General features: G+C 67.9%; 54 protein-coding genes, 1 tRNA gene and 1 pseudogene (1 of these 56 cut by a window edge). 25 read left to right on the top strand and 31 right to left on the bottom strand.

Annotated elements, in window-relative coordinates; genetic code table 11:
• The 12 genes from recN to WFJ36_RS16555 all read left to right on the top strand — a co-directional run.
• On the top strand, positions 1 to 1154 hold the 3' portion of the coding sequence (recN, locus tag WFJ36_RS16610; RefSeq protein WP_336643754.1) for a DNA repair protein RecN. It extends 529 nt beyond the left edge of the window; only the last 1154 of its 1683 coding nucleotides appear in the window; its start codon lies off the left edge, out of view; it ends in the stop codon at positions 1152 to 1154.
• Between the two features lie 26 nt (positions 1155 to 1180).
• On the top strand, positions 1181 to 2875 hold the full coding sequence (locus WFJ36_RS16605; RefSeq protein ID WP_292791802.1) for a CTP synthase: 1695 nt from the start codon (positions 1181 to 1183) through the stop codon (positions 2873 to 2875).
• The gene (locus WFJ36_RS16600) at positions 2868 to 3464 is read left to right on the top strand and encodes an NUDIX domain-containing protein (protein WP_292791799.1); all 597 of its coding nucleotides are present in this window, start codon (positions 2868 to 2870) and stop codon (positions 3462 to 3464) included. The genes WFJ36_RS16605 and WFJ36_RS16600 overlap by 8 nt, the downstream gene beginning before the upstream one ends.
• A 2-nt stretch (positions 3465 to 3466) precedes the next feature.
• A complete protein-coding gene (gene xerD / locus WFJ36_RS16595; RefSeq protein WP_071329890.1) occupies positions 3467 to 4369 on the top strand; it encodes a site-specific tyrosine recombinase XerD in 903 nt (300 codons plus the stop codon).
• Positions 4370 to 4529: 160 nt separating this feature from the next.
• Positions 4530 to 5363 carry a ParA family protein gene (locus tag WFJ36_RS16590; protein WP_164498181.1) on the top strand — a complete coding sequence of 278 codons (834 nt, stop codon included), beginning with the start codon at positions 4530 to 4532 and terminating at the stop codon, positions 5361 to 5363.
• Positions 5347 to 6222: a segregation and condensation protein A gene (locus tag WFJ36_RS16585; RefSeq protein ID WP_292791795.1), complete on the top strand. Its 876-nt coding sequence runs from the start codon at positions 5347 to 5349 to the stop codon at positions 6220 to 6222. The genes WFJ36_RS16590 and WFJ36_RS16585 overlap by 17 nt, the downstream gene beginning before the upstream one ends.
• A complete protein-coding gene (scpB, locus tag WFJ36_RS16580) occupies positions 6212 to 6835 on the top strand; it encodes an SMC-Scp complex subunit ScpB (protein WP_292791792.1) in 624 nt (207 codons plus the stop codon). The genes WFJ36_RS16585 and scpB overlap by 11 nt, the downstream gene beginning before the upstream one ends.
• Positions 6832 to 7629: a pseudouridine synthase gene (locus tag WFJ36_RS16575; protein WP_292791789.1), complete on the top strand. Its 798-nt coding sequence runs from the start codon at positions 6832 to 6834 to the stop codon at positions 7627 to 7629. Before scpB ends, WFJ36_RS16575 begins: the two co-directional genes overlap by 4 nt.
• Positions 7626 to 8762 (top strand): prephenate dehydrogenase, encoded by a 1137-nt coding sequence (locus WFJ36_RS16570; protein WP_292791786.1) that lies wholly within the window; start codon positions 7626 to 7628, stop codon positions 8760 to 8762. Before WFJ36_RS16575 ends, WFJ36_RS16570 begins: the two co-directional genes overlap by 4 nt.
• A complete protein-coding gene (gene cmk, locus WFJ36_RS16565; RefSeq protein WP_336643753.1) occupies positions 8755 to 9453 on the top strand; it encodes a (d)CMP kinase in 699 nt (232 codons plus the stop codon). Before WFJ36_RS16570 ends, cmk begins: the two co-directional genes overlap by 8 nt.
• Positions 9446 to 10966: a ribosome biogenesis GTPase Der gene (gene der, locus WFJ36_RS16560; RefSeq protein ID WP_025105139.1), complete on the top strand. Its 1521-nt coding sequence runs from the start codon at positions 9446 to 9448 to the stop codon at positions 10964 to 10966. Before cmk ends, der begins: the two co-directional genes overlap by 8 nt.
• 62 nt (positions 10967 to 11028) lie before the next feature.
• Positions 11029 to 11976, top strand: coding sequence for an NUDIX domain-containing protein (locus tag WFJ36_RS16555; protein WP_292791777.1), 948 nt, complete (start codon positions 11029 to 11031; stop codon positions 11974 to 11976).
• A 71-nt stretch (positions 11977 to 12047) separates the two neighbouring features.
• On the opposite strand, the gene WFJ36_RS16550 is transcribed toward WFJ36_RS16555, so the two are convergent.
• From WFJ36_RS16550 to WFJ36_RS16530, 5 genes are all read right to left on the bottom strand, one after another.
• Positions 12048 to 13583 carry an HNH endonuclease signature motif containing protein gene (locus tag WFJ36_RS16550; RefSeq protein ID WP_336643752.1) on the bottom strand — a complete coding sequence of 512 codons (1536 nt, stop codon included), beginning with the start codon at positions 13581 to 13583 and terminating at the stop codon, positions 12048 to 12050.
• Positions 13584 to 13622: 39 nt separating this feature from the next.
• Entirely contained in the window at positions 13623 to 13997 is a 375-nt protein-coding gene (locus WFJ36_RS16545; RefSeq protein ID WP_025105136.1) for an RNA-binding S4 domain-containing protein, read from the bottom strand.
• Positions 13997 to 14665 carry a lysoplasmalogenase family protein gene (locus WFJ36_RS16540; protein WP_336643751.1) on the bottom strand — a complete coding sequence of 223 codons (669 nt, stop codon included), beginning with the start codon at positions 14663 to 14665 and terminating at the stop codon, positions 13997 to 13999. Before WFJ36_RS16540 ends, WFJ36_RS16545 begins: the two co-directional genes overlap by 1 nt.
• Positions 14666 to 14727: 62 nt before the next feature.
• The gene (locus WFJ36_RS16535; protein WP_336643750.1) at positions 14728 to 15183 is read right to left on the bottom strand and encodes a hypothetical protein; all 456 of its coding nucleotides are present in this window, start codon (positions 15181 to 15183) and stop codon (positions 14728 to 14730) included.
• Positions 15180 to 15788 carry a GNAT family N-acetyltransferase gene (locus WFJ36_RS16530; RefSeq protein ID WP_336643749.1) on the bottom strand — a complete coding sequence of 203 codons (609 nt, stop codon included), beginning with the start codon at positions 15786 to 15788 and terminating at the stop codon, positions 15180 to 15182. Before WFJ36_RS16530 ends, WFJ36_RS16535 begins: the two co-directional genes overlap by 4 nt.
• 188 nt (positions 15789 to 15976) lie before the next feature.
• Between WFJ36_RS16530 and WFJ36_RS16525 the strand changes: the two genes are divergently transcribed.
• Positions 15977 to 16050: transfer RNA gene (locus WFJ36_RS16525), tRNA-Pro, on the top strand.
• A 208-nt stretch (positions 16051 to 16258) separates the two neighbouring features.
• Here the strand turns inward: WFJ36_RS16525 and WFJ36_RS16520 are convergent.
• The 7 genes from WFJ36_RS16520 to WFJ36_RS16490 all read right to left on the bottom strand — a co-directional run bounded on the left by WFJ36_RS16520 (position 16259) and on the right by WFJ36_RS16490 (position 22959).
• The gene (locus WFJ36_RS16520) at positions 16259 to 17488 is read right to left on the bottom strand and encodes a tyrosine-type recombinase/integrase (protein WP_336643748.1); all 1230 of its coding nucleotides are present in this window, start codon (positions 17486 to 17488) and stop codon (positions 16259 to 16261) included.
• On the bottom strand, positions 17472 to 17684 hold the full coding sequence (locus WFJ36_RS16515; RefSeq protein WP_047311589.1) for a helix-turn-helix transcriptional regulator: 213 nt from the start codon (positions 17682 to 17684) through the stop codon (positions 17472 to 17474). The genes WFJ36_RS16520 and WFJ36_RS16515 overlap by 17 nt, the downstream gene beginning before the upstream one ends.
• Positions 17681 to 18262 (bottom strand): hypothetical protein, encoded by a 582-nt coding sequence (locus WFJ36_RS16510; protein WP_336643747.1) that lies wholly within the window; start codon positions 18260 to 18262, stop codon positions 17681 to 17683. Before WFJ36_RS16510 ends, WFJ36_RS16515 begins: the two co-directional genes overlap by 4 nt.
• Positions 18263 to 18344: 82 nt before the next feature.
• Entirely contained in the window at positions 18345 to 20066 is a 1722-nt protein-coding gene (locus WFJ36_RS16505; protein WP_336643760.1) for a type IV secretory system conjugative DNA transfer family protein, read from the bottom strand.
• 53 nt (positions 20067 to 20119) lie between these two features.
• Positions 20120 to 20635 carry a hypothetical protein gene (locus WFJ36_RS16500; RefSeq protein WP_336643746.1) on the bottom strand — a complete coding sequence of 172 codons (516 nt, stop codon included), beginning with the start codon at positions 20633 to 20635 and terminating at the stop codon, positions 20120 to 20122.
• A gap of 39 nt (positions 20636 to 20674) precedes the next feature.
• Entirely contained in the window at positions 20675 to 22171 is a 1497-nt protein-coding gene (locus tag WFJ36_RS16495) for an ATP-binding protein (RefSeq protein ID WP_336643745.1), read from the bottom strand.
• On the bottom strand, positions 22168 to 22959 hold the full coding sequence (locus WFJ36_RS16490) for a hypothetical protein (RefSeq protein ID WP_336643744.1): 792 nt from the start codon (positions 22957 to 22959) through the stop codon (positions 22168 to 22170). The genes WFJ36_RS16495 and WFJ36_RS16490 overlap by 4 nt, the downstream gene beginning before the upstream one ends.
• Before the next feature lie 78 nt (positions 22960 to 23037).
• Between WFJ36_RS16490 and WFJ36_RS16485 the strand changes: the two genes are divergently transcribed.
• A complete protein-coding gene (locus tag WFJ36_RS16485; protein ID WP_336643743.1) occupies positions 23038 to 23895 on the top strand; it encodes a DUF4062 domain-containing protein in 858 nt (285 codons plus the stop codon).
• 5 nt (positions 23896 to 23900) lie between these two features.
• Here WFJ36_RS16485 and WFJ36_RS16480 read toward each other — a convergent pair whose 3' ends face one another.
• The 17 genes and pseudogenes from WFJ36_RS16480 to WFJ36_RS17170 all read right to left on the bottom strand — a co-directional run.
• Positions 23901 to 25364: a PrgI family protein gene (locus WFJ36_RS16480; RefSeq protein ID WP_336643742.1), complete on the bottom strand. Its 1464-nt coding sequence runs from the start codon at positions 25362 to 25364 to the stop codon at positions 23901 to 23903.
• Positions 25365 to 25370: 6 nt separating this feature from the next.
• Positions 25371 to 26747: a conjugal transfer protein TrbL gene (locus WFJ36_RS16475; protein ID WP_336643741.1), complete on the bottom strand. Its 1377-nt coding sequence runs from the start codon at positions 26745 to 26747 to the stop codon at positions 25371 to 25373.
• Positions 26748 to 26778: 31 nt separating this feature from the next.
• Positions 26779 to 27048, bottom strand: a complete 270-nt coding sequence (locus WFJ36_RS16470) for a DUF6112 family protein (RefSeq protein ID WP_144796905.1) — start codon at positions 27046 to 27048, stop codon at positions 26779 to 26781.
• A gap of 126 nt (positions 27049 to 27174) precedes the next feature.
• Entirely contained in the window at positions 27175 to 27441 is a 267-nt protein-coding gene (locus tag WFJ36_RS16465; RefSeq protein WP_336643740.1) for a DUF6112 family protein, read from the bottom strand.
• Positions 27441 to 29075, bottom strand: a complete 1635-nt coding sequence (locus tag WFJ36_RS16460) for a M23 family metallopeptidase (protein WP_336643739.1) — start codon at positions 29073 to 29075, stop codon at positions 27441 to 27443. Before WFJ36_RS16460 ends, WFJ36_RS16465 begins: the two co-directional genes overlap by 1 nt.
• Before the next feature lie 12 nt (positions 29076 to 29087).
• Positions 29088 to 29777 (bottom strand): hypothetical protein, encoded by a 690-nt coding sequence (locus tag WFJ36_RS16455; RefSeq protein WP_336643738.1) that lies wholly within the window; start codon positions 29775 to 29777, stop codon positions 29088 to 29090.
• 43 nt (positions 29778 to 29820) lie between these two features.
• The gene (locus WFJ36_RS16450; protein ID WP_336643737.1) at positions 29821 to 30831 is read right to left on the bottom strand and encodes a ParB N-terminal domain-containing protein; all 1011 of its coding nucleotides are present in this window, start codon (positions 30829 to 30831) and stop codon (positions 29821 to 29823) included.
• Entirely contained in the window at positions 30828 to 31730 is a 903-nt protein-coding gene (locus tag WFJ36_RS16445; RefSeq protein ID WP_336643736.1) for a hypothetical protein, read from the bottom strand. Before WFJ36_RS16445 ends, WFJ36_RS16450 begins: the two co-directional genes overlap by 4 nt.
• Positions 31731 to 31823: 93 nt before the next feature.
• The gene (locus WFJ36_RS16440) at positions 31824 to 32240 is read right to left on the bottom strand and encodes a hypothetical protein (RefSeq protein WP_336643735.1); all 417 of its coding nucleotides are present in this window, start codon (positions 32238 to 32240) and stop codon (positions 31824 to 31826) included.
• Positions 32237 to 32941 carry a DUF2637 domain-containing protein gene (locus WFJ36_RS16435; protein WP_336643734.1) on the bottom strand — a complete coding sequence of 235 codons (705 nt, stop codon included), beginning with the start codon at positions 32939 to 32941 and terminating at the stop codon, positions 32237 to 32239. Before WFJ36_RS16435 ends, WFJ36_RS16440 begins: the two co-directional genes overlap by 4 nt.
• Positions 32938 to 33873 (bottom strand): bifunctional DNA primase/polymerase, encoded by a 936-nt coding sequence (locus WFJ36_RS16430; protein WP_336643733.1) that lies wholly within the window; start codon positions 33871 to 33873, stop codon positions 32938 to 32940. The genes WFJ36_RS16435 and WFJ36_RS16430 overlap by 4 nt, the downstream gene beginning before the upstream one ends.
• Positions 33873 to 34955 (bottom strand): ImmA/IrrE family metallo-endopeptidase, encoded by a 1083-nt coding sequence (locus WFJ36_RS16425; protein ID WP_336643759.1) that lies wholly within the window; start codon positions 34953 to 34955, stop codon positions 33873 to 33875. Before WFJ36_RS16425 ends, WFJ36_RS16430 begins: the two co-directional genes overlap by 1 nt.
• A gap of 221 nt (positions 34956 to 35176) precedes the next feature.
• The gene (locus WFJ36_RS16420) at positions 35177 to 36028 is read right to left on the bottom strand and encodes a helix-turn-helix transcriptional regulator (protein WP_336643758.1); all 852 of its coding nucleotides are present in this window, start codon (positions 36026 to 36028) and stop codon (positions 35177 to 35179) included.
• Between the two features lie 107 nt (positions 36029 to 36135).
• Positions 36136 to 37404 (bottom strand): MFS transporter, encoded by a 1269-nt coding sequence (locus WFJ36_RS16415; RefSeq protein WP_336643732.1) that lies wholly within the window; start codon positions 37402 to 37404, stop codon positions 36136 to 36138.
• The gene (locus tag WFJ36_RS16410; protein ID WP_336643731.1) at positions 37401 to 39056 is read right to left on the bottom strand and encodes an ABC-F family ATP-binding cassette domain-containing protein; all 1656 of its coding nucleotides are present in this window, start codon (positions 39054 to 39056) and stop codon (positions 37401 to 37403) included. Before WFJ36_RS16410 ends, WFJ36_RS16415 begins: the two co-directional genes overlap by 4 nt.
• A 534-nt stretch (positions 39057 to 39590) precedes the next feature.
• Positions 39591 to 40004, bottom strand: a complete 414-nt coding sequence (locus WFJ36_RS17175; protein WP_442927881.1) for a DNA cytosine methyltransferase — start codon at positions 40002 to 40004, stop codon at positions 39591 to 39593.
• Positions 39974 to 40357 (bottom strand): annotated as a pseudogene (locus WFJ36_RS17170) (DNA cytosine methyltransferase); the annotation flags it as partial. The gene WFJ36_RS17175 and the pseudogene WFJ36_RS17170, both read right to left, overlap by 31 nt.
• 266 nt (positions 40358 to 40623) lie before the next feature.
• Here WFJ36_RS17170 and mobF point away from each other — a divergent pair.
• Positions 40624 to 44172, top strand: coding sequence for a MobF family relaxase (gene mobF / locus WFJ36_RS16400; RefSeq protein ID WP_442927880.1), 3549 nt, complete (start codon positions 40624 to 40626; stop codon positions 44170 to 44172).
• 40 nt (positions 44173 to 44212) lie between these two features.
• On the opposite strand, the gene WFJ36_RS16395 is transcribed toward mobF, so the two are convergent.
• The gene (locus WFJ36_RS16395) at positions 44213 to 45217 is read right to left on the bottom strand and encodes a DNA-processing protein DprA (protein WP_336643728.1); all 1005 of its coding nucleotides are present in this window, start codon (positions 45215 to 45217) and stop codon (positions 44213 to 44215) included.
• A gap of 214 nt (positions 45218 to 45431) precedes the next feature.
• On the opposite strand from WFJ36_RS16395, the gene WFJ36_RS16390 reads away from it, so the two are divergent.
• The 4 genes from WFJ36_RS16390 (at position 45432) to WFJ36_RS16375 (ending at position 47984) form a co-directional block, all read left to right on the top strand.
• Positions 45432 to 45785: a sulfate permease gene (locus tag WFJ36_RS16390; RefSeq protein WP_336643727.1), complete on the top strand. Its 354-nt coding sequence runs from the start codon at positions 45432 to 45434 to the stop codon at positions 45783 to 45785.
• An 87-nt stretch (positions 45786 to 45872) separates the two neighbouring features.
• Positions 45873 to 46124: a helix-turn-helix transcriptional regulator gene (locus WFJ36_RS16385; protein WP_336643726.1), complete on the top strand. Its 252-nt coding sequence runs from the start codon at positions 45873 to 45875 to the stop codon at positions 46122 to 46124.
• Between the two features lie 306 nt (positions 46125 to 46430).
• Entirely contained in the window at positions 46431 to 47297 is an 867-nt protein-coding gene (locus WFJ36_RS16380) for a tyrosine-type recombinase/integrase (RefSeq protein WP_336643725.1), read from the top strand.
• 54 nt (positions 47298 to 47351) lie between these two features.
• On the top strand, positions 47352 to 47984 hold the full coding sequence (locus WFJ36_RS16375) for an XF1762 family protein (RefSeq protein WP_336643724.1): 633 nt from the start codon (positions 47352 to 47354) through the stop codon (positions 47982 to 47984).
• Here WFJ36_RS16375 and WFJ36_RS16370 read toward each other — a convergent pair.
• Positions 47981 to 48217 (bottom strand): MarR family winged helix-turn-helix transcriptional regulator, encoded by a 237-nt coding sequence (locus tag WFJ36_RS16370; protein WP_336643723.1) that lies wholly within the window; start codon positions 48215 to 48217, stop codon positions 47981 to 47983. The genes WFJ36_RS16375 and WFJ36_RS16370 overlap by 4 nt on opposite strands.
• A 266-nt stretch (positions 48218 to 48483) precedes the next feature.
• On the opposite strand from WFJ36_RS16370, the gene WFJ36_RS16365 reads away from it, so the two are divergent.
• From WFJ36_RS16365 to WFJ36_RS16340, 6 genes are all read left to right on the top strand, one after another.
• The gene (locus tag WFJ36_RS16365; protein ID WP_336643722.1) at positions 48484 to 48996 is read left to right on the top strand and encodes an RNA polymerase sigma factor; all 513 of its coding nucleotides are present in this window, start codon (positions 48484 to 48486) and stop codon (positions 48994 to 48996) included.
• Between the two features lie 74 nt (positions 48997 to 49070).
• Complete coding sequence (locus tag WFJ36_RS16360; protein ID WP_336643721.1) at positions 49071 to 50942, top strand: ATP-binding protein; 1872 nt, start codon at positions 49071 to 49073, stop codon at positions 50940 to 50942.
• Positions 50943 to 52811 carry a Druantia anti-phage system protein DruA gene (locus WFJ36_RS16355; protein WP_336643720.1) on the top strand — a complete coding sequence of 623 codons (1869 nt, stop codon included), beginning with the start codon at positions 50943 to 50945 and terminating at the stop codon, positions 52809 to 52811.
• Complete coding sequence (locus tag WFJ36_RS16350) at positions 52780 to 53004, top strand: HNH endonuclease (protein ID WP_336643719.1); 225 nt, start codon at positions 52780 to 52782, stop codon at positions 53002 to 53004. The genes WFJ36_RS16355 and WFJ36_RS16350 overlap by 32 nt, the downstream gene beginning before the upstream one ends.
• Before the next feature lie 317 nt (positions 53005 to 53321).
• The gene (locus tag WFJ36_RS16345; RefSeq protein WP_336643718.1) at positions 53322 to 54209 is read left to right on the top strand and encodes an SAVED domain-containing protein; all 888 of its coding nucleotides are present in this window, start codon (positions 53322 to 53324) and stop codon (positions 54207 to 54209) included.
• A gap of 13 nt (positions 54210 to 54222) precedes the next feature.
• Positions 54223 to 55569, top strand: a complete 1347-nt coding sequence (locus WFJ36_RS16340; RefSeq protein WP_336643717.1) for an SMODS domain-containing nucleotidyltransferase — start codon at positions 54223 to 54225, stop codon at positions 55567 to 55569.
• Positions 55570 to 55678 lie beyond the last annotated feature (109 nt).

Here is a 55678-nt window from a genome sequence, read left to right as displayed (position 1 = left end):
TCGACGCCGACATCATCGACATCACCGCGAACCGCGACCGGCGCGCCGAGGAGGCCGCCCGGCTGCGGGAGGATCTCGCCCTGATCGAAGCCACCGCCCCGGAAGAGGGCGAGGACGAGGAGCTGACGGCCCGTGCCGAGCGCCTCGCGAACGCGGAGGAGCTGCGACTCGCTGCAGCTCTGGCGCACGGCACTCTCTCGAACGAGGAGGGCGAGCCGGATGCCTCGGCGCTGGTCGCCGAAGCCCGCCGAGCGATCGAGCGCGTGTCGGACCCGAAGCTGGCGGAGGTCGCGGAGACCCTGGCCGACATCGGCTACCGGATCGCCGACGCCGCCGGTGTGCTCTCCGGCTTCCTCGCCGACCTCGACGAGTCCGGACCCCACGAGCTCGCCGCCGTCGAGGAGCGCCGGGCCGCGCTCGGCGTCCTCATCCGTCAGCACGGTTCGCTGGCGGAGGCGCTGGCGCTGTGGCAGACCGGTTCCGCGCGGCTGGCAGAGCTCGACGACGACGGGGAGCGCCTGGAGCGCCTTTCCGCCGAGCGCGACGAGGCCAGGGCGGAGCTCGACGCCCGCGCCGATGCTCTCACCGCGGCGCGGAGCGAGGCCGCCGTCCGGCTCGGAGAAGCCGTGACCGCCGAGCTCCACGCCCTGGCGATGCCGGACGCCCGTCTGGAGGTCTCCGTGGCCCCTGGCCCCGAGAGCACCCACGGCCGCGACGACGTCGCCATCCTCCTCGCCCCGCACCCCGGCGCCGAACCCCGTTCCGTGGCCAAGGGGGCCTCCGGCGGCGAGCTGTCGCGGGTGATGCTCGCGATCGAGGTCGTCATCGCGGCGACCGACCCGGTGCCCACCTTCGTGTTCGACGAGGTCGACGCGGGCATCGGCGGCGCGGCGGCGATCGAGGTCGGGCGGCGACTCGCCCGACTCGCCGAGAAGTCGCAGGTGATCGCCGTCACCCATCTCGCGCAGGTCGCCGCCTTCGCGAACAACCACCTCACCGTCGTGAAATCGCACGACGGCGCCGTCACCGCCTCCAGCGTGCGGCGGCTCGACGGGGAGGAGCGCGAGGCCGAGATGGCTCGTCTGCTCTCCGGACTCGCGGATTCCGATGCCGCACTCACCCACGCCCGCGAGCTTCTCAGCCTCGGCGTCTGAACGAACTGTTAGGATAGAAGCCCGTGATGAACTCTTCTTCTGCGGGGCCCAAGAACGACACGACCAAGCACATCTTCGTGACTGGTGGTGTCGTTTCGTCTTTGGGCAAGGGGCTCACCGCGGCCAGCCTGGGCAACCTCCTGACGGCCCGCGGACTCCGCGTGGTCATGCAGAAGCTCGACCCGTATCTGAACGTCGATCCGGGCACCATGAACCCGTTCCAGCACGGCGAGGTGTTCGTCACCGACGACGGTGCGGAGACCGACCTCGACATCGGCCACTACGAGCGCTTCCTCGACATCAACCTGTCCGAGGCGGCCAATGTCACGACCGGCCAGATCTACTCCCAGGTGATCGCCCGTGAGCGTCGCGGCGAGTACCTCGGCGACACCGTGCAGGTCATCCCGCACATCACCGACGAGATCAAGCGCCGCATGCGGCTGCAGGCGACCGAGGACCCGCGTCCCGACGTGATCATCACCGAGGTCGGCGGCACGGTCGGCGACATCGAGTCGCAGCCGTTCCTCGAGTCCGCGCGCCAGCTTCGTCACGAGCTCGGCCGCGACAGCGTGTTCTTCGTGCACGTCTCGCTCGTGCCGTTCATGGGTGCGTCCGGCGAGCAGAAGACCAAGCCGACTCAGCACTCGGTCGCAGCCCTCCGTCAGGTCGGTATCCAGCCCGATGCCCTCGTGCTCCGCAGCGACCGCCCGGTGAGCGCGAGCAACCGCAACAAGATCGCCCTCATGTGCGACGTCGACGTCGAAGGCGTCATCAACACCGTCGACCTGCCGAGCATCTACGACATCCCGTCGACTCTCAACGAGCAGGGCCTCGACTCCTACATCGTGCGCCGCCTCGGCCTCGACCAGAAGGCGGACGACGTCGACTGGACGCGCTGGAACAAGGTGCTGCACGCCGTGCACAACCCGAAGCACGAGGTCACGATCGGTCTCGTCGGCAAGTACATCGACCTGCCGGACGCCTACCTCTCCGTGACCGAGGCCCTCAAGGCGGGCGGGTTCGCGCAGGAGACGAAGGTCAACATCCGCTGGATCCCGTCCGACCTCTGCGAGACCCCCGAGGGCGCGCAGGAGCAGCTGGCCGAGCTGGACGGCATCTGCGTCCCCGGAGGCTTCGGCATCCGCGGCATCGAGGGCAAGCTGGGCGCGCTGAAGTTCGCCCGCGAGCAGGGCATCCCGACCCTCGGCCTCTGCCTGGGTCTGCAGTGCATGGTCATCGAGTACGCCCGCGACGTGGCCGGGATTGCCGGAGCCTCGTCCAGCGAGTTCGACCCGGACACCGCGGAGCCCGTCATCGCGACCATGGCCGAGCAGATCGAGATCCTCGACGGCGGCGACCTCGGCGGCACCATGCGCCTCGGCCTGTACAAGGCGGCTCTCGCGGAGGGTTCGCTGGCGCGTGAGGTCTACGGCACCGCCGAGGTGTCCGAGCGTCACCGTCACCGCTACGAGGTCAACAACGCCTACCGCGATCGCCTGTCCGAGGCCGGTCTGGTGTTCTCGGGCCTCAACCCGGAGCTGGACCTCGTCGAGTACGTCGAGCTGCCGCGCGACGTGCACCCGTACTACATCGCCACGCAGGCGCACCCGGAGCTCCGCTCGCGTCCGACCGACCCGCACCCGCTGTTCCGCGGTCTCGTCGGTGCCGCCATCGCGCGTCACCGCGCGAGCGAGCTGTTCGACGTGCCCGTCGATGAGTGAGTCGGAGGCGCCGGGCGTCGCGGAGCCGCTGCGGGACGAGCCCTTCGAGCCGGAGGTCCTGAGCAGCGACCTCGTCTATGAGGGGTATGTCTGGGACGTCCGCTCCGACCGGGTCCGCTACGGCGACGGCGAGATCGTGCGCCAGTATGTCGCCCATCCCGGGGCCGTCGCGATCCTCGCGCTGGACGACGAAGGACGGGTGCTGCTCATCCAGCAGTACCGGCATCCGATCCGTCACCGCGACTGGGAGCTGCCGGCCGGCCTCCTCGACATCGCGGGGGAGGAGCCGCTGGCGGCCGCCCGTCGCGAGCTCGCGGAGGAAGCCGACCTCGTCGCCGCCCACTGGGAGCCCCTGGTGTCGTCGTGGACGACGCCCGGCGGCAACGACGAGCTCATCCGGGTGTTCCTCGCGACCGGACTCTCAGCCGCCGAGACCGCGCACGACCGCGAGGACGAGGAAGCCGACATCCGCGTCGCGTGGGTGCCGCTGGAGGAGGCCGTCGCCGGAGTCCTGGAGGGGCGCCTGCACAACGGCATCCTCTCCATCGGCGTCCTGGCCGCCGCGCAGAGGCTGCGCGACCGGAGCTGAGCATGCTGCTCGATCGCGCCCTCGACGCGTACCTGCGTCATGTGACGATCGAGCGCGGGCTCAGCAGTCACACGGTCGGCGCCTACCGGCGGGATCTCGCGGGCTACCGGGATTGGCTCACAGCGGAGGGGATCGACGACACCGCGGACATCACGCCCGCTGTCGTCGACCGCTTCATCGCCGCCCGCGCGTCTGCGGAGCCGCCGCCGGCCGCGACGAGCCTGGCGCGCCTGCAGTCCTCGGTGCGCGGCTGGCACCGGTTCCTCGCCCGCGAGGGCATCGAGGCGGACGATCCGACCGGACGGCTCCGCCCGCCGAAGACCCCGCGCCGGCTGCCGAAAGCCCTCACGATCGACCAGGTGGAGCGCCTGCTCGCCGCGCCGTCGGCCGAGGAGCCGCTCGGCATCCGCGACAGGGCGCTCCTGGAGCTGCTCTACGCGACCGGTGCCCGGGTGTCGGAGGCGGTCGGGCTCGACGTCGACGACATGGCGCACGGCGAGGTGCTGCGCCTGCGCGGCAAGGGTTCGAAGGAGCGCATCGTCCCGGTGGGCTCGTACGCCCGCACGGCCGTCGACGCCTACCTCACCCGGGTCCGGCCGGAACTCGCGGCGAAGGGCCGTGCATCGGCCCGGCTCTTCCTCGGCGCGCGCGGTGCCCCGCTCTCGCGACAGAGCGCGTGGCTGGTGATCCGTTCCGCTGCCGAGCGCGCACAGCTCACCGCCGAGGTCTCCCCGCACACGCTGCGGCATTCGTTCGCGACGCACCTCCTGCAGGGCGGTGCCGACGTGCGGGTGGTGCAGGAGCTGCTGGGGCATTCCTCGGTCGCGACGACGCAGATCTACACGCACGTGTCGGTGGATGCTCTCCGCGACATCTACGCGACCTCGCATCCCCGCGCACGCTGATCGCGCACTCCAGGGCTGTTCGGTGACCGCCCGCCGCGCGCCGGGACGGCGGGGGAACGCGTGGCGGCTACAATCGAGCAAGCACGAAGGAGCAGGAGAACCGGTGGCTGAGAAAGTGGCGAAGTCCAGGGCGAAGGCGCAGAAGGCCGACGACACCCCCATGGGACCCACCGGCCGTCCGTACCAGGGCTTCCCGATCCCGGCGCCTCTGAAGTCGCACGGCCCGGCCCGCATCATCGCCCTCTGCAACCAGAAGGGCGGCGTCGGCAAGACGACGACCTCGATCAACCTCGCCGCCGCGCTCGCGGAGTATGGCCGCAAGGTGCTCGCCGTGGACTTCGACCCACAGGGCGCGCTGTCCGCCGGTCTCGGCATCCAGACGCACGACGTCCCGACGGTCTACGACCTCCTGCTCGACACGAAGCGCGACGCGCACGACGCGATCGTGCACTCGAACGTGCCCGGTCTCGACGTCCTCCCCGCGAACATCGACCTCTCCGCCGCGGAGGTGCACCTCGTCAACGAGGTCGCCCGCGAGACAATCCTGGCCCGCGTGCTCCGGCAGGTGGCGGGGGAGTACGACGTCATCCTCATCGACTGCCAGCCGTCGCTCGGTCTGCTGACCGTGAACGCGCTGACGGCGGCGCACGGCGTCATCATCCCGCTCGAGTGCGAGTTCTTCGCGCTCCGCGGTGTCGCGCTCCTCATCGAGACCATCGACAAGGTCCGCGATCGACTGAACCCCTCCATCGAGATGGACGGGCTGCTGGCGACCATGTACGACCCGCGCACGCTGCACTCGCGCGAGGTGCTGGAGCGCGTCGTGGAGGCGTTCGGAGATGACGTGCTGGAGACCGTGATCGGCCGCACCGTGAAGTTCCCGGACGCGTCGGTCTCGGGGGTCCCGATCACCGAGTTCGCTCCGGAGCACGCGGCCGCACAGGCATACCTGCGGCTGGCCAGGGAGCTGGTCGCCCGTGGCGCCGTCGCCTGACGAGCTCGGAACCGCTGAGGTCCCGGCACTCGCCGACGCCGTCGATACCGCGGAGTCTTCTTCGACCGACGACGCCGCCGCCGGGTTCCGCGTCTCGCTGTCGAACTTCGACGGCCCCTTCGACCTCCTGCTGAACCTCATCTCGAAACACGAGATGGACATCACCGAGGTGTCGCTGAGCGCCGTCACCAACGAGTTCATCGCGTACCTCGCCGACTTGGAGGACGAGGAGGAGCTGGATCAGGCCTCGGAGTTCCTCGTCGTCGCCGCGACCCTGCTCGACATGAAGGTCGCGGGCCTGCTGCCGCAGGGCGAGCTCGTCGACGCCGAGGCCGTCGCCCTGCTCGAAGCGCGCGACCTGCTCTTCGCCCGCCTCCTGCAGTACCGCGCGTTCAAGGAGGTCTCCGCCTGGTTCTCGCGGTGCCTGCAGCGGGAGGACCGCCGCCATGTGCGTGCGGTGCCGCTGGAGGAGAAGCACCGGAAGCAGACGCCCGAGCTCGTCTGGTCGCTCACGCCCGACGACTTCGCGGCGCTGGCGCTCCTGGCCTTCGCGCCGAAGGAGATCCCGCACGTCGGCCTCGACCATCTGCATGCACCCCTGGTCAGCATCCGCGAGCAGGCCGCCATCGTCGTCACGCTGCTGCGTGGCACCGAATCGCTGAGCTTCCGCGAGCTGGTCGCCGGCGTCACCGAGCCGGGCATCGTCGTGGCCCGCTTCATCTCGGTGCTGGAGCTGTACCGGCACGCGGCGCTCTCCTTCGAACAACTGGAACCGCTCGGGGAGCTCACGCTCCGCTGGGCCGCCGACTCCTGGTCGGACGAGACACTCGCGACCCTGGGGGCCGACTATGACCGATGACGTGACCGCGGCAGAGACCGGGCTCCAGGAGGAGCCCGACGCCGTGACGGGTGCCGAGCTCCCGCTCAGCGAGCGCGTGGAGGCGATCCTCTTCATCGTCGACGAGCCGATCGGCCTGGTGGCCCTCGCCGCGGCGGTCGGCGCGCCGGTGCCCGCCGTGCGACAGACGGTGGAGTCACTGGTCGAGGACTATGACGGCCAGGGAGCGGGGCCGCGGCGTGGCTTCGAGCTGCGGGAGGTCGGCGGCGGATGGCGGCTCTACGTCCGCGAGGACCTCGATCCGGTCGTGGCGGAGTTCGTCGGCGGTCAGGCTCCGGCCCGACTCTCCCAGGCGGCGCTGGAGACGCTCGCCGTCATCGCGTACAAGCAGCCGGTCACCCGGAGCCAGGTGGCCTCGATCCGCGCGGTCAACGTCGACTCCGTGGTCCGCACCCTCCTCGCGCGAGGGCTGATCACCGAACTGTTCGCCGATTCCGAGACCGGCGCGATCAACTACGGCACCACCGATGCACTCCTCCAGCATCTTGGTATCAACTCTCTGGATGAGCTTCCGCCGATCTCGCCGCTCCTCGACGACGGCGCCGACGGCTTCGACGAAGGGACGGTCCGATGACCACCGACGCCCACGATTCCAGCGCCCCCGAGGGCGTGCGACTGCAGAAGGTGCTCGCCGCGGCCGGCGTCGCCTCCCGTCGGGTCGTCGAGCAGTACATCGTCGAGGGACGCATCCGCGTGAACGGCCAGGTGGTCACCGAGCTCGGCCGCCGCATCGATCCGGAGCGGGACCTCGTGGACGTGGACGGCACCGCGGTGCAGCTCGACGTGTCCAAGCGCTACGTGATGCTGAACAAGCCGACGGGTGTGGTCAGCAGCATGCGCGACGAGAGCGGACGCCCCGATCTCCGACGCTTCACGAAGGACTACGAGGAGCGGCTGTACAACGTCGGGCGTCTGGACGCCGAGACCAGCGGACTGCTGCTGCTCACCAACGACGGCGAGCTCGCGCACGTCCTCGCGCATCCCTCCTTCGGCGTCACCAAGGTCTACATCGCGAAGGTCGAGGGCGCGGTGACGGCGCAGACCATCTCGAAGCTCACGAAGGGCATCGAGCTGGAGGACGGCCCCATCGCCGCCGACAAGGCCCGGCTGCTGGACACGTCGCGCGGCTCGAGCCTCGTCGAGCTCACCCTGCACTCGGGACGCAACCGGATCGTGCGCCGGATGATGGCCGCGGTCGGCCATCCGGTGACGGAACTCGTGCGGCGGCAGTTCGGTCCGCTGCACCTGGGAACCCTCCCGGCGGGCCGGACGCGGGAACTGAGTAAAATCGAACTCGGCGCGCTGTTGACTCTCGCGCGCCGGGAATCCGGTGTCGCCGAGGCGCCAGGCGAGCAGGAGAGCGAATGACCCAGACGACGAGTGCGCCCGCGGCGCGGAAGACCGGTGCCGTGGCGCCGCGTCTGTCCGGCACCGTGCGCATCGTCGGCGCCGGGTTGCTCGGCGCCAGCGTCGGCCACGCCCTGCGTGCGAAGGGCATCGACGTCGTCCTCACCGACGCGTCCCCCGCGCAGCTGCGCCTCGCCGTCGACTACGGCGCCGGACGCCTTCCGCAGGATGACGACGCGCCTGTGCTCGTCGTCGTGGCCGTGCCGCCGGACGTGACCGCCGACGTGATCCAGGCCGAGCTCGAGCGGTACCCCGACGCTGTCGTGACGGATGTCGCGAGCGTCAAGCTGGAGCCGTTCCGCACGCTCCGGGAGCGGGGCGTGAACCTCGCCCGCTACATCGGCTCCCACCCGCTCGCCGGTCGCGAGCGCGGCGGGGCGATCTCGGCCAGGGCCGATCTCTTCATCGGGCGGCCGTGGGTCGTGTGCCGCGACGAGGACACCGCCGCGCGGGACCTCGCGCTGGTCGAGGCGCTGGCGCTCGACGTCGGCGCGATGCCGCTGGAGATGACTCCGGAGGAGCACGACCGCTCCGTCGCCCTCACCTCGCATGTGCCGCAGGTCGTCGCGAGTCTCCTCGCCGGGCGTCTCGCCGGGGCCGAGGAGGGAGCTCTCCGTCTGGCCGGGCAGGGGGTGCGGGACACCACGCGCATCGCCGCGTCCGCTCCCGAACTGTGGGTGCAGATCCTCGGCGCCAACGCCGGTCCCGTCGTCGAGATCCTCGACGCGCTCGCGACCGATCTGAGCGAGGTCGCCGATGCGCTGCGGGCTCCCGGTGCTCCCGGAGCCCGACGCGTGCTCGCGGAGACCATCCGCCAGGGCAACGACGGCGTCGAGCGCCTCCCCGGCAAGCACGGGCAGAACCGGCGCTTCGAGACACTGGTCGTCATGGTCGACGACACCGCCGGTCAGCTGGGGCGCCTGTTCGGCGAGCTCGGCGAGCTGGGCGTCAACGTCGAGGACCTGCGACTGGAGCACTCTCCGGGCGCGCAGTTCGGCCTCGCCGAGATCAGTGTCGACCCCGCGGCGCTGCACGGCGCGATCACCGGGCTCCAGGAACGCGGCTGGCGCATCGCAGGGAACACCAATGACTGACACCTCCACCATCTCCGCCACGAAGTTCATCGCCATCGACGGACCCGCCGGGTCCGGCAAGTCGAGCGTCTCCAAGGCGATCGCACGTCGCGAGGGCTTCGGCTACCTCGACACCGGGTCGGCCTACCGGGCGCTCGCCTGGCATGTGCTCGATCGCGGTGCAGACACCGACGACGCCGAGGCCGTGCGCGCTGCGGCCGCCGATTTCCCGGTCCGTCTCGGGCTCGACCCCGACGACCGCACGGTGCGAGTCGGCGACGTCGACGTGACCGCGGCGATCCGCGAACCGCGTGTGTCCGGTGCCGTGAGCGGCGTGGCCCGCGTGCCGGAGGTGCGCACCCAGGTCAACGAGCTCTTCCGGACACTCGTGGCCGAGGCGCCGTACCCGGCCGTCGTCGTCGAAGGACGCGACATCACGACCGTCGTGGCACCGGATGCGCCCGTGCGCATCCTGCTGACCGCGGCGCCGGAGGTGCGGGCCGCACGCCGCGCGGGCGAGCTCGCCGGCGAGAACGCCGCCGCCGTCGCGGACGCGCTGCACAAGCGCGACGCCTCCGACAGTGCCGTCGTCGACTTCCTCAACGCCGCGGAAGGCGTGGAGGTCGTCGACTCGACCGCACTCGATTTCCCCCAGACCATCGACGCCGTCCTCTCGGTGATCGAACGACTCCGAGGAGCAGACCGTGGCTGACGACGAATACGAAGGCGGTCCCGACCAGCTCGCCGAGAAGCTTGAGCAGATCGATGACCAGCTCGCCGAACAGCGCGCGGAGACCCTGCGCGCCGGGCTCGCCGACTACGAGCTCGACGACGAGGACGCCGCGCTCCTCGCCGGCGTGGCACTGGGCGAGGACGGCATCGAGTTCCTGCCGGCGCTCCCGGTGGTGGCGATCGTCGGGCGCCCGAACGTGGGCAAGTCCGCGCTCGTGAACCGGATCCTCGGCCGTCGCGAGGCCGTCGTGGAGGACACCCCCGGCGTCACCCGCGACCGCGTCACGTACAAGGCCGAGTGGAACGACCGCCGCTTCACGGTCGTCGACACCGGCGGCTGGGAGCCCGACGCCCGCGGCATCGACCGTTCGGTCGCGGCACAGGCCGAGGTCGCGATCGACCTGTCCGACGTCGTGCTGTTCGTCGTGGACGCCATGGTGGGCGCCACGTCGACCGACGAACACGTCGTGAAGCTGCTGCGCAAGAGCGGCAAGCCGGTCTTCCTCGTCGCCAACAAGATCGACGACGCGCGTCAGGAGCCGGAAGCGGCCGCCCTGTGGAACCTGGGTCTCGGGGAGCCGCACCCGGTCTCCGCGATCCACGGTCGTGGTGTCGCCGACCTCCTCGACGCCGTGCTGACGAAGCTGCCGGAGATCTCCGCGGTGGCGAAGCAGGAGATCGGCGGTCCGCGTCGCGTCGCGATCCTGGGGCGCCCGAACGTCGGCAAGTCCTCGCTGCTGAACAAGGCCGCGGGGGAGGAGCGCGTCGTCGTCAACGATCTCGCCGGCACCACTCGCGACCCCGTGGACGAGGTCGTGGAGCTGGGCGGCAAGATGTGGCGCCTCGTCGACACGGCCGGTATCCGTCGCCGCGTGCACATGGCCCAGGGTGCCGACTTCTATGCGTCGCTGCGCACGTCGGCCGCGCTGGAGAAGGCGGAGGTCGCGATCGTCGTCCTCGACGTGTCGGAGTCGATCAGCGAGCAGGACGTGCGGATCATCGACCTCGTGCTCGAGTCGGGTCGCGCGCTCGTCCTGGCGTTCAACAAGTGGGATCGCCTCAACGACGACGACCTGGAGAACGCCGACCGCCGCCGTTACCTGGAGCGCGAGATCGAGCAGGACCTCGCCCACGTGGCCTGGGCTCCGCGGGTCAACATCTCGGCGAAGACGGGTCGTCACCTCGACAAGCTCGTCCCGGCGCTCGAGATGGCGCTGGAGAACTGGGACCGCCGCATCCCGACCGGGAAGTTCAACGCGTTCCTCGCCGAGCTCGTCGCCGAGCACCCGCACCCGGTGCGCGGAGGGAAGCAGCCGCGCATCCTCTTCGGGACGCAGGCCTCGACCCGTCCGCCGACGTTCGTGCTGTTCACGACAGGTTTCCTCGACCCGGGCTACCGCCGGTTCATCCAGCGCCGCCTGCGCGAGCTGTACCCGTTCGAGGGCACGCCGATCGTCATCAACATGCGCGTGCGGGAGCGTCGCCAGCGCTGACTCGTTGCCGCGCATGTCGCGGCGGTGGCGCCGGAACCCCGATGCTGTGAAAAGCTGAGGGGGTGACTGTCGTACCTCCCGCCGCCGGTGAACCGCGTCGCCCCGAGGGGCCGCGCGATCCTGGCGATGCCTGGGTGGTCGCGGACACCGGTGAGCGGTACTGGGGCCGCTTCGGTGCGGCCGGTCTCCTCGCGGTCGACCCGGAGCGCGGCATCCTCCTGCAGCATCGCGTCGCGTGGAGCCACTTCGGCGGCACCTGGGGCCTGCCCGGCGGCGCGCTGCACGAGGGCGAAGCGGCCATCGTCGGTGCCGTGCGGGAGGCGCAGGAGGAGGCGGGAGTGCCGGATGGCGCGGTGCGGCCGCGCTTCACGAGCGTGCTCGATCTCGGCATCTGGTCGTACACCACCGTCGTCGCCGACGTACGGACGCCGTTCGATCCCGTGATCAGCGACCCCGAGAGCGTCGCGCTGTCGTGGGTGCCCGTCGAGGACGTGGACGGGCTGCCCCTGCACCCCGGCTTCGGTGCGGCGTGGCCGATGCTGCGGGCTCAGCTCTCGGCGCATCCGGTGGTCGTGGTCGACGCTGCCAACGTCGTGGGCTCGGTCCCGGACGGCTGGTGGAAGGATCGCGCCGGAGCCGCGGCACGCCTGCGTGATCGTCTGGCCGGGCTGTCGGTGCCCGCGGACGACCTCGGGCTGGCGGGGCACGCCTGGTTCCCGGAGGTCTCGCTCGTCGTGGAAGGTCGCGCCCGGGACATCGCGGAGGCTGCTGTGGGGGGATCAACCGCGGACGCCGCGGCCGCAGAAGCCGGAGTCGCGGGCTCGGCCCTGGACGTCGTGCGCGCGGAGGGCGCCGGTGACGACGCGATCGTGGCCGAGGTCGAACGCCGGGTCGCGAGCGCGTCGCCGGTTCTCGCGGTGACCAGTGACCGCGAGCTGCAGTCCCGCGTCGAAGCCGCCGGGGCGCAGGTGCGCTCGAGCGGCTGGCTCCTCCGTCTTCTCGACGCCTAGGGCGAGACACGGGTGTTTCGCTCCGCGGATCCAGGTGCTCGTATGACCCGTCGTCGTGATGGCGGCGCGCTTCAGGCGAAGGCGACCCGACGTGGGGCGTGATCGGTGTGGACCGCGCCGAGGGGACTTCGCCATTCGAGGACCCCACCGGGTCGCTGGCGCACTGTCCAGCGCTGAGGATCCGGGATATCGGGGTGTTTCAGTACATGGTGTCCGCGGCAGAGGTGCGCGAGGTTGTCGACGCGGGTCGGGCCGCCCTTCGCGTGATCCCAGGTGTGGTCGAGGTCGCAGCGGTGCACCGGCTGGCGGCATCCGGGGAACCGGCAGTGCTGATCGCGAGCCCGGAGCAGCCGGCGCATGCTCTCGGTCGGGCTGTAGGCGTCCGTCTCGACGACCTGCCCGTGCGGATCGAGGAACAACCGCGTCCAGCCCCCGTCGCGGCCGGCCAGAGCGCGGGCGATATCCGGGTGGAGAGCACCATGCCCGTCCAGTTCGGCGGGACGGTCGTCAAGTCCGACGAGGGTCGTCGCCGCCACGGTCACCTGCAGGCGACCCCGCACCCCGGTTATACCGTCGCCCTCGACGGCACTCGGATCGGCGGTGAGGAGGAGATCGGTCAGAAGGTCGGCCTGCACCTGGCTCCAGGTGCGGGTGTCTACGGGGAGCGATTCCGCCTCGGGGTCGAGGGCGTAGGTGTCGCCATCGACGCTGGAGATCGTCGGGTCCGTTCGAGTCTCGCCGCACGGGCGATCCGTCGCGACGCCGTGAGCAGTCAGCAGTCCGTCGTGCTGAACAGGCAGGCGACGTGTCGCGCCGTCCGTCGGCGACCCCGCGTCGGACGCAGCTCCCGCATCACGCGCAGTCTCCGCGTCACGCGTACTCTCCGCGTCACGCGTACTTCCCGCGTCACGCGTAGGTCCTGCAGCGCCCGCAGCCCTCGCATCGCGCCCCCGGATCACGGTTCGCGTGAGCTGGCTCAGCCGGTCGGCGATCGCCACCGCCGCCCATTCCGGAAGGATCGCCGTCAGGACCGCGAGGCCGTCGTCGACCGATCGCACCGTGACGCAGCGCTCGTCCGCGGCGCGGCGGTGTCGCTCCGTGATCGTCTCGCCGACGAGCGCGGAGGCGACGCGGCGGGCATGCACCCGCGTGCGCGCCGCGGTCTCGGCTTCAGCGACGACGAGCACCGCCGTCTCGAACAGCGCCATCGTCTCGGGCGCGACGACGCGGTTGCGGATGGCCTCGGCCACGACGGCGCTCGCCCGCGCGATCTCCCGCACATGCGCGGGGCTCAGAGACCCTGTGTGGAAGGCCTCTCGCACGCGGGGGAGTGCCGTGCTCAGGGCGAGAGCATCAGCGAACGCGAACTCCATGGTGCCGGTGGAAAGACGCGCCGCCGCGGCGTACTCGGCGACCATCGAGCGGTGGATGGCATCGCGGTGGTGCGGGGTCGCGGCCACGTCTTCGTCATGGAAAGCGATCTGCGCCACCAGCAGCTCCGCAGCCTCTGCCTCCAGCGCTGCGATGCGTCGACGGGTCGCCGTCCAGGCGTCTCGCACGCGCCTCCGCTCCTCCAAGTCGAGGGGTGCGGTCGGCTGGTTCGTCATACCTCGAGTTTAGAACGTATGTTCGAATCGAGGAAGGGTTCAATCGTGTTGTATATCGCCTCGTCCGCGGAGGCGGTCGATGTCCCGACGCTCCCGCTTCGTCGGTCGTCCGGCGCCGCGGTCTCGGACCCCGAGGGCTGCCTGCGGCTCGCGTTCCGGCGTCCGGTCCTCGTAGGCGAGGGCGGCCAGCGGTGCGCCGACGCGCTTGACGAGGATCTGGCGCACGATCAGGATCCGATCGAAGCCCGCGATGCGGATGCGGAGCTCATCGCCCACGCGTACCGCCTGTGCAGCCTTCGCCTTGTCGCCGTTGACGCGCACATGCCCCGCACGGCATGCGGTGGTCGCCGCCGACCGGGTCTTGTAGACGCGCACCGCCCAGAGCCAGCTGTCCACCCGCGCGCTGTCGACCATCAGGCGCCCCTCCGCTGCAGGAAGACGAGGGCGCCGGCGACGATCAGGCCCTGGCCGAGTGTGTAGGTGAGCATTACGGCGGGGCTGCTCCAGGACGGAAGAGCATCCGGAAGGAAGAGCCGGAAAGCGAGGATCGTGTCGCTCGCCAGGAAGAACGCGCCGCCCGTCGCGACCAGCGGATGGCACCGTGCGGCGAACGCGGCGGTGCCCGCGAGGAGCAGGCCATACAGGGCGACGCCGATGAGGAGCGGGCCCGTGTGCGGGCCGAGGACGAGGATCATCGCGAGCCACCAGACGGCATAGATCGTGGTCCACCACGGCAGCCGGCGACGCGCCAGGTGGCGGGCGAAGAGGGCGATGTAGGCGATGTGCGCGAGGCCGAAGAAGGCGAGCATGAGCGGAAGCTCGGGTGCCGCGGGGAACAGCGCGCCCGCGCCGTCGCCCAGCCAGGAGAAGAGCAGGGCGACGAGGAGCAGGGCCACCGTCACGGGTGGGTGGATTCGCCGCGCCGCCACCAGGACCGGTACCGCGAGCAGCGGCATGAGCAGCAGCTTCGTCGGAGCCGCGAGATCGTGGTCCAGTGCGAGAAGCATGACGTGCAGGGCGGAGACCGCGGCATAGGGGACGAACGCCCACACGATCGCTGGAGGGAGGGTGCGGCGCTGCATCCCTCCATCGTATGACCGGAGGGGCATGTCGTCCCGACGGCGGTCGATCGGACCGGCCCGCCTCAGGACTCGACGGTGACCGTGGCCACGGCGCCCTCGGCATCGAGGTGTACGGCCGGCCAGTAGCCCTCCGGGAAGTGCTCGCCGCAGGAGTCCGTGAAGTGGAGGACGACGGTGCCGTCGCCGGAGGCCTCGATGGTCTCGAGGTCCAGGTCGTCGGCCGCCTCGTCGAGCTCGGTGGGGCCCGGATCGCCAGTGCTGAACGTCGTGACCACGGCGTCCGAGGCGACGCGGCGGAGGCCAGGGATGCCGGCGACGACCGTACGCAGCCGGGGGAGCAGCGGAGCGACCTCCTCCGGCGACGCGCCCTCGACCATCAGTTCGTAGGCGCTGCCGTCGACCTGGACGCTACCGACGAACCAGTCGTGGGTGAGGACGGAGCCGTCGTCGAGCTCGGAGGTCGCCCGCTGGAGCAGGCCGAGGTCGGGATCGTCGAGGGAGGAGTTCGCGTCGCTCATGCCTTCACGCTATCGGTCCCGTTCGGCGCGATTTCCAGGGCGACGAGCACGCGCCCCGGCTTCATCACCGCCTTCTCCGTGAAACCCGCGCGGAGGAACGTCCCGAGCGTGCCGTGGTACAGATCGTTCGCGCGCTGCTTCCCGCCACCGGTGTCGACCGGATAGCCCTCGATGAGGCGGGCGCCGGACTTCCGGGCGAAGGCGATCGCGGCGTCGAGCAGCTCGGCGTTGAGCCCGGTGCCCCGATGCTCCCTGCGGACGACGAAGCAGGTGACCGCCCACACGGACTCGTCGTCGAACGGCTCCGTGCTCGACGCGGCGATCATGCGGGTACGGGGGATCCGGGCCTGTCGGGTGCGCGGTCCGATCCGGATCCAGCCCGCGGCCTCGCCGTCGACGTACGCGACCAGCCCCGGAGGCGGACCCTCGTCGATCTCGGCGCGGAACATCTCGGTGCGCTGAGGGGTGGTGGTCTGATTCCAGTCCTTGTTCGGCAGCACCGGCCAGATGCACTGGCAGCTCGCCCCATCGCCGCCGCCGGTGAGTGCGTGCTGCACGTCATCCCAGCGGGCGGTCGTCGCCAGCGTGGTCGCGATCGTCGACATGCAGGCGACGGTACAAGCAGCTTCCGACACCCCGCAATGCCTCGGTTCGCGAGAGGGCCTCCGGTGCGGCTAAGATAGGGGAGTTGCCTGCGCGAGAGTGCAGAACAACGGGCTGTGGCGCAGCTTGGTAGCGCACTTGACTGGGGGTCAAGTGGGTTAGCGGCTGTTTCAGCCTGAAAAGTGAACAACGGGATGTGGCGCAGCTTGGTAGCGCACCTGACTGGGGGTCAGGGGGTCGCAGGTTCAAATCCTGTCATCCCGACGGAAAAGCCCAGGTGAGAGCAGGTTTCTCGCCTGGGCTTCATCATGTCCGGCGGTGATTTTCCATGGTCCCCCTCTGGTCCCCCTGGTGCGGCGCGGGGCGGTCGCCTGTGGACGGCCGGATCGGCTCTACCCGCTTCCCCGTGGATAAGGGGACCAAAAGGGGACCAGAACGACTGCGAGGCTGCTCGCGCGGACGCGGGCGCACATCACAGGCGCCTGGCCGAGGGGCCGCTGCGCCGAGCCTGCTTGCGCTGTCCGGCGGCGGACAGGAAGGCGTTGGCCTGCTCGGCCGCCGAGGCGAGATGCCGGTCGTCGGGGTGGAGGTAGCCGCGTGTGGTCTCCATCGAGGCGTGCCCGAGGATGTCTTGCAGGACGTGCAGCGGGATGCCGGCGTCGGCCATCCAGGTCGCTCCGGTGTGGCGCAGGCCGTGCCGGGTGAGGTCGGGCAGGCCGAGCCCTGCGACGATGCTGTCCCAGTCGGTGGCGTCGCGGACGGTCGCGGTGGTGAGGTAGCCGCCCTTCGGTCCAACGAGCAACGAGTCCTCCGGCTGCTTGCCCTCGCTGAGGCGTTCCAGTACAGGCCGGAGCGGGTCGAGGATCGGCACCCGGCGCTCTTTGCGGCTCTTGGTCGGCTTGGTCACCAGGCCGCCCTTGCCGGGGAAGACCTGCCGGCGGATCACGACGAGGTTCTTGCTGAAGTCCACGTCTCCGACCTGCAATCCGGATACCTCCGAGGATCGTGCGGCCAGCAGCGCGGCGAGCATCACGAAGTCGCTGTAGGACTGGTGCACCTTGCCGCACGCTTTGGCGAGCCGGTTGAGGGTCTTCATGTCTGGGATCGCGTGCGCCCGCGGGGAGGAGTGCTCGGCGGACTGGCCGCGGAAGGCGTTGCGGTTCAGGCTCCGCTTGGCGCGGTTCTTGGCGGGGTTGATCTGGATCAGCCCGTCCCGCACGGCTTCATCGAGCACGCGGACCAGCGGCGCGATGGTGTTCTTGATGGTCGACGCGCCGTGGCGCTGCTCCCACTCATCAATGGTGCGGTCGATGATCCCGGCGGTGATCTGGGTGACGGGCAGGTGCCCGAGCGCAGGCAACACCCGCAGCTTTAGCCCGTACCCGTACGTCTCACCGGTGGAGGTCGGGTCCAGGCCCCGCGCCCACCGGTCGCCGATGGAGGTGACGAACTCCAAGAGGGTCATCGACACGTCCATGCCCTTGGTCGATGAGTTGCGGAGCTGATCGAAGAACTCGTGCGCCGCCGCCTCGTCCCGCACGATCTCCGACCGGATGACACGGCGCTTGGTGGTCGGGTCCGTCCACCGGGCGCGGGCGCGGATGCCGTAGGAACGACGCTCCATGTCCGTGGACAGCTTCACCCCGATCGGCGGCACCGGCTTAGGCGCAGCGGTCGGCTGGGGCTCAGCTCTCCGCGGCATGGTCGTGTTCCAGTTCGGCCAGCCAGCGATCCACCGCATCGAGCCGGTACCGAGCGATCCCGCCGAGGCGCAGGAACGGCGGTCCGGTCCCGGCCGAGCGCCACCGTGACAGCGTCGACTCGGAGACCTTCAAGTACGCCGCGACCTCGCGGCTGTGCATCAGGGGTGACACCACGAGTGGCCCGTTGTCGCTCATGACACTTCTCCGGTGTCGGGGTCGAGGTCGCGGTAGAACGCTTCCTCGGCCTCGCGGCGGGCGGCGACATCGGCCATGACGAACTCCACGAACTCGGCGTCGCGGTCGATGATCGGGATGTCCTCGATCGGTTCGGCGGGTTCTTCGCCGGGCCAGACGGTCTGCCTGGTCGGCCGGTCGTGGTCGAGCTTGGTGCCCGACGCGGCAACCCATTCGCGCAGCCGCTGGCGGGCGTCGGCGAAGTCGCGGTGCCATCCCAGCGGCGCGCTGCCGTTCTGCTCGGGGTCGTAGGCGCCGAGCCAGTGCAGATGCAACGCGGACAGTTCCCACAGCAGTTCGGGGTGCGTGTACCAGGCCGGCGGGATGACAGAGGCGGGAAGGCCGTAGGTGTGCCTGAGCCAGTCCACCCAGCGGTTGAGTTCCAGCCACTCGACCTCGGCGTCGCCGGCGTTCAGCAGGTTCCAGTTGATCGGGTGCGGGGGCTCGGCGATCAGCGGGTCGTCATAGCCCTCATCCGTATCCTCCACGTCCGGGTCGGGAACGTTGCTCGCGGTCACGTCGTCGGTGGCGTCGGACATGCTGTGCTCCTGTCTGCTCACGCGAGCGGTCATCGCGGCTCGCTGTGGCAGCGAGGTGAGCCATGAGGCGACTGGCGCGTGCTCAGGTGTCAGTGCGGCGCAGCAGTGCTTCGATTTCGGCGCGGTCGGCGGTGAGCTGGGCGGCGTCGGTGCGCTTGGGCCACGGGTGCAGGTCGGTGACGATCGGTGGTGCGGAGCGCAGCAGCACGATCCCGGTCCCGAACGGGAGCCGACGGATGCGGTCGGGCGGGAAGATCGGCACTCGCCTGATAGAGCGCTGGTTGGAGCGGGTGCCGTGATCGCCGAGGGTCACGGAGTCGGTGTATTCGTCGCGTTCCCCGACGAGCGCGGACAGGTCTTGCAGGTCGCGGCTGTTGGATGCGCCTCCGAGGATCACCTTGACGATCGAGGCGTCCCAGATCGCGCCGGCCTGGTGTTCGTTCCACTTGTCCCTGGCTTGGGCGAGCGACTGGAGCACCGGCATCGTCGTGATGCCCGACCCGCCCCCTTCGGCCATCAGCGTTGGAAGCGACGGCAACGGGCTGAGGTTGGCTATCTCATCCAGCGCCAGCAGCAAGGGCGGATCGAGTCGGGCGCCGGGCGAGCGGGCGGCGAGTCGGCGGGCGGTCTCGATGAGGTCTTCTACGAGCGCGGCCACCAGCGCCGCGGATGCGCCGGCCCCTGACCCGGTAGCCAGCAGGAACAAGGTGCCTTTGTTGTGGATGAACTGCTCGGGGTCGAAGCCCTCGCCGGGGCCGGGTGAGACGACATCGAGCACCCGCGGGTCGGCCAGCGATCCGAGAGCCAGGGAGACGCCCTGCCAGATGGAGTCACGGGTGCGCGGGTCGGAGTCGATCATCGCCTCCAACGACTCGGCCCACCCGGTCGCCGCCAGAGGGGAATTGGTCAGGATCGCCACGGCATCGGCGGCCGCGGTGGGGTCGAGGGTCCAACGGAACAGCTCGGCGGGCGGTCGGTTGTCGATCGCCGCTGCGTGCAGCAGCGATTGCAGGGCGGCCCGTGTCTTGCCCTCCCAGAACCCGCCACCATCGACTCCGCCGGCGGACAGTCCGGTGCCGGCGGCGAGCCCGGTGGCTCGGATCATCGCCGTTTGCGGCGACTCGCATCCACGGATCGGTGACCACCGCATCCCCGCAGGCAGACCCTCCGCCAAGTGTTGGGGGTCGAAGATCGCAACCGGCCCGATCCGACGCCGGGCGCGCATCGTCGCGGTCAGGTTGTCCGGTCGGGTGCTCGTGGCCACGACCGCGCCGGGAGCATCGAGGATCGCCGGGATCACCAGGTGCAGGCCCTTGCCGCTCCGGGGCGGGCCGATGACCATGATCGAGTCCTCCACACTCGCCCACACGCCCGCGCCCTTGGAGACACCCAGCCGGTATCCCACGTCCTGCGGACGCGGACTGTCCAGACCGGGCCGGAGGGCCCCCGCCCGGCGCAGCAGCGCCTTCTCAGACGCGGCAGTGTTGACCTCGAAGCGAGTTGCGATACCGGCCATCCGACGCGGGTCCTGCTCGATCCGGTGTGTGTGCCGGCGCAGCCGCGACCAGGCCCAGACCCCGCCGCTGACGAGGCTGGTAAGCAGCAGGCTCGCGACTATCCAGTAAATGACCGGACTCAGACCGGGGGCGCCGAGCGCACTCGCGGGATCACCGGGATCGAACAGCACCCCGATCCCAGAGGCAGGACCGCCGGACGGCTGGCTCGTGCCCGTAATCCATGCCGCAACCGACCCGGCACCACGAAGCATAAGAGCGACGCCGAACAGCACGACCAGCCCGATCATGGCCGCGTTGGTCAGCTCGTCTCCAAAGGAGCCCGTCTGCCGACCCTGCCCGCTCACGGCGCCACCCGCTGGACGACGACCGTGCCGGAGATACGCCCGAACAGCAGCACCTCCACGACGCCGCCCGAGGCGTCCGCGCTGAGCTGTGCGGGATTGACGAGGGCGCGAGCGACGCCGGTCCCGGCAGCGTCAGTGTGCCCGGTGATGACACCGACGGCCACATCCTCACCCTGCACGAAGCCGTCGCCCTCGACAGTGAAGAACACCGGAAGCGGTGCTGGCTTCTCTGCCTCGGGCTTCGACTGGGTTGCCCGGCGACGGCGGGGAGCGATGATGTCGGTGAAGCTCGTCCCGTCCGCCTCGCGGACCGCGACCCGCACCGCTGTCGTCCGGTCGTTGGTGGCGCGGTCGATGATCTGCCCGAACGAGGATCGCCGCCACGGCGGCGCGAACGGCTCCGGGTCCAGCGGCTTGCCATCAACGGTGACGGCGACCGTGCCGTCCTCGCGCACATCGAGCACGACGAGCGGGATGGACACCGGGACGGATTCGGGCTCGGGTTTCCTCATGGTCGCGAGGTGAGCCAGATGACTCCTGACGCCGCATGTTCAGGATTCGTGCGGGGCACCGCCGGTCATGCGCGCGGTGGTGTCGAAGGCGGCCAGCTCTGCGGGGTGGAGTTGGTGCTGGACGACGAAGGAGCGGTCCTTGATGCGCCAGAGTCCCTGCCCGGTGCCGAGTCCGGGCAAGAGACGCTGTTCGGTGCCGGTGAGTCCGAGCGCGGCTGCAGTGGGGCCGAGTTGGTCGGTCTCTTGCCGGTACACGATCCGGGTCTCGGCGTTCGCCAGGAGGCTATTCGCCAGTGCCCTGTTCGCTGAGCCCAGGTCGCCGACGTTCTCCAAATCGGTGAGCTTGTGGAACACCAGCAGATTCGCCAGCCCGTAGTGCCTGGCGAGCCGCCAGTGCGCGTCCATCCGGCGCAACAGCGCCGGGTGGGACATGAGCCTCCACGCTTCGTCGTAGATCACCCAGCGGCGGCCGCCGTTGGGGTCGAGCAGCGCGGCTTCCATCCACGCCGATGAGCAGGTCATCAGCACCGAAATCAGGGTGCTGTTCTCCGTGACCCGTGACAGGTCGAGGCTGACCATCGGCAGCGACGGATCGAACTTCACCGTAGATGGGCCATCGAACAGTCCGCCGAGGTCACCACGGACGAGGCGGCGCAGGGCATGGCCCACTTCACGGCCGTCTTCGGTGAGCCTGCCGTCCGGGTCGTCGGCAGAGTCAGGGCGCAGCAGCCGGTCGACCACCATCGGCAGGATCGGCACCTCAGCATCGCGCACCGCTCCCGCGAGCGCGGTGTCGATCGCGGTGTGCTCCAGGGGCGTCAGTGGCCGGGCCAGCACGGTCTCGGTGAGCGCGCCGAGCAGATCACGGCGCCGCGCGGCGAGCGTCGTAGCCCATTCCTGATCTGACAGGCCGCCGGGCCGGTAGCCCTCGTCCAACGGGTTGAGGCGGTTGCCCATCCCATGCCCGAGAATGATCGCCCTGCCACCCACGGCCTCAGCCACGCCGCTGTGCTCTCCTTTCGGATCGCCGGGGACGTAGACGCGGTAGCCGAAGGGCAGGCTTCGCGTGTAGAGGCTCTTGGCGAGCGAGGACTTCCCAGAGCCGACAATGCCCGCCAGGATCAGGTTCGGAGCGGTGATGATGCCCCGCTGGTAGAGCACCCACGGGTCGTAGACGAACGATGAGCCCGAGTAGAGGTCTTGGCCGATGAACATGCCGGCCGACCCCAGCCCGGCCTCGGCGAGAAACGGGTACTGGCCAGCGAGCACCGCGCTGGTGTCCTGATGTCGGGGCAACCGGAACCGGCCGGGCGAGCGAAGCATCGCTGAACCTGGCTCACCCGCCGATGGCAGGTAGACTGTGGCGCGACGCTCGGCGCGCTCGGCCTCAGCCTTCGCACGCGACGCTTCCTTCTCCACTTGGCGTTGCTCGGCTATCAGGCGTGCGGCGGCCTCCTTCCGGGCCTTGCGTAGCCGGCGCCGCTCCGAGGCAGGAGCGACGAGGACGGCGGTGTACAGCTTCTCGTCCCGGCTCACAGCGAGAGCCCTCGGGACTGCTTGACCGCGGTGACGCCGGGATGCTCGAACCAGCCGCCCTCACGCACCCCGCTGCGCCGCGCGGTCGTCTCCCGCGCGGGAGCCAAGCGCCGCGCCGGAACGTCCGGTTCGGTGGGCGGGTTGAGGGCGTCTTCAGCCGGGATTAGGTGCCGACGGTAGAGGGCGACGTGCACGGCCTGCGGGTTGTAGGTCATCGCGTAGTCGCCGGTCTCAGCCTGCCGGTCACCGGCGTATGCGGGTGCGGAGTCGTGGACATCGCCGCCCTCCATCGCCGCATCGGTGGTCTCGGTGCCGTAGTCCCACTGAGACAGATGCTCGATGCCCGCTTCGGCGCCTTTGGCGTCGATGAGGTCGAGCACCTTGTCGGCTTCCTGGCCTTGGAGGAACACGATGCCGATCCATCGCTCCACGAGACGATCATGCGGGTTCCACACAATGCGGCCCGAGTGCGTCATCGCGGCATTGAGGCGGTCGTGGGCTTGGTCGATGAGCGTGCCGGCCTGGTGCAACTCGTCGGCCGCGGCCAGCGCCTCGACCGAGCCACCGCGGTACTCGCGGGACTCATCGGTGACCTGATGTTGTCGGCTCAGATGCGCGGCAGCGAGCTGGTCAAGCACTTGCCGTAGTGATCGCAGCCCGCCGAGCAGGTCACCGATCACTGCGTAGGTCTCGGACGGGTCCTCGAAGGTGCGGCTTGCGTGCGCGAGCGCGCGCAACGCCTCATAGGCTTCGCCGGCATCGGCAGCAGAGTTGTTGAACGTCGGCATGACGGCCTCCATGACTTTGGTACCTGGCAGGTGCGCGCCGCCGGTCCGATGTCAGTTCCCCTCCGTAGGCTGGTATCTATGCCGTACATCGCCACCGTGTTGCGCGTGATGATCGCCTCGCCCTCAGACGTGCCTGAGGCTCGCGACGCTGTCGAGAAGGCGGTGCATGGTTGGAACGACGCGAACGCGAGGAACAAGAGCGTGATCCTGCAGCCGTGGAGGTGGGAAACCTCGGCAGTTCCTGTCATGGGCGCTCATCCGCAGAAGCTCATCAACGCGCAAGGGGTCGATGATTCTGACATCGTGTTCGCGCTGTTCGGTGGACGACTCGGCTCACCAACGCCTGACGCCATTTCGGGAACGGCCGAGGAAGTGGACCGGGCCTTGGAGCTGGGCAAGCCAGTCCATCTCTACTTCTCGACCGCCCCGTTGCCGAACGACATCGATACCGCGCAACTCGATGCTCTCCGTGCGTTCAAGAAGGACATGCAGGATCGTGGGCTGCTCGGCGAGTTCAACAACCCCGAGCAGCTCAATCACGAGGTTTGGAAAGCCATCGAACATGACATCGTGACCTTGAACCTGGCTTCGATACCTGCCTCACTGCCGACGCCGAGTGGAGTGGACTTCTTGGTGCAGCCTCATCAAGAGCGTGAGATTTCGGGAATGAATTCGAAAGGTGCTCCGCGCTACACGACGAAGCGGTGGCTCGACGTATCGAACGCAGGCTCAACCGATGCTGAGAACGTGACTTTCGAGGCCGTTCACGACGGCTACATGATCTTGATGGGTCCCAAGGAGCCGACGACGATCCACAAAGGCCAGAGCAGACGCTTTCCGGTGCAGTATGCCGCTGGAGGTTCTGACGGCGCCCGACTCCGTATCCGATGGACTGAGGACGGCGAAGACAAGGAGTGCGACTTCCACGTCGGGTAGCTCCGTCACACCGTCCGGCACAGCGGCAGCGCCGCCGCCGTGAACGCCGCGGCCTGCTGGCCGACGAGCCGACGGGTTTCGCAGGACGCCTGGATCGCGGACTGCTCAATCGCCGCGGTCGCCGCTTCCAGTTCGTCGAGCGTGGGCGCGGAGACGCTGACGAGGCCCGACACGCGGAGCACCCCGTGGCCGGCGGTCAGGTCGGCTTCTTGTTGGAGCACGTCTTGGTACTCGGCGGTCTGCGCGGCGTCCTCGATCTGCCCCATCCGGGCACGTTGCGCGGCATCCGAGATGTGTTCGACCTTCTTCTTGCGGATGTCGCGGGCGGCTTGGTCGGAGCGCATCGGGGTGTAGATCAGCGACACCGATCGTTGGATGCCGGTGGACAGCAGCACCGGGGCCAGGAACCCCGGATACACCATCGACCTCGGCCACTCCGAAACCCACAGCACGGCGTGCCAGGCAGAATCGGTGCGCAGATTGTCCCAGGTCTCTGTCACCGCGACCGGGCCGGCGGCGGCGAGCTCCTGTCCGAGCCGTCCGTGTCGTTCCAGCGTCGCGGCGACGGCCGGGTCGTAGGCCGAGCGCAGGATCACCGCGATCTGGCCGGGGCCGAGCCAGCCGGTCGGGGTCAGGTCCGCTGAGCGCAGCGCGGCGGTGAGGGTCGCCATCTCCTGGCGGAGCACGGCGGCGGCGCCGCGGATGCCGCCGCCTGCGGTTCTGATCTGCCGGGCGGCCGTCTTCATGTCCAGGGACAGGCTGATCGTGGTCGCGTGCCGTTCTCCGGCGGGGCCGGCGCGTTCGATCAGTTCGGCGTAGGTCTGGGAGGCCCAGGTGTCGTCGGTAGTGCCGTGCTCGGCCCACCACTCGGCCAGACCGCTACCGGAGTCCGGCAAGGTACGTTCGAGCACTTGCAGGGTCGCGATCCGCCCCGAGCGGCACACCGTCGCGAGCACCCGCCCCCAGGCAGTGACCCGGCGTTCCTGCTCGCCGGGGTCCAGCAGCACGAACGCGGGATGGGTGGCTTCGCAGATCACCGTGAGCGTGCCCTGGCGGGGGTCGTGGATCATGCACGCCCCGGTCTCGGGGTCCAGATGCTCCCGCAGCCGGGCCATGTCGCCGGGCAACGCCAGGTTCCCGGCCGGGCGGGGTGTGACGACCCTTCGCCGGTAGAGCAGTTGCCCGCCGGTCGTGCGCCACAGCCACCAGCACGCGACCGGGAGCCATTCGACCATCGGCCGCCCGGCGACAGGCACCCAGGTCAGGACCGCCGCGAGCACCCACACCGGCGCGGTGTAGGCCAGCAGCATCCCGGCCCCGCCGTAGAACGCCGCCAGCGCGGTCAGCCCGCCGATGCCGAGGGTGATGAGCTGCGCGACCGAGAGGCCGAGCAGCACGCCCCGGCGGGTGAGCCGGCTGAATTTCATCGGCGTCAGCTCGCTACCAGGCACCTTCTGTTCGGTAGGCATGGTCGTTCACTCCTTCGCGGTCTGCCGCGGGTCGGACTTGGGGGGTGCGGGGGTCCGCGGCTGCGGAGTTGATGGCTGTGGCGGCGTCTTCGATGGCGTGGTGCTGCCGCCGTGGACCTCGGCGCCGCTCGCGGCGGTCTCGGCTTGACCGGCGACGGCCTGGCCTGTCTTCGGTCCGGCTTCGGCGGCGCCCTTGACGACCTGCGCGCCGATGACGACGGCTGCGGCAGGTCCCGCCGCCGCGCCCGCGCCTGCACTCGTACCGGCCCCAGCGCCCGCGCTTCCCCCGGCACTCGCTCCTGCCCCTGCGCCGCCAGCACCGCCACCGGCGGCGGGTGCGGGCGTCTTGGGCGGTGGTGTTCCGCCGGACCCGCCCTCGGAGCCACCGCCGGAACTGCCGCCGCCCTTGGGGTCATCGAGCACCTTCTTGGGCTCGCTGCCGCCCTTGAGCCCGGATGGGATCGGGAGCGGACGGTTGAGCGCGTTCTTTGCCTCCTGCTCGGTTCCCATCTGCTGGTAGAGGTCGAAGCCGATGAACGACACGAAGCGGTAGACCATGTAGGGCGCGAACGCGGCGATGCCCATCAGGACGATGCCGGTGATCGGCTCGGTCACGGCGGCGATGTCCGCCTCGATCGGGGTGGCAATCTGGGTGATCGCCAGCAGGAAGATGACGACCAGCACCAGCTTGGAGACGATGAGGGCGATGACGAATGCTGCCCATTTGCCGATCCAGCCGCGGGTGGCGTCCCAGGACGCGCCTGCGAACGCGATCGGCGCCAGCACGACGCCGACCAGCAGCAGAGCCTTGCGGATCAACAGCGAGAACCAGACGATGAAGACGGCGGCGATCATCAGCCCGGCCAGGAAGATCGTGACAATCGCCCCAACACCAGGGGCGGCGATGTTGATGCCCGCGAGTCCGGCGGCGAGCAGGATGATCTTGTCGCCCATCGTCTCGGTGGTCTCCCCGGAGGCCTGGATGATGCCGATGCAGAGTTGGTCCACGATTTCCAGTGCGAGCGCGGTCAACGTAACGACGACGAACGCGCCGAGCACCGACTTCGCGGCACCGAGTGCGGCACGAGACAGCGCGGTCGGGTCGCGCTTGATGAGCCCGGTGATGAGTTGCAGGCAGAAGAAGATCAGGACGAGGAAGACCCCGATTCCGAAGATCAGGTTGTAGACCGCGGTGAATCCATCGGCGGTCACGTCGACCAGGGTGGTCGTGTCGAACACGGCCCACATCGCCTCGATCAGCCAGCCGGCCGCGCCGCCCATCGCCTGGGCGAGCCAGTCGAACGGGGCAGCCACGACCGTTGCAGCGGCCTCGCCGGCGACATCGCAGACGGTCGAGATGATCGGCACATCGCAGACGCTCATCGCGAATCTCCTGCCGTGAAGCCTGGCGGCCTCAGACGGCCTGGCCGACGTTCCAGAAGAAGTTCACGAGCGTCACCGCCGCACCGCACACCACGGCGGCGCCGCAGGAGATGAGCACGCCCAGCTTGCCGCGTCCGGCCAGATGCGGGTTCGAGCTGTTCGAGCCGTAGGCCCACACGATCGCGGAGACGATCAGGGCGAGCACGGCGAGGATGAGGCCGATGGTCATCACGGCGCCGACGATGGTGCGGAGCTGTTCGATGCCGGGCAGTCCGGAGCTGTTGGGGTCGATGTCGATCACGGTGGTTACTCCCTCGCTGAGCAGTTGGCTTGTGACGGCGAGGTGAACCAGGAGGCGACTGGCGCGAGCAGGCAAGAGAACGGCCCGCCCCAGGCAGAGAGCGGGCCACACGGGATCGTCAGACGGTCAAAACTGGTTGCCGAGGGCGATGAGCCAGTTCACCCATGCGACCCCGGCACCGGCGAGGGCGGCTGCGCCGACGCCTACCAGCACGCCGACTCTGCCCTTGGCCGCGAGGGAGTGGTTGCCGTGCGAGGCGCCCAGCGCCCAGCAGATCGCCGAGACGATGACCATGAGCACGGCGACCAGCAGCACGATCGTCAGCAAGGCTCCGATGACCTGTTTCAGATCGCCGATGCCGCCGAGTCCATCGAAGTCGGGGAAGACGCCCATCAGGCGCCCACCTTGACGGTCACGTGCAGGTGGTCGTAGTGCCCGCCGGTCACGACGCAGGGGTCGTGCATGCCGCCGCCGTTGTAGGGGCGCCAGCCTTCGGCATCGCGGGACAGCGACCAGATTTGGCCCTGCCAGATCAGGTACTCGACGCCGAGAGATTCGGCGTGGTCCTTCATCCAGTTCGTGACCCGCCAGCCGTCCTCGAGCTGCACAGGCGTCGGGTGCGTGCCGATCCGGTTCCCAAAGGTGATGTCACAGGCCCTGCCCAGCGGATGTTCCGATGTCGTGCCAGGCCGGGGCGAGTAGCAGGCCCAGGAGGTGTCGGGGAACGCGGCGCGGGCCTGAGCCATGAGGTGCGCCATCCGCGCGGTGATCTGCCCGTCGCTGGTGGGGTCATCGACCATCTGGTCGGGGTCACCGTCCAGCGGTGCGGGATCGCCCGGCGTGCCGCCCGTGGTGTCGCATCCGTTCGGGCTGCCCACGCTGGCTTCGGGCAGGTCTGCCGCGTTGTGGTCGTTGAGCCACTTGGCTGCGTCGATCGCCTCGCCGCTCGTGCCGCCGGGCCTGACTTCGAAGTGCAGATGCGGCCCCGTTGAGTTGCCGGAGCTGCCGACATCGCCGATGTGCTGACCGGCGACCACTCGATCCCCGCGCGAGACGTGGATGCCGTGCTCCCACATGTGGGCGTAGGCGGTTGCGACGGTCTGGCCGTCGATCTGATGCTCGATGACGATCAGCCCGCCGTACCCGCCGCTGAACTCCGCGACCGTCACGGTCCCGTCCGCGGCAGCGAGGATCGGCGTGCCATCAGGGGCGGCGAAGTCCGTGCCGGTGTGGAACGAGGGCTCACCTGTGATCGGGTGGATACGCGGCCCGAACTCGCTGGTGAGCACCCATGTCCCCTCGGGGAGCGGGAACACCACGCGAGCGGACTGCGCCACCGGCCCCGCGGCGAGCACGACGCTCGCTGGGCCAGCCTCGCCTCTGCCGCCGGTGAGGGCGGCGAGGATGGCTTCAGCGACCGGCTCGTAGTTGCGGTAGCGATCTGGGTAGGCCGACACCTCGACGGCTTGCGCGGCCTCGCCGGGGTCCATCTGCTGCCAGCCCGGAATGTCCAGCAGACCGCGCGGGCTCGGGTAGTTCGGGCCGGTCGGGCCGCCGAAGAACGCCCGCGCCTGATACTGCGGGTCCATCAGTTCCGCGACGGTGCCCCAGCCCGACTGCGGCCGCATCTGGAACAAGCCGAGTGAGTCGTGATCCGAGCCGTTGCCGTCGTTCGCGTAGTTGCCGCTCTCGGGGTACGCGCTCGTGTTCGCCAGCATTCGCAGGGTGGACTCGGTGAGCGCAGCCATCAGCGCGATCCTGATTCCGGGCCGGCCCACGCCCTCGATCCCGCCGCCGATCGTGATGATCGTGGCCGCGTGCGTGAGCTGGGTCTTGTTGGGCGTGAAGGTGGTGCCGTCTCGGGTGGTGACGGTCAGCGAATCGGGGACATTCGCCACAGTGACGCTGCCGCCCGGGACGACGCAGCTCGCCGCCGCCGGGTTCATCAGTACGCCGGTGGCGAGCAGGATGCTGGCCGGCCCGAACAGCACGAACGCGAGCCCAAGAATGAGGAGCCTCTTCGCCATGACGACTCCCGGCTATCGGAGCGGGTTGTCGAGCTGCGATAGGCGCAGCACATGACACAGGCCGGTGCGGAACTGCGGTGCCGGCGGCGGGCAGGCCAGGAACACAGTGAAGCTCACCGAGTGCTCCGAGGTCACCGGTTCGCCGTTCCAAACGCCCTCGCGATGGCGGGTGCCTTCGATCGTGACCGCGGTGGCACCGGGCGGGAGCTGGCCGGGCTGCGCCTGCTCGACCGCCTGATCCCACGCCTCGGGCACGAAGGAGTCGTCGATCACCAAATGCTGAGTCGTGGCGTACTGGCGCAGCTCGATCCACGCCTCACGGGAGGGCAGGTAGGCGGCGATGTCGGAGGCGAGGCCGGCCTGCTCGGTGCCGGAGGGGTCCCCGACCTCCAAGATCGCGGCGGAGTAGTCCAGCGGCATCAGCCCCGAGCCGGTGTCCCAGGCGAACAGCGCCTCAACGACGTTGCGGGCGAACGCATCCGGGTCGTGCGAGGGGATCACCCGCGGCGGCCCCGATGTACTGGGTTCGGACTCACCCGGAGCGGTGACGGTCGGAGTCGGGTCGGGAGAAGGATCGTTCGTCTGTCTCGGGCCGGTGATGAGCCCGTACACGCCGACGCCGACCAGGAGCAGCAGCACGAAGCCGGCGGCGATCACGGCGATGAGGCGGCCACGGGACCAGGAGGCGGGATTCGTCTTCATGTCCGCCAGGTGAGCCCGCCCGCGACTGGCGCGTAGGTGTGGTTCAGAGGGCGCGCAGCAACGGCCGATCCTGTTGTGCCTCTGTGCGGGCGGTGCGGAGCCGTGCGGCGAACTCGGTGGTGCCCTCGACGGTGGCGAAGAACGCCTCGATCTGCTCGTCGGTGAGTTTCGCGGCCAGCTCGTCCACGTCGTAGTGGGTCCACCAGGCGTCCATGTCACCCCAGGTCAGCACGAACGCGCGCACCGAGAACCGCGCCGGCCGCTCATCCGCGTCGACCGGACGGCGAGACCGTGCGGCCGGCTTCGCGGCCTTGCCGGCCTTCGCGGCGTGGACACGAGCGAGTGCTTGGTCAGCCAGCTCGTGCAGTTGGCGATCCCGCTCGGTCGCATCCTCGGCATGCGCGTCGCGGAGGCGTTGGAAGATCGGGTTGACCGGCGCTCCGGCCTCGATCTGAATCAGCCCATCGCGCGCCTGGGCGCGCATCTGCGCCGGCATGGCGGGGTCTTCTGCCAGGCGTTGCAGGAATCCGATCTGCTCCAGTCTGGTGTAGGAGGACGAGCCTGTGACCATGCGTGCCGCCTGCGCGCGGGCGTCCCCGAGCTGACCGGGGACGGGTGGTCCCGCCGAATCGGCGGGACCATGCTTTCCGGGCTCGTGACCGTCTCGGAACTGGGTGGCAGCCTTCCTCCGGGCGGCGTCCTCGGCCATGAGTTCCTTGATCTCCCGGTACAGGCCGGCGGCCTCGATCGGTGTCAGCGGCTTGTGAAGCTGGTTGTCGTCCTGTTCGGCCAGCAGATGCCCGAGCCGGTCGGAGATGCCCGAGCGCACCCACACGCTGACCCGCCGCTGGCCGAGCTTCTTGATCGCCGCGAGCCGGCGTGCCCCGCACACCAGCGTCCCGTCCGGGGTGATCGTCGGCGGCTGCAACAGACCGTCGCGCTCGATCGACGCGACCAGCGCGTCGAGGTCGCCCAGGTCGGTGCGATGCCGGTGACCGACGGTGATGGACTCCACCGTCCGCTCCAGCTCGATGTGCCCGGCAGGAGTGCTCATCCCGCACCCCGCGACTTCTTCGTGCCCCGGTCGTGGGTGCCCGGCACCGCCAAGGAGAGCGTGAGCACGAGGTCGTCGTCACGCAGCAGCAGCGGCAGGGTCTCGCCGATCAGCAGCCGCAGCAGCAGGCCGCGTCCCGCGCCGGTCGCCGCCAGCTCCGTTCCCGGGGTGCCGAGCAGGGCGCGCAGCAGCACCGCCCACGAGCGGCTGGGCAGATCGAGCAGCGCCCGGGCGTGCTTGTCGCGCCGCAGCGTCTCGTAGGCGGTGTGCCGGTTCCCGACACAGGTCAGCGCCACGCAGACATGCTCTACCGCCGCTCGCGCGGTCCCGGCGGGCCAGCCCAGCAGCACCAGCAGCGTGATCGCATCCTTCACGGCCGCGGTCGCGCTCGTCACTCCTGAACTGTCGCGATCCGGCGGCGCCGTCTCGTTATGCTCGCCGTGATGCGCGTCGGTGACGTGGAAGGCCGGGTGGTAGTCGTCCAGCGGGTTCTCACGGTCGGAGAGACGCTCGGGGTCGTGGAACACCGAATAGCGGGGCCGGCGGGCCTGGTGGGTCGAGCACAGCAGACCTTGGCCGCGTTCCTCGGCGATGCAGGTGATCCGCACCGCGTGGGTGACGACCGCCCACGGATCATCGGCCGTGCGGGCGGCCTTGGTGCGCATCACGTCGAACGCCGCTGACGCGGCCTCCCACGGATCGAGGTGATGCTTGTGCGCAAGCGCTGCGTACTTCTCGGCGGCGAACGCCATCAGCTCCGCCGCCGCCGGGTCTCGCTCCCAGGCACCGCGACCGGCGGCGTGGAGCCGATTCAGCAGGGCGCGCAGCCCCTCGCTGCTGCGGTAGTCCTCAGCCGATCGATCGTCGCGTGCGTCGGTGGGCGTGGTGTCGTTGGTCATGGTCGGGGCACCTCCTAGCGAGCAGGTGCACCCGCAGGCGACTGCGGGTTCTACCTCGACCAAGAGGGCGTCCATGACTCATCACCACCCGGGCTACCGCATCCCGACCCCGGACCGGACCTGGCCCTGATCGGAGCCGCTGTGGCGTCCGAACGCCGATAGCGGCGGCAGGTGTCGGGCGCGCTCACCGACCCACCGCGCGCCCTTCTCGATCGGAGCCCGAACCTTGCGGCTACCGGCCGCGGTGAGGTCGATGCCTCGGCGCGACAACGCTCCACCGCTCCGGGCGAACAGGTCGGTTGGGCGCACCCAATCCACGCCCCGGCCCCGCACCTGCGCCAACTTCTTCTTCGCCGCCTTGCGGGAGGCGGCTTCCTTCACCGCATCCGGCGTGCCCAGCGCCTCCGCATTCTCAGACGGGCTTGACGTATCCCTTGCCGGCTGAGCCTGTTCAGGCGCGGCGTACTGGCGATACTGATCGGCCGGATTGGTGATGTCGTCGTGGTTCATCGTGCAGTTCCTTCCATCACGAGCTCGGACCCGGTCAGGTCCGCCTCATCGGTGTGGTGAGCGCCGCGCGTGTCGGCCGTGCCAGCCCGAGGCAGCCACCGGCCGACCGTCGAGGGATGCACGTCGAGTTCGCGGGCGATCCTCTTGTTCGACCAGCCCCGCTCCCGCAACTCGGCCGCCAGCGCCCGGCGATCGTCGCCGTCGTGATCCTCCAGCGGCTTGGCGGAGGAAGATGGAATCGGCGGTACGGCAGCCTCACCGAAGGCCGTGTGTTCGTGTGCGGCCTCGGGTTCAGAGGCACGGGTGGAGCGGATTAGAACGACCGTCAGGTGCGTGCTCGCCAGCAGCATCAACGGTGGCACCGCAGCCACGCACCCGGCCAGGAGCGCGGGCACGCCCGGCTCAGCGGTGACCGTGGCGTGCATGACGTTTCCGGCCACGGACACTCCGGTGGCGGCGATGAGCAGCAGCCACGGATACCAGGCCGAGCGGTGCCCGTCGAGCGCGAACGCCGCCACCGTCGCGACTACGATCAGACCATCGACGATGAGCGGCCATGCCCATGCCTGTCCCTCTGCGACCCCGGAGCGGCGCGCCAGATCGGTCAACGCGATGAACGACAGCCAGAACGCGAACCCGGCGATCCCGACGGTGCCTCCGGTCGCCGTTGCCACCGCCCAGTGGCGCGGCATCCCCTTCATGGCAGCTCCCTCGATGCGGGCACCCGCCGTTCGGGAACGCGATGAACGGACCCGGCGGCGAGCGGGTCCAGGGTCTGGCCCGAGCGGTTCTGATGAGAAGCGCCGGCACCGACGCTGCGGTAGGCGCTGTAGACGGTTCGCGTGATTTCCCGCTCGCCGAAGTCCGGCTGCTCGGCCCGGACCAGCGCATCGAGAGCATCGCCCACCGGCACGTTGCCCTCCGCCAGACGACACGCGGCCCAGAACAGCTTGTAGTTGCGGTCGCCCTTGACCTGACGCGCTAACCACGTAGCGAGCCGGTCCGCATCCTCCCGCCCGGCGACGCCGCGGTTCTCAGGCACAGGACGGCGCGGCGGTGCAGGGGCGAGGAAGTTGCGTAGCCGCACAGCATCCACCGGCTTCACCAGACCGGCGGCGACCTGCTCGACCCGGTACGGGATGCGTGCGCCGTCGAGCATGCGCACCGAGGACGGAGCGATGATGTAGCCGCCGTCACCGCGGCAGTCGACGCCGGCCTTGCCGACCGCCCACGACCGTTGCTCTTGGGCTGGGTCGGCTGGGAAGTAGGCGTGCCGCCCGCCGGTCGGCGTGGTCACTGTCGCCAGCGGCTCAGGGATCAGGCCCGCGCGAGCGGCACGCGCGTATGAGGTGTATCCGTTTGTGCCGTGCACATCGATGTCGATCACGACCAGCCCCGACGCGGCGCCGGTGGGGATGCCGATGTTCGCAGTTGGTTGCCACCGCCACCAGCCCTGCACCCGCTGCAGATCATCCGTCGCCTGCTGGAAACCCGAAGGGACGAGCGGCGTCTTCTCGCCCGGCGCGCAGGGAAAGACTGGTACCCCAGCCCGTGCCAGTTCGCGCGCCGCATCCGGCAACGACAGACCGTTGAGCCGGTCAAAGACGGTGGCGAGTGCGTCGGGGGCGACCATCACAGCCCTCGCCCCGGCGCTGCTTGCACCCTCCGTGATTCTCGCTCGGGTAGCGGCGCTCGGTCCGGTGCCCGCTCGGGTTCCGAGTGTTCGGGTCCGGCATGTTCGGGTCCGTCGATCCGTAGCGACACCGGGTTGCCGTTGCCGAGCTGGATCGTGTCGAGCTGGCTCAGGACGTCCGTGGCGGTGCGCCGGACCTTCTCGCCGGTGTCGCGGATGACCTGCACCGGGTCCTTGCCGTCCACGTTCGCCGCCCATCCGGCGACGTAGGGGATCGTGTAGTCGCTGGTGTCCATGCCGTGCGCGGCGGCGATCATCAGCGCCAGCGACTCGGCTTCGACCTCGCCGATCCCGCGATGCTGGCGGGCCTCCTGCTGGTTCGGCCCGTGCATCCGGGCATGACCCAGCTCGTGTGCGAGTGTCTTCACCTGCGCGGCCGGGTCCATGTCGGTACGCACGAGCACCTGACGGGTCTCGTAGTCGGTCATGCCGTTCGCGCCGCGGATCGCGTCGCTGTCCGGCATCCGCAGCACCTCATAGCCCAGCGACTCGACCTGGCTGGCCAGCCCGTCCCACAGGCCGGCCGGCGCCTCGCCTTCCAGCAGCTTCGGGCGCGGCAGTTCCGGCAGTTCGGCACCGTGCGTCCGCGACACATCCCAGACATGAGCGGGAACGACGTTCACGACCCGGCGTTGCACGACTTCACCCGGACGTGGACTCTGCCCCTTCGCCAGCCGTCGCCACGAGGCCGGGTCCTTCGGCGTCGCCGTGGCGAACCGCACCCGGACCGGCGCGCGAATCTCATAGCCACCGCCGGCCTCGGCCCAGCGGCCCATCTTCTTCCAGTCCTGAAACCCAGCCACCCATGTCGGCGTCGGCGTCGGCACCCGGCCCTGCTCGTAGGCTTCCAGGTGCTGAGCCCAAATCAGCAGCGTGTTGTTGAACGAGCGCGACCGGAACCGCGCGGCGAACTCCATCGCCCGCCGCCAGTCCTCACCCGACACCAGTTCCTCGACCGAGCGCACGATGCGTTCTTCGAGAGCTTCCAGCTTCGCTTCCCGCGTCTCATTCCTCATCGCCATCGCCTGACCTCCCTCCACCTGGGCCACCCCGAGAAGGAGCAGCCGTGCGACCACGAGGTACGCCGGGCTGATCAGGAACACGAGACGGACGACGGAACGAGACTGGCGACCGTCAGGCTCCGCGACGAACCCGACGAGTCCCTACCGGATTACCGGAGCGCACAGGAGCTGTGGGGCGGAGGTGGCTGATCCTGCGGATATGACCTGGCTGCATGCGCGTTTCACCCGGACGCGGCAGCAGCTCGCGTGCGGGCAATTGCTCGGTAGCGGCTCGGTGCCACCCCGACGCTACGACGGAACTGACGTGCCGCGAAATCAGGATCGCTCCACCCCACCTCACGGGCGACCACCGCGATCGGCGCGTCTGTGGTGCGCAGAAGACCCGCCATCCGCTCGGCTCGCAACATCGTCAGATACGCGATGGGGGACTTCCCGTACGCATCCACGAACACGCGGCCGAGCTGTGACTTCGACAGATGCACCTCGTTGGCGAGGTCCGTCACCGACCAGCGACGCACCGGGTCCGCCCGCAACAGCTCGGCGACCGTCCGCGCTTCGGTCCGTAGCGGCGAGAGTCCGCGTCGCCGTGGCTGAGTGGGCCAGGTCGTTTCGCGCTGGGTTGAGGACTCGCGGATCGGTGTCGTCTTGACGAACGGAGTCAGGACGTGAACGATCGAGAACCATAACGCTTGTATTCGATGGAAGTTCGCCACCGGTTTATCCTCAACGCTCAGTGCGACCAGCTCGTCTAGCCAGGGCATCAACGTCCCTGCCCGGTCCTCACCAAGTCGGAGAACCTGGGCTGGCTCGGTATAAGTCGTCGCAAAGAAGTCTTGCGCGTCAAGTCGATCCTGCAACAAGCCGAGGTACTGCCAGAACACCTGGTCGACCACATAATCAGTGTTCGCGAAGATGGTGGTCGACGTGACGTGGCCCTCTGGCTCACTCCCGCATAGGACGTTCGCGCCGAGCACGACGACGTCGCCAATATGGACGGGTCGCTGCCCGAACTCACTGAACAGCACCGCAGACCCGGAGCGGACGATGACAACCTTTATGCAGTCATACGCCACTGGACCGATCGGACGGTGCTCGGTCCGGGTCAGGGCCGTGATGGGCGAGCGTGCGCTTCGCTCGTGTATCTCAAATCCCGACATGGCCTTGCTCGGACAGTTGCATCTCAGCGTTCGTCCAGCGGGTGTCCCATCTCGCTTTGGCGCATTCGTCCCGCCAGCATCGCGATCAGTGCGAGGGCGGGTGGAGCAAGCCCGGCGATGATGAAGATCACCGGGATGGGTATGAGCAGCGAGAGCGGCCCTGCGATGGCGATCGAGACAGGCATGAACGCGATCGAGACGAAGAAATCGAGGCTCGCGACTCGGCCGATCATGTCGAGCGGCACGAGGCGTTGCAGCAGGGTTCCCCAGACGACGACACCGGCCCCCGTCGCTGCGCCGACGATGAACAGCGCTGCGAGCATCACCACCAGGTTGTCGGCGATGCCGATGACCACGAGGGGGAGAGTTCCGCCGCCCCAGCAGGCGATCATGAAGGTGAGGTAGCGACGCGGGAGTTTCAGCGACGACACCAACAGCGAGCCGATCGCGCCGCCGATCCCGAACGCGGCGAGAAGGAAGCCGAACGTGGATTCGGCGTCCTCGAATCTGTCGCGGGTGACGAAGGGCAAAAGCACTTCGATTGGTCCCTGGATGATGAGGGCGAGCGAGGAACCGAAGATCAGCGTCCAGAGCAACCAGCGAGTGCGAACCACATAGTTCACGCCTGCTCGAAGGTCGCCCCATACGCTCGTGCGCTGATCCGGAGAGGTGATCGTGGTCGGCTCGTCGCGCCTGCTGAGGAACAGGGTGAGGATGAACGCGATCGCGTACGACGCTGCGACGATGACGGCCCCGATGGCGGGGAAGAACATGCCGACGATGATGCCGCCGAGGGCGGGGCCAAGGCCCTGCCCCATGGAGGGGCGCAGAGCGCCTTCGAGTCCGTTCGCGGCGAGCAGTTGCTCAGGCGGAAGCACCTGGGGCAGATAGGCGCTGTAAGCGGGGTAAAAGAACGCGCTGCCTGCGCCCATCGCGAATGAGGCGACGCCGACGTGCCACAGCTCGATCGTCCCGGTGAGAGACAGTGCCGCCACCGCGGTCATCACAGCAGCTGTGCATCCCAGCACGGTGATGATGATGCGGCGTTTGGAGAACCGATCGGCGACAACGCCACCCAGGATCGAGAAGGCGAACAGGCCCAAGCTCATCCCGGTTGCGACCGCTGAGAGCACGAGCGGGCTGTCATCGAGCGCGAGCACGTGGAAGACCATCACGATGGTCCACATGCCGGTGCCGAAGACCTGGATGCCAACCGCGGCGAAGAGCAGGCGATAGTCCCGCGAAGCCAGTGGTCGCAGGGCACGCATGCGGTTGAGATTCTTGTCGCTCATACCAGCGCCTCGCCTTCGACCATCGATGTCAGTTGCAGGCTCGGCCAGTCGCTCACGTCACGGAGCAACTGTCGGTCGTGGGTTGACAGGACGACCGCTGCTGCTGTCGCTCCGAGCGCGTCGGTGAGTTCGTCAACGAGCGCGATGGAGAGGTGGTTGGTGGGTTCGTCAAGCAGCAACACGTGCGGGCGCGCCGCCAGGACGAGCGCCAGATCGAGCCTGCGCTGCTGTCCCATCGAGAGCTCGCCCACTCGCTTTCCCGCCTCGCGTGGACGCAGGAGACCAAGCTGAGAGAGCCCGATGGCATCCGACTCCTTCAAAGCGCCTTCAGACACAAGCGCGCCGATGTGCGTTGCGTACACCTCGCTCGCTCTACGATCAGGCGGCAGGGTCGTCTCCTGATGGAGAAAACCCAAGCGCGTACTCGGAGACATCCGAACGCTTCCCGTGTCCGGCTGCATCTCCCCGCCGACCACGCTCAGCAGGGTGGACTTACCTGCACCGTTTGCGCCGGTCACGACGAGGCGTCCACGGTGCGACAGCGTGAACGACACCGACTCTCTCAACCGTCCGGTGACAGCGACGTGATCGACGCTCAGGAACACCGCGCCGGTTCGTGTGGGGAGGTCGGGGAACCGGAAGACCTGAGGCGGTTCCGGCACGATGACGGCGTGTGCTTCGAGTGCTTCCTGGCGTCGGTGCACGTTCTGCACAAGCCCGCCCGCGCGGGTCGCTCGCCCGTGCTTGTTGGTGCCCTTCTCCGGCCTCCATCCCGAGACGAGTCGGTTCTGCGCGGCGCTGAGGCTGTCCTGCAACCGAGCGTGCTCGGCCTGCTGGCGGTCGTAGTCCTGCTCCCAGCGTTCCCGCTCGGCAAGGCGTCCTTCCCTATAGCTGACGTAGCCGCTTCCGTAGACGCGCGGGCGATCGTCCGGTGTCGGGTCGAGGTCGACGATGGTCTCCGCGATGTCAGCCAGGAGCGCCCGATCGTGGCTGACGACGACGACACCGCCGCTCCGCGCTCGGAGCTGCGCGGTCAAGAACTCAAGTCCACTTCGGTCGAGGTGATTGGTGGGCTCATCGAGCAGCAGGAAATCGTGATCGGCGCCCAGGAGGCATGCCAGCCGTACCCGATACCGCTGTCCGACCGACAGGTCGGCGAGCACCTTGGTCGTGTCCGTCTCTGCGTCGAGTGCTTCGAGTGCGATCTGCACGCGCCGTTCGGCATCCCACGCATCGAGCGCTTCGGCATGTTCCAACGCGGCGGCGTACTCCTCCGCCGCGCGGTCCGTGTTACTCGCGAGAGCGAGAGCGGCGGCGTCGAGTGCCGTCAACGCTGCGAGGGGTTCTGCTATCGCCTCCGAGACAGCCTGCCCTACGGTTCGACTGTCAGCGGCGGTCATCTCCTGTTCAGCGACACCGATAGTGCCGAGGCACTGGACCGTTCCGCTGTCTGGGGCAAGCGAGCCGGCGAGCACATGCAGGAGAGTCGACTTCCCCCGCCCGTTCTCTCCCACGATCGCGATACGCGATGAAGAAGTGAGGGTGAGGTCGACGTGATGGAGAACGGGTGTGGCGCCTCGTGTGAGGGACACGTCCGAGGCGATGAGTTGAGCGCGCTGGCGCGCCGGATGACGGTCGGTAGGGGTAAGCATTCGAGTCCTTCAAGACGACGCACCACAAGCCATAGGCAGACGGGTACGCAAATGACGGCGACCCCGAAGGGGTCAGAACAAGCGACCGCCGCAGACTCGGATTACTCAACGAGCGCGGTAGGTCTACTCAGCCGTCACAGGAAGTACAAATGCATGGTGTCACTGTACCGCATGGTGGCGACGTGCCCCCCTCCGCCTAGCTACGCGATCGCAAGAAGGGTGCGGAGCGCGTGCACCGTATGGGCAGGTACGACGCCGTTGCCGAGGGCGGTGAGCTGTTGGGGTGGGGTGGGGTGAGGCCGAGGTCGGTAGCCCATCTGTCGGGCAGGCCCTTGAGCCATTCCACGAAACGGGGCGCTGGCCGGCACTGACCGCCATCGTTCAGGAGAGCGGGCGAGGGTGCTTCTCCTCCTGTGAGGTGTTCCCATCATCGGATTGCCAGGGTGTAACGTCCCAGCGTCGATGAGCTGCTCGATCAGCGGCACAGCAGTTCCGGGTCCCGATGCCGCCGTGGACCCGTTGGCCCGTTCGCAGTCAGGTCGATGCCCTGGTGGGACGGAGCGATTGTGCCGCGCCGGGCGCGAACCCGGTCCAGGCTCTCCCCGCCGCGGGCGGCGTCGGAGGCCAGCGGGGTCCGAAACAGCGGCGGCGGGCGACGATGAAGATGCGAAAGCGGGTGTGGGGTTCTCCGATGTCGGAAGCGGGTAGGCCGAGCCAGTGGGCGTCGTACCCGAGGTCGGCCAGATCACCGAGTACGGCGCCAAGTGCCCGTAGAGGTCGAGCTGGCTGATCTCCCAGATGCCACGGGTCGGATTCCACACCGCGAACGGCAGCGCCGTCGATCGGGGTTGCCGGGATGGGGTTGCGTCCATCGGGGCTGTTTCCTTCCGGGTGGGGCGGGTCGCGGCGGCGGAGAGCAGGCCCCGGACGTTCTCGGCGACGACCCATTCCGGTTGCAGCATGTCGATCGCCTCTGCCATGCGCGCCCACAGGCCCGAGCGGGTACCGGGATGCAGGCCTGCCATGCGCCCGACCGTGGACACGTCCTGGCAGGGGAACCCGCCGCAGATCACATCGACCGGCTCGACCTCATGCCAGTCGATCGTGGTGATGTCGCCCAGGTTCGGCACGCCCGGCCAGTGGTGGGCGAATACGCGCGCCACCACCGGGCTAAACTCGGAGAACCACACCGTTTCCCCGCCGAAGACTTCCTCTACGGCGAGGTCGAGTCCGCCGTAGCCGGCGAACAGTGACCCGATCCGCAGACGACGGTCGTGGGTCTCGTCGTTTGGCTGGTGCATGAGGATTCCCACAGATCGGTGATCCCCGGCCGTCGTCCTCTCGGAGAATCGACACCGGGCTGGTCACCTGCCAAGTGCTCGCCGCACCTCCGGCCCTAACGGCCTTGAGACGGACTGTCGCCGTTCTTAGCTCGACCCATCTCTGAGCTGCCACACGTCTTTCAGACGAGGCCCACGTCGCCCAAGGGCGGCGTGACGGAGGGACGCCGCCCCGGTCAGTCGTCGCCTACCTGCCGCCAGAAGGAGGCGCGACGGTGACAGTTTCGATGCGTGTGATGTCGGCTGGCGACGGCTACAAGTACCTGCTGAAATCCGTCGCCGCGGGGGATGGCGACCGTTCGCTCTCGACACCGCTGACCCGCTACTACGCCGAGGCGGGCACACCGCCGGGATTCTGGATGGGTGCAGGTCTGGGCCGTCTCGGGAATGGCGAGCTGGTTGAGGGCGCCCAGGTCTCGGAGGCGCAGCTACAGCTCTTGATCGGGATGGGCCACGATCCGATCACCGGCGAGCCGCTGGGACGTGCCTATCAACAGTTCGCCTCTATCGCCGAACGGGTCAAGCAGCGCGTCGATGCGCTCGATCCCGAGCTTGGGCCGGCGGCGAAGGCGCGGGAGGTTGCCACGATTGAGGCTGAGGAAGCCGAGCGTGGTACCCGCCGCGCGGTGGCCGGGTTCGACTTCACGTTCAGCGTCCCGAAGTCGGTCTCCGCAATCTGGGCGGTCGCGGACGCCGGCACGCAATCGCTGATCGCAGAGGCCCATCACGCGGCGGTTGCAGAACTGGTTGCGTTCCTCGAACGAGAGGTTGCAGCAACCCGCGTGGGCGCAACCGGCCCGGACGGAGCGGTTGTACACGTCGATGTCGCCGGCGTCACCGCGGCCGCGTTCGATCACTACGACAGCCGCTCCGGCGACCCCCAGCTCCACACGCACGTCGTCATCAGCAACAAGGTGATTACCGTCCAAGATGGCCGCTGGCGAACCCTCGCCGGCCGGCCGATGCACTCCGCGGTTGTCGCCGTCTCCGAGTTCTACAACGCGGCCTTGGCCGACCGGCTCACCCTCACCCTCGGGCTGGGGTGGGAGGTGCGGGAGCGCGGTCGGGATCGGAACCCGGCGTGGGAAATCGAGGGCGTGCCCGACGAGCTGGTGTCCGAGTTCTCCACCCGCTCCCGGTACATCGAGGCCGAGAAAGATCGGCTCATCGCCGAGTACGCCGCCAAGCACGGCCGCCAGCCCTCCGCCCGGACGGTGCTGAAACTACGCGCGCAGGCAACCCTCGCGACACGACCGGAGAAGCAGGTCAGGTCGCTGGACGACCTCACCGGCGAGTGGCGGCAACGCGCGACCCGCGTGCTCGGGAAGGACGCGACCGGATGGGCGCGCGCCATCACTGGCGTCGATACGCCTCGCCGGGTGCTCCGTGCCGATGACGTGCCGCTCGACATCGTGCATGAGGTCGGACAGACCACGATGGAGACGGTCGGTGAGAAGCGTTCGACCTGGACACGCTGGAATCTGCACGCCGAAGCCTCCCGACAGTTGATGGGCTGGCGGTTCGCCAGCATCGAAGACCGCGAAGCGATCACCGGCCTCGTCGTGGATGCCGCCGAACGTGCCTCGCTGCGGCTCACTCCGCCCGAGTTGGCGACCAGCCCGCTCGAGTTCCGCCGCCCGGACGGGACCACCCGTTTCCGGCCCCGGCACTCGACCCTGTTCTCATCCGAGGCGCTGCTGGCCGCCGAAGACCGCCTCCTAGCCCGCGCCGACACGACGATCGGCCCCACGGTGCCGTTGGAGACGGTGGAGCGGATCGCCCGCAAACCTGATGCGCGTGGCCGGGTGCTCGGGGAGGATCAGGCCGCCGCCCTGGCCGCGATTGCCGTTTCGGGGCGGGTCGTGGACGTACTGGTCGGCCCGGCTGGCGCCGGGAAGACGACCGCGATGTCGGCGTTGCGGCGAGCGTGGGAGAAGGAGCACGGCGCCGGGTCCGTCGTCGGGTTGGCGCCCTCGGCGGTTGCCGCGCAGGTCCTCGCCGATGATCTGGGGATCGCGACGGAGAACACGGCGAAGTGGTGGCAGAACCACCTCGTGCATGGAACCACGTTCGAGGCGGGTCAGCTCGTCATCATCGACGAAGCCTCCCTCGCCGGCACTGCATCGCTGGACCGGATCACGCACGAGGTCGAGAAGGCCGGCGCGAAGGCCCTGCTGGTCGGAGACTGGGGTCAGCTCCAATCGGTCGACGCCGGTGGATCGTTCGGGATGCTGGTTCACGCTCGCGATGACGCGCCGGAGCTTCACGATCTGCACCGCTTCACCCACGCGTGGGAGAAGACGACCTCCTTGCAGCTCCGTCACGGCCGTGCCGAGGCGATCGACACGCTCATCGAGCACGGCCGGATCACCGGCGGCGAAGCCGAGACGATGATCGACGCCGCCTATACCGCGTGGCAGCGCGATCTTGCCTCCGGCCTCGCATCGATCCTCGTAGCCGAGACTCAGGAGACGGTCACGACGCTCAACGCGCGAGCGCGAGCCGATCGGATCATCGACGGGCACGTGAACTCGGCCCGTGAGGTCGCCCTGCATGACGGCACCGCGGCCTCCGAAGGTGATCTGGTCATCACCCGCCACAACGACCGGCGGCTGCGCAACGGCAGGACATGGGTCCGCAACGCGTCACGGTGGATCGTCACCGCCGTCCGGGAGGACGGAGCAGTGAGCATTCGCCCCGCCGCGCGTAGGTTCGGCGGCGGAATCGTCCTACCCGCCGACTACGTTACCGAGCACCTGGACCTGGGCTACGCGATCACAGCACACCGGGCGCAGGGCGTGACCACGCAGACCTCGCACGTCGTTGTCACCCCGACGACCACACGGGAGAACTTCTACGTCTCCATGACGCGCGGTGCGGAAGGCAACAACGCCTACGTTGCCATCGACCGTGAGGATCACGAGCACATCGAACCGCACCCCGACGACAACCCCAACGTCACGGCCCGCAGCGTCCTTTACGGCGTGCTCCAGCACGTCGGCGCGGAGCTGTCGGCGCACGAGACGATCACCGCCGAGCAGGAGCACTGGGGCTCGATCACGCAACTCGCCGCCGAGTACGAGACCATCGCGCAAGCCGCACAGCACGATCGCTGGGCCGCTCTGCTTGCGGCGTCCGGTCTTACGCCGGAGCAGATCGGCGACGTGCTGGATTCCGATGCCTACGGTGCGTTGTCGGCCGAGCTGCGGCACGCAGAGGCCAATCACCACGACCTCGATGCTCTGCTTCCGCGGCTCGTCGGTGCCCGCAGTCTGGAAGACGCCGACGACATCGCCTCCGTGATCCACGCCCGCCTCGCGCGCGCCACCACAAGACCGGCCAGTTCCGGTCGCACCCGCAAACCACCGCGAATGATCGTCGGCTTGGTCCCCGATGTGGGCGGGGCGATGGCAGACGACATGCGCCAAGCTCTGGATGAGCGCCGCGACCTCATCGAGCACCGCGCCGACGCCGTGCTCCACAGCGCCCTCACCGATAAGGAGCCTTGGACCGCGAAACTCGGTGCCGAACCCAAGGAAGCGAAGCGGCGGGAGGCGTGGAGACGTGCCGCGCGCACGGTCGCGGCCTACCGCGACCGCTACCAGATCACCGACGACCGCAGCCCGATCGGTCCGGCGCCGGAGAGCACCAGCCAGAAGATCGACGCCGCACGAGCACGCGCCGCTCTCAACCGCGCGCAGTCCATCGCGAGCGACGACCCGACGAGGGAGCGGATGCGGCCGACCGCCGTGACCCGATCCGCCCCGAGCCTCTGACCCGACCCGGCGAGAGGGGAAGCAACTGAAGTGTCGTTGGTCAGAGCGAGCGTCCCGGCGCACCCGGCTCTGGGCGGCGGTGACCGAACTCCTGGGCCAGCTCGGCCCGGGTCACCCCGGGCTTGGGCGGATCGTCGGCATCGAGCAGGGCGATCACGTCGCTGGGCTGGGTGACAAGAGATGCGAAGCGCTGCTTGATGAGTTCGTTCGTCCCGGTGCTGGCGGCGGTGGTCACCGGGCCAGGAACCGCGCCGACACCTCGACCCAACTCGCGTGCGGTGAGCACGGTGGTCATCGACCCGGACCGCACCCCCGCCTCGGGGACCACGGTCGCACCCGACAGGGCGGCCATCAGCCGGTTCCGCGCGATGAACCGGTGCCTGCTCGGCGCAGCTCCCGGCGGCAACTCACTGACCAGCAAACCGACATCCCCGATCCGACGCAGCAGATCGCTGTGCCCGGCCGGATAGGGACGGTCCAGACCGCCCGCGAGCACCGCGACCGTCTGCCCGCCGGCCGCAAGGGCGGCGCGGTGCGCGGCTCCTTCGATCCCGTAGGCGCCGCCGGCGACAACGATGCGTTCCTCGTCGGCCATCCCCGTCGCCAGGTCGCCGGTGACATGCTCCCCGTATGACGTTGAGGCTCGGGAGCCAGTGAGCGTGACTCGATCGCTCAGCGCCGCCGCCAAGAACGAGGTCGCCCCGCGCGTCCACAACAGGTACGGAGCACGCTCACCCAGGTCATTCAGACCGGCGGGCCATTCCTTGTCCGCCGGGATGAGAGTGCCGAACTCGCCGCCTTGCGTCTCGGCCACCCGGCCGGGCAAGTCGGGAGTGACCCGAGCAGTGAGCCGTTCGCGCCACATCAGCGCATCCGCGCGGGCAAGGCCCGGCACCGGATCGTCGGATTCGATCAGGCGCAGACTCTCGATCCCGCCGACCTGGGCGAGGACGCGCCCGGTGGTCGAGTCGTTGGGCTCGGCGATCATCGACAACGCGACCCGCGCCATCCGCTCACCCTGCATCTGCTCCGCCAGTGTCGCCATGATCGGTGTCCTCTCGCTCCAAGGTCACCGACGAGGTACACGCCCGCCCGCCGACGACGGGTTCCCTCTGTCAGAGCACGGTCGTAGACTGGACGACGAGGCAGGTTCTTCAGCTACGCGGGTCCAGCGGGACGGCCCCTTCGAGGGCACTCGGTTCATAGCCGCCTCCACGACGGAACACCGTCGCGCTATGACGAGGAAAGAGAGACCCGCGATGCTCCGCACATCGGTCGCGCTCAGCGCACGAGGCTACGGCGTACTCCGCTACGTACCCACCAACCTGCTGCTCGACGCCATCCGCACCAGACGCGGCCTCAAGTGGGGCGTCCCCGCGATGCTTCTGGCCGTGCCCTACCTCTACGCCGCCGCGATCTGTACCACGATCATCAACGATGGCGGCCCCGGCTGGCTCCACTTACTGATCCTGCTGTTCGTCTGGAACGCCCTCAAGTTCCTCTGGATCGGACCCGTGAGCCTGGTTCTGTTCGTCCGTGCACGCCTCCGAGAACAACGCGAACTGCGAGCCGTACGGGGGAGTGGGATCAGCAGCGCTGCGGGCTCCCTCTGACTGGCGACATCGCTCGTCATCCATCTCGGGCAAAGCCGGTACCTGCCGACGACAGCGTCACACGCCGAGGGCTTCGAGACTGGAGGGATGAACGATGACTCACAGCCCAGTTCCCACGGGCTGGAACCACTACTGAACATCAACGAACTCGCCGACTACTTCGGCGTCCCCGTCTCGACCATCTACGACTGGCGCACCAACGGGAAAGGCCCCCGCGCCTACCGGTTCGGGAAGCGCATCATGTTCGGCGTCAGCGACGTCCGCACCTGGATGGAGGCCATGCGCGAACCCGCCGGCGCCGCCGCATATCCCGGCGGTGCGGAGAGCGCGCGTGGGTAGGCCTCGCACCCCGATCGGCACCTTCGGAGTCATCGCGACCAGAGAGCAACCAGCGGCAACCACATTGCGAGAGCCCGCTACCGCGACTGGGACGGCAAGAGCCGACTCGTCCAGGCCACCGGGTCCTCGCGCTCCGCCGCCGAGCGAAAGCTGAAGCAGAAGCTCGCCGAACGTTCCCTGTACCAGCCGGGATTCAACGGAATGAGCGCTGACAGCCCTTTCCCGGAACTCGTCGCCCACTGGCTCGACGATATGGAGATCGAAGACCGACTCTCACGGACCACCAGGAACTTGTACGAGCGGGACATGCGATCCCTCGTGCTCCCGGCCTTCAAGGAACTCACACTCCGGGAAATCGGCGTCGCCCGCTGCGACTACTTCCTCAAGCAACTCGCCAAGCGCAGCTACAGCCGCGCCAAGCACGCCCGCGTCGTCCTCCGCCTCGCCCTCTCGCTTGCAGTCCGCCATGAGATCCTGCCCCGCAACCCGATGGACCACGTCGCCCGGCTGCACCGGAAGAAGACCATCCCCGACGCGTTCACAATCGGCGAGGTGCAGGAGATCCGGGTAGCGATCAAGGCGTGGGAGTCGCGTCGGATGCTGGCGGGACCAAGGCCGGATCGGCAACTCGGGCAGATCGTCGAGGTGATGCTCGGCACCTCCGCCCGCATCGGCGAAGTCCTCGCCATTCGACTCCAGGATCTCGACCTGGAAGGCCCGATCCCGACGGCACGGATCGCGGCGACGATCATCAGCCGCAAGGGTGAGCCGACGCACCGGCAGGACCATCCGAAGACGGATCGCTCGGTTCGCCGCGTCGCGCTGCCCTCGTTCGCGCTGCAGGCGATCCGCTCGCGTCTTCTGCGTAGCGGCGACACGGAACCAGACGCGCTCCTGTTCAGCACGCGGGTCGGGACGCCGCACACGACGAACAACATCCGTCGGCTCCTGCGGGACGTGATGGACGCGGCCGGGATCGAGAACGTCACCCCGCACCGCTTCCGCCGCACCGTGGCCACGGTCGTCAACGACGCGCAAGGCGCGCTCCTTGCCTCCGAACTCCTCGGCCACACCGATCCCCGGATCACGATGCAGCATTACATCCAACGCAGCGAGACCGTGAACCCGGTCACTGCTGAGCATCTCGAATGGGCGTTCGGAAGGGCGGGATGAGGAGCAATTGAGAACAGGGTCCACCGGCAGAGTTCCCGCAGGAGTCGTCCGATTATGGTGTTTCTGCGCAGCCAGGCAGGGCACGCGCAGGTCAAAGCGAGGATAGAGGCAGTGCACCTGCGAGGTGATGGTCCAGCGATGCTCCTGGGCTTGATCCACTGGAGGTGCGTGGGGATGAGTGAACAGCCGACTGTGCGACTGATGGTCGTTCCGATCTCGCTCGCTGATGCGAACGCATTTGTTGAAACTCATCACCGGCACCACAAGAAGGTAGTTGGGCACAAGTTCTCGATCGGCGTCGTAGATGATGCAGGCGAGGTGAGAGGCGTCGCCATCGTTGGGCGTCCCGTCTCTCGGCATCGTGACGATGGATTCACCCTTGAAGTCACCAGGCTCGCAACTGACGGTTGTGCGAACGCGCCATCGTCGCTCTACTCGGCGGCGTGGCGGGCGGGTCGCGCGATGGGCTACCGACGAATGGGAACTTACACACTCGCGACAGAACCCGGAACCAGCCTGCGCGCTGCGGGATGGCGGATCGTGCATGAAGTGCGCGGCGCCTCGTGGAGTCGGGATGGGAGACCTCGCACGGACAAGCACCCCACCGTGGACAAGCGTCTCTGGGAGCCCGATCTCCAACGACGATCCGCATCATCGAGGTCGATCGGTGCTCGGAGGAGTCTCTAGCTGTCGGCGCTGAGTGCCGCCACGCCCGCTGCTGTTACGTGCAGTTCGTTGGCATTCGGGTGGTCCGGGTGGTTGCGGCGCTCTAGAAGGCCCCGCGCTTCGAGCGCCTCGACGTGGCGCCGCGTCGTGGCCGGCGTGGCGCGCAGCAGACGTGCGAGTTTGGATACTGCGATCCCGGGGGTGAGCCGTACATGGGTCAACAACCGGACCTGCTCCTCGTCTACCGACTCCATGCCCCCAGGGTACCGACCAGACTTCTTTCCTCATGCCCGGATGATCGGCGCGATGCGCGACCTCTAGACAGTGAGGGCAGTACGAGCCTCGGCGAGGTTCATCGACTTAGTCGGAGGCCCCTGCTACCCTCAGACCTACAACTACAGACCAAGAGAGCCTTGGGTCCGAGCCGGCCAACAGCGCCGTCACGAACGCATCCTGAGACTTGAACCTCTGTCGCGGCACCCGCCGTGAGGCTCTCCTTCCAACGAAAGGATTGAGCCCCGTGGGTGAAGACCATTATTTCGGCGATCTGACCATCGCTGACATCGAGAAACTGCGCTCTATCGTGAAGCGCAAGTCGAATCGCCTTCTCACCCGAGAAGACCGCGAAGACATCGTCTCGAAGATTCTCGAAGACGCCGTCCGAGGAAGTCGCAAGACCGGTACTCCGCTCGTGAAGCTCGCCTTCACGTACAGCCAGTACGTCAGCTACTACATCCGACCGCTCGACAACGTCATGGAGCACGTCCGAAACCAGCAGCCCCTCGTCTACGACGAGCAGGGCGACCTCTCGGACGAGTCCGACGCCCCGGACAGCCGTGTCGACTTCACCGGACCGATCGTGACTGACCTCCTCAGCCGGCTCCCTGCCGCCGAACTATCCGCCTTCCGCTCCGTGCTCGACGGTGCGAGCGTCTCGGAGGCAGCTGCGGAGACCGGGATCTCCACCAGTACCACGCACGACCGGATCAAGCGCGCTCGTGCCTCACTCCGTCAGCTCTGGCTCGCGGCATAGATTTCACAGACCTGGGCCCATGCCCAGCCCACGCGGCGCAACCGTCGCCGCGCAACAGAGAAAAGGAACACATCATGAAGCAGCCCCTGAACACCGCAGCAGAGCATCTGGCGAGCCAGCGCGAGTACGTCAAGAAGCGTCACCTCGAAGACCAGAAGGCGGCCGCCCAGATCGGCGGTACGGCAGGACTGGTGGACGAGAAGATGCTTGCCCAGTCAATGCGCTCTGTCCGCTACGCCGACGAAGCGCACGCCGCCGGTGACATCATCGACAACGCCATCGAGGCCGGAGCCTCCCAGGTTCACCTCGCCTACCGCGCCGAGGGCGCGAAGATCACCGAGATCGCCTTCATCGACGACGCCGCCGGCATCGATCCGACCTTCCTCCCGCACGCGGTCAAGTGGGGTGGTTCCTCGAACGAGGGCAAGCGGAACGTCTTCGGACGTTTCGGCTTCGGCCTGCCCAGCGCGTCCGTCAACCGCGGCCGCAAGTTCAGCGTCTACTCCCGCACCGAGACCGACGAGACCTTCTCCAAGGTGACCGTCGATCTGGACAACCTCGCAATGAAGGGCGAGGTCGTTCAACTGCCTAAGGTCAGCCAGGACAACCTCCCGGATTGGATCGCCGACTACATCAACTCCGGCAAAGTCAGTGGTGGAGTGGACGCCGTCCGCACGGTCGTGATCTGGAGTACCCTGGATCGGCTCGCATGGGTCAACAAGCAGCAGTCCTCCGGACGCTTCCGCGAGCAGTTGGGTATCACCTACGCGGGCTGGCTGGACGTCTGCAAGCTCTACGTCGACGGCGAGGCCGTCGAGCCGGTCGACGTGCTGTTCACCACGCCGGGCTACCGCTACTACGAGATCCCCGACTTCCCCAACGCCGAGTCGCACAGCCCGATCCGCTTCACAGCAAAGGATTCGGACGGCAACGAGCACACCGTGACTGTCCGCTTTTCGTTCCTGAGTGCAGCCGCGCACGATGCCGTCGTTCACACCGGCGGGAAGGGCAAGCCGCCGAAGGTTCGCCAGCGCATCCGAAAGGCCTACAACGGCTTCTTCGTGACTCGCAATGGTCGCTTCATCGAGACCGCCAAGCCAGACATCCTCACCTGGAGTGTGTATGCACGTCAGGTTGGCGTTGCTCTCGACTTCCCGCCGGAACTCGACGAACTCTTCGGTGTCACCCCGGACAAGCAGACGATCATCTTCGACGAGCGCGTAGAACGGATGCTCGACGCAGCCGGAGTGATCCGCGCCCACCGCGCTCTCGTTGCTCAGGTCGACCTGCAGCGTAAGCAAGGAAAGGCCGAGCGAGACGCCGCTGCCAACGACGGGGAGGGGACCCGGGCGTCCGAGGCCACCATCGCCAAGGCGGTCGAGAAGGAGGTCAAGCGCACCCGCAAGGCGAGCAAGGAGTCGCAGGAGGAAGCTCAGCGCAACTTCGACGACACCGTTAAGCGCCTCGCGAAGGAAACTGGCGTCGACGAGAAGGAGGTCGCGAAGGCTCAGGAGCGCAAGCACCGCGAGAAGCCGTACAAGGTGGAGTTCAGCACCGACGCCGAGGACGACCCGTTCTACACGCCGCTCATGGTCGGCAGCCAGACCGTGCTTCGCGTCAACCAGGCCCACGCTTGGTACCGCGAGTTGTACAGCAAGCTGAACGAGGACCAGGCAGAACTGCGCTCCGGACTCGAACTGATGCTCTGGGTACTCGCGACCAATGAACTCGATGCGACGGGGGACCAGAAGATCTTCTACCGCGCGGAGCGCCGGGCCTGGTCACGGCAGTTGTCCACCGCGTTCGACCTTCACCCGGCCGTGTTCAACAACGCGACCTCCCGAGAGGATGTCGAGGAAGACGACCCGGCCGCTTGGGTCGAAGAAGAGTTCGCTGACGACGACGAGTTCGCTGACGACTTCGAGTCGGAAGACGAGGCCAAGTAGATGACGGAAGCAACGCCGGGCGGCGCTAGCCGCCCGGCGCAGCCCCGACTCGCCTATCCACCCTCCTACGCCGAAGAACTCAAGCACCGAGTGCTTGACGAACTGGCGATGGTGCAGGGGCGGATCAAGGTGGCCGAGACCCTGGACCCGAACATGGCGAAGGAAGAGTTCAGAAAGGCGCATGGCAGCCAGCGCGGTGCCCGCTTGCAGTCAGCTCGAAAGTGGTTGCTTGGTCGCGAAGACGACCTCATGCAGAACTTCGCTAATGGTGACGAAATCGATCCCGCTCGGATCGATCCGGTTGTTATCCCTGTGCGAACGCCGCAAGACGTGGACGTGTTCAAGTACGCCACTCTGCAGTGGTCAGTGCCGGTCTCAAACGGGTACGGGCGCCGCACCCGCTTCCTCGTGAGGGACCGGCAGAACGGCAAGCTCATCGCGATATTTGCCTTGGGGGACCCCGTTATCGCGCAATCCGCCCGGGACACCGCCATTGGATGGAATACCGAGCAGCGAAACAACCGGCTCTACAACGTGTACGACGCATTCGTTCTCGGTGCCGTTGAGCCCTACCGGCAGCTACTGGGAGGGAAACTCGCCGCACTACTGACGATCTCAAATGAGACCCGCGACTTCCTTTTCCACAAGTACGACGGGCAAGAAACCGGCATCCGAAAGCAGATCAAAGATCCCACCCCCGTCCTCATCACGACATCCTCAGCACTCGGCCGGTCATCGGTCTACAACCGCATCACTTTTGAGGGTGCACTGATGTTCCGCTCGGTTGGCTTCACTAAGGGGTACGGTCACTTCCAGTTCTCTGACGAACTCTTCGTGGAACTGCGCGACTACGTCCGCGACGTCGTGCTCGACGACCCCAACGCGAAAGTCGGATCGACTGTGTACGGAAGCGGCCCCAACTGGCGCTTCCGGATCATCCGCACAGCACTCACGCAGTTGGAGATCCCAGCAGAGAACCTGCAACACAACATCAAGCGCGAAGTGTTTCTCGCCCCGACAGCGGTCGGGTGGGACGCCTACCTCCGCGGCGAGACCAACGAGATCGAGCCCTTCGACCTACCTACGGAACGGATCGGCGAGTACTACCGCAATCGCTGGGCGATCGGGCGTGCAGAGCGCCGGCCCGGATTTGCGCTCTGGAATCGTGAAGAAGCCAGGCTCCTGCCGAAGGCGTCCCTAGGCCTCACCTCGACCGTTGCGCCGACTCCGGGGCGAGTAGACATGGGCGCATACTCACTCGCAATCGGCACCGCAGCTCGCGTTGTCCACGGCCGTACCCCCGCTGGGGCCGTTTCAGATGGTGTCGCCTACATCAGCCGTCTTGAAGGCCCCGGCCTCGCGATTAGCGCGGCTGACATCACATGGGCCAACGGCGAACGAGAAGTACGAGGCTGGGACCGCCACGACTCCGATCCAATTCTGGAGGACGTGATCGGCCGACTCCGAATCGGCATCCATCCCGCCGAACGATTCAAAACCCAATCCGTCATGGAGCTGCGCACCGCGGTCCGCAAGGCTGAAGCGCAGTCCAACGTTGCCAAGACCACCTCGGTTGAGCTCTCGGAATCAGTCGGTTTCGATGTCGCGGCGACGTTCGACAAGTTGGCCGAAGCTATGGTCGGCACGCGCGAGTCCCTACTCAAGGACGCCGGCACACGGCGCGGGCAACTCTGCGTCGTCTTCGACGACTCAGACCGCGTCACGCCGGTGCTGGCATGGGCAATCACGAGACCCCTCAGTCTGCTGCTAGCCGACAACCGGGAGAAGCCGACGGCCCCTGTATTGCAGAGGAAGCCGCCCCGGATGGAGGACATGAATGTCGACAGAAGCGCGGCGGGTCCGGCATGACCTCCATCTTCGCTTGGCCGTCATGCGCCGCGATAGCTACACATGCAACCACTGCGGGCACGTTGGCAAGCTCCACGAAATGGAAGTTGATCACGTCATCCCCTGGTCGTGGGGTGGGTCCGATGAGTTCGACAACCTGCAGGCGCTCTGCGGACCATGCAATCGGCGAAAGGGCGCCCGATACGAAGGATAGCGTGCGACTGCTCGGATGGACGGTGGTCTTGTCAAATGCCTAGCTCACAGATACAACGAATCGCGATACTGCCGTCAGTTCAAAACCGGGTATGGGCTCGTTCTGCGGGCCGTTGCGTGCTCTGTGCCGCCTACCTGATCGACGCTAGAAGCTTCTTCCACTCCCGCACCATTGCAGAGCTTGCCCACAACGTCGGAGCTACTGACGGCGCCAAGTCTCCGAGAGGAACGTCGTCTTTGTCACTTCGAGAGCGCTCGGCCGAAGAGAACATCCTTCTGCTCTGCCACGAATGCCATCGACGAATCGATGATCCTGAAATGGTCGGCTTCTTCACGGCCGAGTATCTCCGCGACGCGAAAACAACGCACGAACGCCGTGTTCGAGAAGTTACTGAGTTCGCAACCCTTCGACCGGCCGCCATCCTCAAAGTCACCGGGAAGATACGAGGAACGCTCGCTCCAGCTTCTGCCAGACAGATTGCCGAAGCGCTCCACCCGCTCCACCTAACGGGCTTCGGTGAAGCCACCCGTACAGGTATGTACGAAGTCGTGCTTGACGATCCTGAAGACGCCGACTGGTCGTGGACGAGGGGCATTCAGCGCATCGATCAAGCCGTAGATTCGCTCCAGGCCGCGATCGAGGCCAGCGACGTCGAGGTGGCGGCGGTGTTCGCGCTCGCCCCGATCCCTCTGCTCGTACACCTTGGCTCCCGCCTCGACGACAAGAGCGAAACTGTCCTCTTCCGCCGTGCGAGATCTGACGACGCGCGAGCATGGGTCTGGGCCACTGACGAAGCGCACACGCCGGCGTATGACGTGTCCATAACCAACAACGACTCAAACGCGCAGCCGTTGGACGAGATTCTCTTGACCGTGAACGTAACCGCGGACGTCAAGCTCGACGAGATCCCTCCGCAGGTTCGCGGCTTGCCCCGTGTATCGCTCAGTCTTGCGACTGAAACGCCCGGCCCCAGCGTGATCGACACCAAGGCCGCACTCGACCAGTTTTCAGACGGCTGGCAACGCGCGCTTGCCCTCGTGGAGAAAGAGTTCCCGAAAGCCTCTCGCGTGCACGTCGTCGCAGCTGTCCCGGCGCCAGCGGCGATCCAGATGGGGCGACTCCACATGCGCGACGCCCAACCCGAACTCGCGATCTATCAACGAACGAGCGCACAAGGCTACGTGAACGCGCTCACGGTCCACTAAGCAAGGAGGTCGCATGGAACTCGAGAACTACTTCACCGCCTTTCTTCAGAACACGGTGAACCTCAAGCAATGGAAACTGAATCAGCTCGACGGTCGAGTGAGCGCCATCGTGGATGCCCTAAAGAAGGACGCGGTGATTGGTGCTCTCTACCAAGAGCACATCCCGCAGGGATCATGGGCCCACGAGACGATCATCACTCCAGTCGGGGCGCTAGACGAGTTCGACGCCGATTTTCTTCTCCACATCGAGGAAGTTCCCGAGTGGTCAGAGAACCCAAAAGAGTACCTGCGAGAGGTGCGAGCCGCTTTCAAACGGAACACGACCTATCAGACGATGCTCCAGAGGAAGAATCGCTGTGTTCGGATCGACTACGCGAATGACTGCCATGTCGATGTGGTCCCGTACCTCGTGCGCGATGACGGGACTCAAGTCATCGTCAACTACAAAGAGAATAAGTTCGAGGACACCAACCCCGCTGGGTTCACGTCATGGATGAAGGAAAAGGATGACATCACGAACGGAAACCTCCGTCGAGTCATCCGCCTTCTGAAGTACATTCGGGACTACAAGAACACCTTCGACTGTCCGTCGGTGATTCTCACAACACTTCTCGGCGGACGAGTTCAAGCGTTTGACACTGAGGCTCGGTACGCCTCAGTTGGTTCAACTCTGGTCGCCCTTCTTGAAGACCTGGACTCTTGGCTGCGCTGGCACGAGCAGATGCCTGTCCTCGAAGACCCGAGTTGTCTTGGGACCTACTTCAACCACCGATGGACTCAAGAGAAGTACGCAAACTTCCGCGTGCAGGTACAGCGCTACGCCGAGTGGGCGAGAGAAGCGCTTGCCGAAGACGACGAAGACACGAGCGCCAGTCTTTGGCGCAAACTCTTCGGCGACACTTTTGTTGCTGAAGAGAACGTAAGACTGGCGAAGTCGCTTGCGCACAGCGGGCAGGAGAAAGCTCTCGTTCTTCGAGCTCCCGACGAGGAATTCATTCACGAGCACTACTCATATGTTGGCGGTCATAGCGCGCGGATTGATGCGTTCGTACTTCGGGACTCTGGACATGTGGCGCGCTCGCTCCGCGTCGACGGTCGAGTCCAGAAGAACCGGGATCTCCTCTTCCGAGTAGTGACTGATGTTCGTGGAGAGTTCGATGTCATCTGGAAGGTCCGCAACACAGGAGAAGAGGCAGAAAGAGTTGGGCAGCTCCGGGGGCAACTCCTCGAAGCTGACGGCACTCAGAGTGTGGAACATCGCGAATCCACCAGCTACGCAGGGAATCACTTCGTTGAGGTGTACATTCTGCAAGGTGGACGTGTTGTCGCCTCGGACCACCATGCAGTCGTCATCCGGTGAGCGAACCTCGCGCCATTGCCAGTGTGGTTCGCCTAGCGACCTCGCAAGTGGAGACTGGGGGGGGGGGGGGGGGGGGGGGGGGGGGGAGGGCGCGGCGTGGCGGCCACGG

This window comes from Microbacterium sp. MMO-113, assembly GCF_037148555.1.
Lineage (GTDB): Bacteria > Actinomycetota > Actinomycetes > Actinomycetales > Microbacteriaceae > Microbacterium.
The sequence above is the reverse complement of the archived record's forward strand: the minus strand, read 5'-3'. Positions and strand labels throughout refer to the sequence as shown.

Excerpts from the sequence above, each read along its gene's own strand:
- WFJ36_RS16605 (WP_292791802.1), top strand. The coding sequence starts at position 1,181 with ATGAACTCTTCTTCTGCGGGGCCCAAGAACGACACGACCAAGCACATC.
- WFJ36_RS16600 (WP_292791799.1), top strand. The coding sequence starts at position 2,868 with ATGAGTGAGTCGGAGGCGCCGGGCGTCGCGGAGCCGCTGCGGGACGAG.
- xerD (WP_071329890.1), top strand. The coding sequence starts at position 3,467 with ATGCTGCTCGATCGCGCCCTCGACGCGTACCTGCGTCATGTGACGATC.
- WFJ36_RS16590 (WP_164498181.1), top strand. The coding sequence starts at position 4,530 with ATGGGACCCACCGGCCGTCCGTACCAGGGCTTCCCGATCCCGGCGCCT.
- scpB (WP_292791792.1), top strand. The coding sequence starts at position 6,212 with ATGACCGATGACGTGACCGCGGCAGAGACCGGGCTCCAGGAGGAGCCC.
- WFJ36_RS16575 (WP_292791789.1), top strand. The coding sequence starts at position 6,832 with ATGACCACCGACGCCCACGATTCCAGCGCCCCCGAGGGCGTGCGACTG.
- WFJ36_RS16570 (WP_292791786.1), top strand. The coding sequence starts at position 7,626 with ATGACCCAGACGACGAGTGCGCCCGCGGCGCGGAAGACCGGTGCCGTG.
- cmk (WP_336643753.1), top strand. The coding sequence starts at position 8,755 with ATGACTGACACCTCCACCATCTCCGCCACGAAGTTCATCGCCATCGAC.
- WFJ36_RS16550 (WP_336643752.1), bottom strand. The coding sequence starts at position 13,583 with ATGACGAACCAGCCGACCGCACCCCTCGACTTGGAGGAGCGGAGGCGC.
- WFJ36_RS16545 (WP_025105136.1), bottom strand. The coding sequence starts at position 13,997 with ATGGTCGACAGCGCGCGGGTGGACAGCTGGCTCTGGGCGGTGCGCGTC.
- WFJ36_RS16540 (WP_336643751.1), bottom strand. The coding sequence starts at position 14,665 with ATGCAGCGCCGCACCCTCCCTCCAGCGATCGTGTGGGCGTTCGTCCCC.
- WFJ36_RS16535 (WP_336643750.1), bottom strand. The coding sequence starts at position 15,183 with ATGAGCGACGCGAACTCCTCCCTCGACGATCCCGACCTCGGCCTGCTC.
- WFJ36_RS16530 (WP_336643749.1), bottom strand. The coding sequence starts at position 15,788 with ATGTCGACGATCGCGACCACGCTGGCGACGACCGCCCGCTGGGATGAC.
- WFJ36_RS16520 (WP_336643748.1), bottom strand. The coding sequence starts at position 17,488 with ATGCCGCGGAGAGCTGAGCCCCAGCCGACCGCTGCGCCTAAGCCGGTG.
- WFJ36_RS16515 (WP_047311589.1), bottom strand. The coding sequence starts at position 17,684 with ATGAGCGACAACGGGCCACTCGTGGTGTCACCCCTGATGCACAGCCGC.
- WFJ36_RS16510 (WP_336643747.1), bottom strand. The coding sequence starts at position 18,262 with ATGTCCGACGCCACCGACGACGTGACCGCGAGCAACGTTCCCGACCCG.
- WFJ36_RS16505 (WP_336643760.1), bottom strand. The coding sequence starts at position 20,066 with ATGATCGGGCTGGTCGTGCTGTTCGGCGTCGCTCTTATGCTTCGTGGT.
- WFJ36_RS16500 (WP_336643746.1), bottom strand. The coding sequence starts at position 20,635 with ATGAGGAAACCCGAGCCCGAATCCGTCCCGGTGTCCATCCCGCTCGTC.
- WFJ36_RS16490 (WP_336643744.1), bottom strand. The coding sequence starts at position 22,959 with ATGCCGACGTTCAACAACTCTGCTGCCGATGCCGGCGAAGCCTATGAG.
- WFJ36_RS16485 (WP_336643743.1), top strand. The coding sequence starts at position 23,038 with ATGCCGTACATCGCCACCGTGTTGCGCGTGATGATCGCCTCGCCCTCA.
- WFJ36_RS16480 (WP_336643742.1), bottom strand. The coding sequence starts at position 25,364 with ATGCCTACCGAACAGAAGGTGCCTGGTAGCGAGCTGACGCCGATGAAA.
- WFJ36_RS16475 (WP_336643741.1), bottom strand. The coding sequence starts at position 26,747 with ATGAGCGTCTGCGATGTGCCGATCATCTCGACCGTCTGCGATGTCGCC.
- WFJ36_RS16465 (WP_336643740.1), bottom strand. The coding sequence starts at position 27,441 with ATGGGCGTCTTCCCCGACTTCGATGGACTCGGCGGCATCGGCGATCTG.
- WFJ36_RS16460 (WP_336643739.1), bottom strand. The coding sequence starts at position 29,075 with ATGGCGAAGAGGCTCCTCATTCTTGGGCTCGCGTTCGTGCTGTTCGGG.
- WFJ36_RS16455 (WP_336643738.1), bottom strand. The coding sequence starts at position 29,777 with ATGAAGACGAATCCCGCCTCCTGGTCCCGTGGCCGCCTCATCGCCGTG.
- WFJ36_RS16450 (WP_336643737.1), bottom strand. The coding sequence starts at position 30,831 with ATGAGCACTCCTGCCGGGCACATCGAGCTGGAGCGGACGGTGGAGTCC.
- WFJ36_RS16445 (WP_336643736.1), bottom strand. The coding sequence starts at position 31,730 with ATGACCAACGACACCACGCCCACCGACGCACGCGACGATCGATCGGCT.
- WFJ36_RS16440 (WP_336643735.1), bottom strand. The coding sequence starts at position 32,240 with ATGAACCACGACGACATCACCAATCCGGCCGATCAGTATCGCCAGTAC.
- WFJ36_RS16435 (WP_336643734.1), bottom strand. The coding sequence starts at position 32,941 with ATGAAGGGGATGCCGCGCCACTGGGCGGTGGCAACGGCGACCGGAGGC.
- WFJ36_RS16430 (WP_336643733.1), bottom strand. The coding sequence starts at position 33,873 with ATGGTCGCCCCCGACGCACTCGCCACCGTCTTTGACCGGCTCAACGGT.
- WFJ36_RS16425 (WP_336643759.1), bottom strand. The coding sequence starts at position 34,955 with ATGGCGATGAGGAATGAGACGCGGGAAGCGAAGCTGGAAGCTCTCGAA.
- WFJ36_RS16415 (WP_336643732.1), bottom strand. The coding sequence starts at position 37,404 with ATGAGCGACAAGAATCTCAACCGCATGCGTGCCCTGCGACCACTGGCT.
- WFJ36_RS16410 (WP_336643731.1), bottom strand. The coding sequence starts at position 39,056 with ATGCTTACCCCTACCGACCGTCATCCGGCGCGCCAGCGCGCTCAACTC.
- WFJ36_RS17175 (WP_442927881.1), bottom strand. The coding sequence starts at position 40,004 with ATGGGTCGTCGCCGAGAACGTCCGGGGCCTGCTCTCCGCCGCCGCGAC.
- mobF (WP_442927880.1), top strand. The coding sequence starts at position 40,624 with ATGCGTGTGATGTCGGCTGGCGACGGCTACAAGTACCTGCTGAAATCC.
- WFJ36_RS16395 (WP_336643728.1), bottom strand. The coding sequence starts at position 45,217 with ATGGCGACACTGGCGGAGCAGATGCAGGGTGAGCGGATGGCGCGGGTC.
- WFJ36_RS16390 (WP_336643727.1), top strand. The coding sequence starts at position 45,432 with ATGCTCCGCACATCGGTCGCGCTCAGCGCACGAGGCTACGGCGTACTC.
- WFJ36_RS16385 (WP_336643726.1), top strand. The coding sequence starts at position 45,873 with ATGAACGATGACTCACAGCCCAGTTCCCACGGGCTGGAACCACTACTG.
- WFJ36_RS16380 (WP_336643725.1), top strand. The coding sequence starts at position 46,431 with ATGCGATCCCTCGTGCTCCCGGCCTTCAAGGAACTCACACTCCGGGAA.
- WFJ36_RS16375 (WP_336643724.1), top strand. The coding sequence starts at position 47,352 with ATGGTGTTTCTGCGCAGCCAGGCAGGGCACGCGCAGGTCAAAGCGAGG.
- WFJ36_RS16370 (WP_336643723.1), bottom strand. The coding sequence starts at position 48,217 with ATGGAGTCGGTAGACGAGGAGCAGGTCCGGTTGTTGACCCATGTACGG.
- WFJ36_RS16360 (WP_336643721.1), top strand. The coding sequence starts at position 49,071 with ATGAAGCAGCCCCTGAACACCGCAGCAGAGCATCTGGCGAGCCAGCGC.
- WFJ36_RS16355 (WP_336643720.1), top strand. The coding sequence starts at position 50,943 with ATGACGGAAGCAACGCCGGGCGGCGCTAGCCGCCCGGCGCAGCCCCGA.
- WFJ36_RS16350 (WP_336643719.1), top strand. The coding sequence starts at position 52,780 with ATGTCGACAGAAGCGCGGCGGGTCCGGCATGACCTCCATCTTCGCTTG.
- WFJ36_RS16345 (WP_336643718.1), top strand. The coding sequence starts at position 53,322 with ATGGTCGGCTTCTTCACGGCCGAGTATCTCCGCGACGCGAAAACAACG.
- WFJ36_RS16340 (WP_336643717.1), top strand. The coding sequence starts at position 54,223 with ATGGAACTCGAGAACTACTTCACCGCCTTTCTTCAGAACACGGTGAAC.